Annotated in this window: 55 protein-coding genes and 1 tRNA gene (2 of these 56 only partly in view); 28 read left to right on the forward strand and 28 right to left on the reverse strand. The window is 70.1% G+C overall.

What is annotated here, in order from left to right:
* The 3 genes from IFT77_RS13845 to glgX all read left to right on the forward strand — a co-directional run.
* A protein-coding gene (locus tag IFT77_RS13845) for an APC family permease (protein WP_192170373.1) crosses the window boundary here: on the forward strand, positions 1–984 show its 3' portion. Its footprint begins 966 nt before the window's first position; the window shows 984 of its 1,950 coding nt (coding positions 967–1,950); the start codon falls outside the window, past its left edge; the stop codon is at positions 982–984.
* Between the two features lie 238 nt (positions 985–1,222).
* Positions 1,223–1,921: a hypothetical protein gene (locus IFT77_RS13850; RefSeq protein ID WP_192170316.1), complete on the forward strand. Its 699-nt coding sequence runs from the start codon at positions 1,223–1,225 to the stop codon at positions 1,919–1,921.
* A gap of 528 nt (positions 1,922–2,449) precedes the next feature.
* Positions 2,450–4,531 carry a glycogen debranching protein GlgX gene (gene glgX / locus IFT77_RS13855; protein ID WP_192170317.1) on the forward strand — a complete coding sequence of 694 codons (2,082 nt, stop codon included), beginning with the start codon at positions 2,450–2,452 and terminating at the stop codon, positions 4,529–4,531.
* A gap of 150 nt (positions 4,532–4,681) precedes the next feature.
* Here the strand turns inward: glgX and IFT77_RS13860 are convergent, their stop codons facing one another.
* A complete protein-coding gene (locus IFT77_RS13860; RefSeq protein ID WP_192170318.1) occupies positions 4,682–4,957 on the reverse strand; it encodes a hypothetical protein in 276 nt (91 codons plus the stop codon).
* Between the two features lie 243 nt (positions 4,958–5,200).
* Complete coding sequence (locus IFT77_RS13865) at positions 5,201–6,103, reverse strand: aminodeoxychorismate lyase (protein ID WP_192042452.1); 903 nt, start codon at positions 6,101–6,103, stop codon at positions 5,201–5,203.
* A 626-nt stretch (positions 6,104–6,729) separates the two neighbouring features.
* Here IFT77_RS13865 and IFT77_RS13870 point away from each other — a divergent pair.
* Positions 6,730–7,398: an HAD-IA family hydrolase gene (locus IFT77_RS13870; protein WP_192042453.1), complete on the forward strand. Its 669-nt coding sequence runs from the start codon at positions 6,730–6,732 to the stop codon at positions 7,396–7,398.
* A 27-nt stretch (positions 7,399–7,425) separates the two neighbouring features.
* On the opposite strand, the gene IFT77_RS13875 is transcribed toward IFT77_RS13870, so the two are convergent.
* The 3 genes from IFT77_RS13875 to IFT77_RS13885 all read right to left on the reverse strand — a co-directional run bounded on the left by IFT77_RS13875 (position 7,426) and on the right by IFT77_RS13885 (position 10,114).
* Positions 7,426–8,442, reverse strand: coding sequence for an NAD-dependent epimerase/dehydratase family protein (locus IFT77_RS13875; protein ID WP_192042454.1), 1,017 nt, complete (start codon positions 8,440–8,442; stop codon positions 7,426–7,428).
* Positions 8,443–8,661: 219 nt separating this feature from the next.
* Entirely contained in the window at positions 8,662–9,627 is a 966-nt protein-coding gene (locus IFT77_RS13880; protein ID WP_192170319.1) for a metallophosphoesterase, read from the reverse strand.
* Between the two features lie 70 nt (positions 9,628–9,697).
* Positions 9,698–10,114, reverse strand: coding sequence for a hypothetical protein (locus IFT77_RS13885; RefSeq protein ID WP_123547070.1), 417 nt, complete (start codon positions 10,112–10,114; stop codon positions 9,698–9,700).
* Between the two features lie 166 nt (positions 10,115–10,280).
* On the opposite strand from IFT77_RS13885, the gene IFT77_RS13890 reads away from it, so the two are divergent.
* Both IFT77_RS13890 and IFT77_RS13895 read left to right on the forward strand, forming a co-directional pair.
* Positions 10,281–10,700: a VOC family protein gene (locus tag IFT77_RS13890; protein ID WP_192042456.1), complete on the forward strand. Its 420-nt coding sequence runs from the start codon at positions 10,281–10,283 to the stop codon at positions 10,698–10,700.
* Positions 10,701–10,822: 122 nt separating this feature from the next.
* On the forward strand, positions 10,823–11,212 hold the full coding sequence (locus IFT77_RS13895; RefSeq protein WP_192042457.1) for a YchJ family protein: 390 nt from the start codon (positions 10,823–10,825) through the stop codon (positions 11,210–11,212).
* Between the two features lie 113 nt (positions 11,213–11,325).
* Here IFT77_RS13895 and IFT77_RS13900 read toward each other — a convergent pair whose 3' ends face one another.
* The 7 genes from IFT77_RS13900 to IFT77_RS13930 form a co-directional block, all read right to left on the reverse strand.
* Positions 11,326–11,724 (reverse strand): hypothetical protein, encoded by a 399-nt coding sequence (locus IFT77_RS13900; protein ID WP_123547067.1) that lies wholly within the window; start codon positions 11,722–11,724, stop codon positions 11,326–11,328.
* Between the two features lie 201 nt (positions 11,725–11,925).
* Positions 11,926–13,980, reverse strand: a complete 2,055-nt coding sequence (locus tag IFT77_RS13905) for a chaplin family protein (protein WP_192170320.1) — start codon at positions 13,978–13,980, stop codon at positions 11,926–11,928.
* Positions 13,981–14,110: 130 nt separating this feature from the next.
* Entirely contained in the window at positions 14,111–15,187 is a 1,077-nt protein-coding gene (locus tag IFT77_RS13910; protein WP_192170321.1) for a hypothetical protein, read from the reverse strand.
* A gap of 218 nt (positions 15,188–15,405) precedes the next feature.
* Positions 15,406–15,927 carry a GNAT family N-acetyltransferase gene (locus IFT77_RS13915; protein WP_192042460.1) on the reverse strand — a complete coding sequence of 174 codons (522 nt, stop codon included), beginning with the start codon at positions 15,925–15,927 and terminating at the stop codon, positions 15,406–15,408.
* A gap of 41 nt (positions 15,928–15,968) precedes the next feature.
* The gene (locus tag IFT77_RS13920; protein WP_244638822.1) at positions 15,969–16,859 is read right to left on the reverse strand and encodes a DUF429 domain-containing protein; all 891 of its coding nucleotides are present in this window, start codon (positions 16,857–16,859) and stop codon (positions 15,969–15,971) included.
* A complete protein-coding gene (locus IFT77_RS13925) occupies positions 16,856–17,737 on the reverse strand; it encodes a phosphatase PAP2 family protein (protein WP_192042461.1) in 882 nt (293 codons plus the stop codon). Before IFT77_RS13925 ends, IFT77_RS13920 begins: the two co-directional genes overlap by 4 nt.
* Positions 17,738–17,811: 74 nt before the next feature.
* A complete protein-coding gene (locus tag IFT77_RS13930) occupies positions 17,812–18,411 on the reverse strand; it encodes a hypothetical protein (RefSeq protein ID WP_192042462.1) in 600 nt (199 codons plus the stop codon).
* 194 nt (positions 18,412–18,605) lie between these two features.
* Between IFT77_RS13930 and IFT77_RS13935 the strand changes: the two genes are divergently transcribed.
* Both IFT77_RS13935 and IFT77_RS13940 read left to right on the forward strand, forming a co-directional pair.
* Positions 18,606–18,893: a hypothetical protein gene (locus IFT77_RS13935; protein ID WP_192042463.1), complete on the forward strand. Its 288-nt coding sequence runs from the start codon at positions 18,606–18,608 to the stop codon at positions 18,891–18,893.
* 162 nt (positions 18,894–19,055) lie between these two features.
* A tRNA-Arg gene (locus IFT77_RS13940) sits at positions 19,056–19,128 on the forward strand.
* A 1,281-nt stretch (positions 19,129–20,409) separates the two neighbouring features.
* Here IFT77_RS13940 and IFT77_RS13945 read toward each other — a convergent pair.
* On the reverse strand, positions 20,410–21,450 hold the full coding sequence (locus IFT77_RS13945) for a bile acid:sodium symporter (protein ID WP_192042464.1): 1,041 nt from the start codon (positions 21,448–21,450) through the stop codon (positions 20,410–20,412).
* Between the two features lie 95 nt (positions 21,451–21,545).
* On the opposite strand from IFT77_RS13945, the gene IFT77_RS17265 reads away from it, so the two are divergent.
* Positions 21,546–21,947, forward strand: a complete 402-nt coding sequence (locus tag IFT77_RS17265) for a MerR family transcriptional regulator (protein WP_192042465.1) — start codon at positions 21,546–21,548, stop codon at positions 21,945–21,947.
* Between the two features lie 134 nt (positions 21,948–22,081).
* On the opposite strand, the gene IFT77_RS13955 is transcribed toward IFT77_RS17265, so the two are convergent.
* The 3 genes from IFT77_RS13955 to IFT77_RS13965 form a co-directional block, all read right to left on the reverse strand.
* Positions 22,082–22,270 carry a hypothetical protein gene (locus tag IFT77_RS13955; protein WP_192042466.1) on the reverse strand — a complete coding sequence of 63 codons (189 nt, stop codon included), beginning with the start codon at positions 22,268–22,270 and terminating at the stop codon, positions 22,082–22,084.
* A 73-nt stretch (positions 22,271–22,343) separates the two neighbouring features.
* On the reverse strand, positions 22,344–22,802 hold the full coding sequence (locus IFT77_RS13960; protein WP_192042467.1) for a hypothetical protein: 459 nt from the start codon (positions 22,800–22,802) through the stop codon (positions 22,344–22,346).
* A gap of 225 nt (positions 22,803–23,027) precedes the next feature.
* Positions 23,028–23,663: an isochorismatase family protein gene (locus IFT77_RS13965; RefSeq protein WP_192042468.1), complete on the reverse strand. Its 636-nt coding sequence runs from the start codon at positions 23,661–23,663 to the stop codon at positions 23,028–23,030.
* Positions 23,664–23,782: 119 nt separating this feature from the next.
* Here IFT77_RS13965 and IFT77_RS13970 point away from each other — a divergent pair, with 119 nt between their 5' ends.
* Positions 23,783–24,730: a helix-turn-helix domain-containing protein gene (locus tag IFT77_RS13970; protein ID WP_192042469.1), complete on the forward strand. Its 948-nt coding sequence runs from the start codon at positions 23,783–23,785 to the stop codon at positions 24,728–24,730.
* 69 nt (positions 24,731–24,799) lie between these two features.
* Entirely contained in the window at positions 24,800–25,468 is a 669-nt protein-coding gene (locus tag IFT77_RS13975) for an HAD hydrolase-like protein (protein WP_192042470.1), read from the forward strand.
* A gap of 78 nt (positions 25,469–25,546) precedes the next feature.
* On the opposite strand, the gene IFT77_RS13980 is transcribed toward IFT77_RS13975, so the two are convergent.
* Together IFT77_RS13980 and IFT77_RS13985 are read right to left on the reverse strand one after the other, a co-directional pair.
* The gene (locus IFT77_RS13980) at positions 25,547–26,059 is read right to left on the reverse strand and encodes a GNAT family N-acetyltransferase (RefSeq protein WP_244638823.1); all 513 of its coding nucleotides are present in this window, start codon (positions 26,057–26,059) and stop codon (positions 25,547–25,549) included.
* Positions 26,060–26,105: 46 nt separating this feature from the next.
* Complete coding sequence (locus IFT77_RS13985) at positions 26,106–26,954, reverse strand: SDR family oxidoreductase (RefSeq protein WP_192042471.1); 849 nt, start codon at positions 26,952–26,954, stop codon at positions 26,106–26,108.
* Positions 26,955–27,019: 65 nt separating this feature from the next.
* Between IFT77_RS13985 and IFT77_RS13990 the strand changes: the two genes are divergently transcribed.
* From IFT77_RS13990 to IFT77_RS17560, 5 genes are all read left to right on the forward strand, one after another.
* Entirely contained in the window at positions 27,020–27,403 is a 384-nt protein-coding gene (locus IFT77_RS13990; RefSeq protein WP_192042472.1) for a helix-turn-helix domain-containing protein, read from the forward strand.
* A 138-nt stretch (positions 27,404–27,541) separates the two neighbouring features.
* Entirely contained in the window at positions 27,542–28,054 is a 513-nt protein-coding gene (locus tag IFT77_RS13995) for a hypothetical protein (protein ID WP_192170322.1), read from the forward strand.
* A 189-nt stretch (positions 28,055–28,243) separates the two neighbouring features.
* Positions 28,244–29,125 carry a thioredoxin domain-containing protein gene (locus IFT77_RS14000; protein ID WP_192042474.1) on the forward strand — a complete coding sequence of 294 codons (882 nt, stop codon included), beginning with the start codon at positions 28,244–28,246 and terminating at the stop codon, positions 29,123–29,125.
* Between the two features lie 63 nt (positions 29,126–29,188).
* Positions 29,189–29,569, forward strand: a complete 381-nt coding sequence (locus IFT77_RS14005) for a BlaI/MecI/CopY family transcriptional regulator (protein ID WP_192042475.1) — start codon at positions 29,189–29,191, stop codon at positions 29,567–29,569.
* 50 nt (positions 29,570–29,619) lie between these two features.
* Positions 29,620–30,462 (forward strand): M56 family metallopeptidase, encoded by an 843-nt coding sequence (locus IFT77_RS17560; RefSeq protein WP_192042476.1) that lies wholly within the window; start codon positions 29,620–29,622, stop codon positions 30,460–30,462.
* 20 nt (positions 30,463–30,482) lie between these two features.
* Here the strand turns inward: IFT77_RS17560 and IFT77_RS14015 are convergent, their stop codons facing one another.
* The 5 genes from IFT77_RS14015 to IFT77_RS14035 all read right to left on the reverse strand — a co-directional run bounded on the left by IFT77_RS14015 (position 30,483) and on the right by IFT77_RS14035 (position 36,912).
* On the reverse strand, positions 30,483–32,783 hold the full coding sequence (locus IFT77_RS14015) for a heavy metal translocating P-type ATPase (RefSeq protein ID WP_371741067.1): 2,301 nt from the start codon (positions 32,781–32,783) through the stop codon (positions 30,483–30,485).
* Positions 32,780–34,843: a cytochrome c oxidase assembly protein gene (locus IFT77_RS14020; protein ID WP_192042477.1), complete on the reverse strand. Its 2,064-nt coding sequence runs from the start codon at positions 34,841–34,843 to the stop codon at positions 32,780–32,782. The genes IFT77_RS14015 and IFT77_RS14020 overlap by 4 nt, the downstream gene beginning before the upstream one ends.
* Positions 34,836–35,084, reverse strand: coding sequence for a heavy-metal-associated domain-containing protein (locus IFT77_RS14025; RefSeq protein WP_371741068.1), 249 nt, complete (start codon positions 35,082–35,084; stop codon positions 34,836–34,838). Before IFT77_RS14025 ends, IFT77_RS14020 begins: the two co-directional genes overlap by 8 nt.
* 66 nt (positions 35,085–35,150) lie before the next feature.
* A complete protein-coding gene (locus IFT77_RS14030) occupies positions 35,151–35,369 on the reverse strand; it encodes a heavy-metal-associated domain-containing protein (RefSeq protein ID WP_244637981.1) in 219 nt (72 codons plus the stop codon).
* A gap of 91 nt (positions 35,370–35,460) precedes the next feature.
* On the reverse strand, positions 35,461–36,912 hold the full coding sequence (locus tag IFT77_RS14035) for a PepSY domain-containing protein (protein WP_192170323.1): 1,452 nt from the start codon (positions 36,910–36,912) through the stop codon (positions 35,461–35,463).
* Positions 36,913–36,989: 77 nt separating this feature from the next.
* Between IFT77_RS14035 and IFT77_RS14040 the strand changes: the two genes are divergently transcribed.
* On the forward strand, positions 36,990–37,601 hold the full coding sequence (locus tag IFT77_RS14040) for a DUF5134 domain-containing protein (protein WP_192042480.1): 612 nt from the start codon (positions 36,990–36,992) through the stop codon (positions 37,599–37,601).
* Positions 37,602–37,658: 57 nt separating this feature from the next.
* Here the strand turns inward: IFT77_RS14040 and IFT77_RS14045 are convergent, their stop codons facing one another.
* Together IFT77_RS14045 and IFT77_RS14050 are read right to left on the reverse strand one after the other, a co-directional pair.
* The gene (locus tag IFT77_RS14045; protein WP_192042481.1) at positions 37,659–38,603 is read right to left on the reverse strand and encodes a PDR/VanB family oxidoreductase; all 945 of its coding nucleotides are present in this window, start codon (positions 38,601–38,603) and stop codon (positions 37,659–37,661) included.
* An 89-nt stretch (positions 38,604–38,692) separates the two neighbouring features.
* The gene (locus tag IFT77_RS14050) at positions 38,693–39,295 is read right to left on the reverse strand and encodes a hypothetical protein (RefSeq protein WP_192042482.1); all 603 of its coding nucleotides are present in this window, start codon (positions 39,293–39,295) and stop codon (positions 38,693–38,695) included.
* Between IFT77_RS14050 and IFT77_RS14055 the strand changes: the two genes are divergently transcribed.
* From IFT77_RS14055 to IFT77_RS14085, 7 genes are all read left to right on the forward strand, one after another.
* Entirely contained in the window at positions 39,273–40,106 is an 834-nt protein-coding gene (locus tag IFT77_RS14055) for an ABC transporter substrate-binding protein (protein ID WP_192170324.1), read from the forward strand. The genes IFT77_RS14050 and IFT77_RS14055 overlap by 23 nt on opposite strands.
* A 14-nt stretch (positions 40,107–40,120) precedes the next feature.
* Entirely contained in the window at positions 40,121–41,164 is a 1,044-nt protein-coding gene (locus IFT77_RS14060; RefSeq protein WP_267658547.1) for an iron ABC transporter permease, read from the forward strand.
* Positions 41,161–41,940, forward strand: coding sequence for an ABC transporter ATP-binding protein (locus IFT77_RS14065; protein ID WP_192170325.1), 780 nt, complete (start codon positions 41,161–41,163; stop codon positions 41,938–41,940). Before IFT77_RS14060 ends, IFT77_RS14065 begins: the two co-directional genes overlap by 4 nt.
* Before the next feature lie 47 nt (positions 41,941–41,987).
* Entirely contained in the window at positions 41,988–42,833 is an 846-nt protein-coding gene (locus IFT77_RS14070) for a DJ-1/PfpI family protein (RefSeq protein WP_192042485.1), read from the forward strand.
* Positions 42,834–42,951: 118 nt separating this feature from the next.
* On the forward strand, positions 42,952–44,046 hold the full coding sequence (locus IFT77_RS14075) for an ABC transporter substrate-binding protein (RefSeq protein ID WP_192120290.1): 1,095 nt from the start codon (positions 42,952–42,954) through the stop codon (positions 44,044–44,046).
* 13 nt (positions 44,047–44,059) lie between these two features.
* Entirely contained in the window at positions 44,060–45,100 is a 1,041-nt protein-coding gene (locus tag IFT77_RS14080; protein WP_267658545.1) for an iron ABC transporter permease, read from the forward strand.
* Complete coding sequence (locus IFT77_RS14085) at positions 45,097–45,867, forward strand: ABC transporter ATP-binding protein (protein ID WP_192042487.1); 771 nt, start codon at positions 45,097–45,099, stop codon at positions 45,865–45,867. Before IFT77_RS14080 ends, IFT77_RS14085 begins: the two co-directional genes overlap by 4 nt.
* 43 nt (positions 45,868–45,910) lie before the next feature.
* Here the strand turns inward: IFT77_RS14085 and IFT77_RS14090 are convergent, their stop codons facing one another.
* The 3 genes from IFT77_RS14090 to IFT77_RS14100 are packed head-to-tail and all read right to left on the reverse strand — an operon-like array spanning position 45,911 to position 50,432.
* Positions 45,911–47,257 carry an aspartate aminotransferase family protein gene (locus IFT77_RS14090; protein ID WP_192170326.1) on the reverse strand — a complete coding sequence of 449 codons (1,347 nt, stop codon included), beginning with the start codon at positions 47,255–47,257 and terminating at the stop codon, positions 45,911–45,913.
* 32 nt (positions 47,258–47,289) lie between these two features.
* The gene (locus IFT77_RS14095; protein WP_192170327.1) at positions 47,290–49,137 is read right to left on the reverse strand and encodes a glycoside hydrolase family 3 protein; all 1,848 of its coding nucleotides are present in this window, start codon (positions 49,135–49,137) and stop codon (positions 47,290–47,292) included.
* On the reverse strand, positions 49,134–50,432 hold the full coding sequence (locus IFT77_RS14100) for an MFS transporter (protein WP_192170328.1): 1,299 nt from the start codon (positions 50,430–50,432) through the stop codon (positions 49,134–49,136). The genes IFT77_RS14095 and IFT77_RS14100 overlap by 4 nt, the downstream gene beginning before the upstream one ends.
* A 111-nt stretch (positions 50,433–50,543) precedes the next feature.
* On the opposite strand from IFT77_RS14100, the gene IFT77_RS17565 reads away from it, so the two are divergent.
* From IFT77_RS17565 to IFT77_RS14120, 4 genes are all read left to right on the forward strand, one after another.
* Positions 50,544–51,734, forward strand: a complete 1,191-nt coding sequence (locus IFT77_RS17565) for a TetR/AcrR family transcriptional regulator (RefSeq protein WP_192170329.1) — start codon at positions 50,544–50,546, stop codon at positions 51,732–51,734.
* A 115-nt stretch (positions 51,735–51,849) separates the two neighbouring features.
* Positions 51,850–53,529, forward strand: coding sequence for a DNA recombination protein RmuC (gene rmuC, locus IFT77_RS14110; RefSeq protein WP_244638825.1), 1,680 nt, complete (start codon positions 51,850–51,852; stop codon positions 53,527–53,529).
* A 550-nt stretch (positions 53,530–54,079) separates the two neighbouring features.
* Complete coding sequence (locus IFT77_RS17280; protein ID WP_192170330.1) at positions 54,080–55,642, forward strand: FGGY family carbohydrate kinase; 1,563 nt, start codon at positions 54,080–54,082, stop codon at positions 55,640–55,642.
* Positions 55,643–55,650: 8 nt separating this feature from the next.
* Positions 55,651–56,549: the 5' portion of an NAD(P)-dependent oxidoreductase gene (locus tag IFT77_RS14120; RefSeq protein WP_192042500.1), read on the forward strand. Its footprint extends 118 nt past the window's final position; only the first 899 of its 1,017 coding nucleotides appear in the window; its start codon is at positions 55,651–55,653; its stop codon lies beyond the right edge, outside the window.

Below are 56,549 nucleotides of genomic sequence, written 5' to 3' on the forward strand. Positions count from 1 at the left end.
TACCTCGCGCACGCCTACCTCGGCAACGGCTTCGGCACCCTCTACGACGTCGCCACCATCTGCATCCTCTGGTTCGCCGGTGCCTCGGCGATGGCGGGGCTGCTCAACATCGTGCCCCGCTACCTGCCGCGCTACGGCATGGCGCCGCAGTGGGCGCGGGCCGTGCGGCCGCTCGTGCTCGTCTTCACGGCGATCGCCTTCGTCATCACGATCGTGTTCGACGCCGACGTGGACGCCCAGGGCGGGGCGTACGCGACGGGGGTGCTCGTGCTGATCACCAGCGCCTCCGTGGCGGTGACCCTGTCCGCGCGCCGGGCGCGTCAACGGAAGCGGACCGTCGCCTTCGGCGTCATCGCGGTCGTCTTCGTCTACACGACCGTCGTCAACGTGGTCGAGCGTCCCGACGGCGTCCGGATCGCCGCGATCTTCATCGTGGGCATCATGGCGGTGTCGCTGATCTCGCGGGTGCGGCGGTCGTTCCAGCTGCGCGCGACGTCGATCTCGTTCGACGACACGTCGCTCGGCTACGTCCGCGAGGACGCCGACGAGTACGGCTCGATCCGCATCATCGCGCACGAGCCGGGTCGCGAGGTCGCCGAGATCTACAAGAAGAAGCTGAGCGCGGAGCGCAAGTACAGCGGCATCCCGCAGCGCTCGCCCGTGATCTTCCTCGAGGTGCACCCGGGCGACTCGTCCGACTTCGAGGAGGACCTCGAGGTCACCGGCTGCGTCGTGCACGGCTACCGCGTGCTGCGCGTCACGAGCGGCGCCGTGCCCAACACGATCGCGTCGGTGCTGCTCGCGGTGCGCGACGAGACCGGGGTCGTGCCCGACGTCTACTTCGAGTGGACCGAGGGCAGCCCGCTGTCGAACATGGGACGGTTCCTGGTGACCGGGGCCGGCGAGGTGGCGCCCGTGACGCGCGAGGTGCTGAGGCAGGCGGAGCCGCACCGCTCGCGCCGCCCCGACGTGCACGTCAGCTAACCGCCGCCCCGCCGGCCAGCTCGGTTTCTCGCCTGCTCGTGCCCGGGCACCCCTTGCCCCCTCATCCGACGCGTTCCGGACAGGATGACGCGCAAGAGCGCGTCATCCTGTCCGGAACGCGTCCGTCTGCCGAGTCAGGAAGCGCGAACCGGACGGCCGCGAGGCGCGTTGCCGTGCGCACGCGGCGGGGATCGACGGCGACATGTGCTGCACGGAGCAGTTCTGCCAGCCGCGCGGGGTGGACGACGTCCAGGAGATCGAAGTGCACGACCGTGCGCACCTCTCCCGACCGCAGCAGCTCCCGGTCGCGTGCCTTCATCTGTCGGAGGGCCTCAGCGGTCGAACGTCCGGCGAGCATCCTCCCGTCGACGAGCTTCTCCATGCCGTCGAACTCGAGCAGGGCGCCGTCGTCGGGCAGGTGCATGTCGCCTCGCCCCGCGAACCGGCCGTGCACCGTGACGACCTTCTGGAGGACGGGTGCCTCGACGCCGAGTTCGTGCAGCGCGATCCGGGCCAGGGACTCGCCGCCGTTCTCGGACCACGGAGACGCGAACTCGATCACGCGTGCTGCCGCGCTCCCCCCTCGACGGTCACCGGGGCCGACCGAGGCGAGCAGGTCGGCTCGGACCCGGGCGAGCCGTTCGTCGACGTGGGGCCCGGCATCGTGCCGACTGCGAAGGACGATGCGCCGGAGGACCGCGTCGGCACAGAGGACGGCGTCTCCGAACGCCGAGCACTTGGCCACGTCGATGACGGTGCGCAAGAGCGACGTCGACGGAACGCCCGCGACGTCGACCACGTCGCGGGCGGCGAGCTCGCCCGGACGCACGTGGACGAGACGAGCGCGGCGGGCCTCGGCGCGGAGAGGATCGATGAGCTGCACGACCTCGCCGAACACGCGGTGGACGCGCGGCAGGTCGTGGACGGCGACGGCTGAGTCGTGAGATGCGACGAGCCGAGAAGGATGTCCTGCCAACGCGGCACGAACGGCGACGACGTGACGGCCACGATCGTCGAGAGCCGTCCAGGCGGCTGCGGCGACGTACACGCCTCGGCGCACACGATGCACGTCTCCCCGTTCGTGGCCTCGTCTCAGCGCCCGCGCCTCCTTCGCGTCGCCGTGGGTCGCCGCGAAGCTCAGCGGGACGCGGAACGGGTCAGGTGCAGTCATGCGCCGAGTGTCGGTCTCCGGGAGGACGCCCGCGTCGCAGGAGGCTGCTGCTGGGGAGAGGCGACCTGTGAAGGCTGCTGGGGAGGAATCGCCTTCGGGATGTGTTCCGGACAGGATGACGCGCTGTAGCGCGGCACTTTGTCCGAACGGAGTCAAGAAGGGCGGGGCGGGGCGGGGAGCAGGGGCAGGCGGGTCGCGAGGCGCGGCGGCGCGGAGCGCGCGCAGGGCGGCGGGGTACAGCGGGCCGGGCGCTCAGCTTGGCCCCCGCAGCCGCGCAGCCTGTATGTCTGGTGCATGACCGCTTCTCGCTCCCTGCCCTACCCCCTCGGCGTCACGCCCCTCGAGGGCGGCGGCGCCCACGTCGCCGTGTACTCCGAGACCGCCGACAAGATCTGGTTCTGCCTGTTCGACGACGCGGACGACGGCACCGACGGCACCGGCAGCACCGGCGGCACCGAGACCCGCTTCGAGCTCACCGAGCGCACCGGCCACGTGTTCCACACCGTCGTCGAGGAGGCGCGCGTCGGCTCCCGCTACGGCCTGCGTGTCGCAGGCCCCTGGGACCCGGCCGCCGGCCTCCGCCACAACGAGAACAAGCTGCTGCTCGACCCCTACGCCACGGCCCTCGACGGCCGCTTCGACTGGGGCCAGGCCGTCTTCGGCCACGACATGGACGAGCCCGGGACGATGGACACGACCGACTCCGCGTCGGCCATGCCGCGCAACGTGATCGCCGACCGCGACTTCGACTGGGGCTCCGACGAGCGCCCGCTGACCGCCCTCGAGGACACGGTCGTGTACGAGGTGCACGTCAAGGGCTTCACGCAGCAGCACCCGGACGTGCCCGAGGAGATCCGCGGCACCTACGCGGGCCTCGCGCACCCGGCCGCGATCAAGTACTTCACCGACCTCGGCGTCACCGCCGTCGAGCTGCTGCCGACGCACCAGTTCGTGCAGGACAGCCACCTCGAGGAGAAGGGCCTCCGCAACTACTGGGGCTACAACTCCATCGGCTTCTTCGCGCCGCACGACGAGTACGCCTCGGAGGCGGCAGGCACGCGAGGCGGCCAGGTCGCGGAGTTCAAGGCCATGGTCAAGGCCTTCCACGAGGCCGGCCTCGAGGTGTGGATGGACGTCGTCTACAACCACACGGCCGAGGGCAACCACATGGGCCCGACGATCTCGTTCAAGGGCATCGACAACGCGTCGTACTACCGCCTGGTCGAGGGCGAGGAGTCGGCGTACTTCGACACCACCGGCACCGGCAACAGCCTGAACGTCAGCCACCCGGCGGCGCTCGGCCTGATCATGGACAGCCTGCGCTACTGGGTCACCGAGATGCACGTCGACGGCTTCCGCTTCGACCTGGCGACGACGCTGACGCGTCAGGGCGGCGAGGCCAGCGAGCACAGCGCGTTCCTCACGCTGATCCACCAGGACCCGGTGCTGCAGAGCGTCAAGATGATCGCCGAGCCGTGGGACACCGCCGGCTACCAGGTCGGCGGCTTCCCGGCCGACTGGTCGGAGTGGAACGGCAAGTTCCGCGACGACGTCCGCGAGTTCTGGAACGGCGAGCCCGGCGTCCTGTCGACCTTCTCCGACCGCGTGCTCGGCAGCCCCGACGTCTACGAGGACTCGCGCCGCTCGCCCCTCTCGAGCGTCAACTTCGTCACCGCGCACGACGGCTTCACGTTGGCCGACCTGACGATGTACGCCGAGAAGCACAACGACGCCAACGGCGAGGACAACCAGGACGGCGAGAGCGACAACAAGTCGTTCAACGGCGGCGTCGAGGGCCCGACCGACGACGGCGCCGTCAACGAGTACCGCGACCGCCAGCGCCGCAACTTCCTCGGGACGCTGCTGATCAGCGCGGGCGTGCCGATGATCCTCGGCGGCGACGAGATCGCGCGCAGCCAGGGCGGCAACAACAACGCCTACTGCCAGGACAGCGAGATCTCGTGGTTCGACTGGGAGCGCGCCGACCGCGACCTGCTCGCCTTCACGACCGAGCTGATCACGCTGCGTCGCGAGAACCCGGCGCTGCGCCCCGACTGGTTCCGCTACGCGCCCGAGGTCGAGAGCGACGACCACGTGCAGGTGCGCCGCGCCGACGACCACTCGTTCTCGACGGGCGACTGGCAGCAGGGCGAGAACAAGGCGATCACCTTCGTGCTCACGCACAAGGACGCCGACGCCTTCGCCTACCTCACCAACGGCTCGACGAGCGTCGTCGAGTTCCAGGTGCCCGAGGCGCCGCACGGGGAGTGGGAGCTCGCCAGCTCGAGCGATCCCGACCAGCAGGTCGAGGGTCCGGTGACGACGCTGCTCGTGCGCGACGCGAGCTTCACGCTGCTCCGGAGCCGCGCCTCCTAGGGGGCACCAGGCGAGAGCCGACCCGAGGAGGCGGGCGTCGCCTCCTCGGGTCGGGTCACGCCGGTCCCGGGAACAGGACCGCGGACGAGAACGCCGGAGGGCGGGCACCCAGGGGTGCCCGCCCTCCGGCGTGTGGTCGGGTCGGAGGCGTCAGGCCGTCGCGAGGTGCCGCGCGGGCTCGACGAAGAAGTCGGCGTAGGAAGGGCGTGCGGCGACGACGGGCACACGCGGCGCCCGCGAGGTGCGGCGGCGCTTCGGGTACGCGCCGATGCGGGCCGGCGCGACGCTGGACTCGCGGCGGTAGGAGCTGTCGCTGGTGACGTCGACCCGGGAGCGGACGTGCTGGACGAGCTGCTCCGGGACGAGGCCGGCGAGGTCGCGGGCCGACACGGAGCGGAGAGGGGAGCGGGGGGTCGATGCGGACATGTTCGGCTCATTCCTGGCGCCCTGCGAACGCCTGATCGAACTGCGGATGATGGCTGCGCCGCCGTGAATCGGCACGTCCCCACCATCGCAGTCGACCCCGGAAGTGTCTAGCTCACCTAAGCATTGTTCGCGTCGCGGATACCCGCACTACCACGTGAGCCGCCCTCATGGCCGGTCGGCCGCTTCGCGTCGCGCGCCCGGTCGGCCTCGCGGCGTCGCATCCGCCGCGTCGGACGAGCCCGGTCAGACGCGCCGGTCGACGAGCGCGTCGGCCAGCTGCCGGGTGACCTCGGCGTCGATCGCCACCGGCTCGCCGTCCAGCGACGAGAGCGGCGCGACCAGCCGGCCGCTCGAGACGAGCCAGAGCGCGTCGGCCCGGCGCACCTCGTCCATCGGCAGCAACACCTCGGCGACCTCGTGCCCCAGCGAGCGCAGCACCTCGAAGGCCGCGGCCTGGGTCGTGCCCTCCAGGATCCCCTGGTCGGTGCGCGGCGTGACGTAGACGCCGTCGAGGCGCGCGATGAGCGACGCCGACGGCCCCTCGAGCGCGTAGCCGTCGCTGCTCACGAAGAGCACGTCGTCGGCTCCCCGGCGGGCGGCCTCGCGCAGCACGCTCTTGTTGACGGCGTACGACAGCGTCTTGGCGCCCTGCAGCAGCCACGGCGAGGTCTGTGCGACGTCGTGCCGGTAGCCGCGGTCGAGCGACACGACGCGGATGCCGTGCACGCGCTCGGCGTCGTGGTCGGGCATCAGCTCGGTGCGCACCCACGCCGTGGGCGACCCGTCGCCTCCCTCGATCCCTCGCGTCACGACGAGCTTCTGCAGGAGGAGCGGCGCCGGCTCGTGCAGCCTGGCCGACTCGAGGCAGGCGGCCCGGATCACGTCGAGGTCGAGCTCGGGCAGGTCGAGCAGGGCCGCCGAGCGGGCGAGCCGGGCGAGGTGCGGCTCGAGTGCCTGGATCGAGCCGTGCGAGACGCCGAGGCCCTCGAAGATCCCGTCGCCGCGGGTGACGCCGAGGTCGGTGACGTGGATCGTGTGCTCGGACGGCTCGACGACTCGCCAGCCCGTCTCGCCCGGACCGAGCGGGGGTCCGCCCGCGGCCGCTCGGTCGATCATCACGAGCACGGGAGGCGGGGCGTCGGTCATGGGGGCGACGCTAGCAGCGCCCCAGGTCCACGGGGTGGTCGCTAGACGGACTAGTCAGAGCGTCTAACGAAAGTGGATGGTGACCAGGCTTTTTCGTCAGAGTCAACCCCTGTCGGGGAGTCGCCTGCGGCCGTAGGCTGGCGGAGCCCGCCTCGAGCAGGCACGTGGCTCTCCGCACCGTCGGAGCTTCACGCAGGGACGATCGCTGCGGAGGGTCACGAGGGGCAGGCACGCGACACGTCGCCGCCGGGCCCGTCGCCTCCCGGCCTCACGCCGCCGTCTGGCCGATCCTCCGAGGAGGGGCCGCGCCCCTCGAGCGAGGAGCGCGACCCGGATGCCGCTCCGCGAGCGTGAGCTTCACGGGCAGGGAACGCTCGCGGGGAGCGACATCCTGTGGGACCGGTGAGGTCCCGACACGACAAGGCTACGCGTTCCGTCGAGTCCCCCGGAAGGGGGCCAGTCGACGTGCACGGCATGCACAGGCTGCACGGAGCAGCCCGGCCGGGCCCGTTCCCCGGCGAGGTCCCCCGTCCTGCCCACGACCGTGCCGTCCATCACCGTGCCGTCCACGGCCGTCCAGGGCCGTCCACGACCGTCCCGCCTGGGTCGTGCGCCAGACTGACGCCATGAGTCCCGAGCAGCCCCGCACGACCCTGACCGCCCGGGCGGTCGTCTTCGACATGGACGGGACGCTCGTCGACTCGACCGCCCTCGTCGAGCGCATCTGGACCGAGTGGTGCGGCCCGCTCGGCCTGCACCCCGGCGAGGTGCTGGCCTTCGCGCACGGTCGGCAGACCGCGGACACGGTCCGGCGGTTCCTGCCCGAGCTGGACGAGGAGGCGGTGCTCCGGCACGTCGACGCGCTGCTGTCGGTCGAGGGCGAGGCCCCTGACGGCGTGGTGGAGATCCCCGGCGCGGCCGCGTTCGTCACCGCCCTGCCCGTGCAGCTCGTCGCGCTGGTGACGAGCGCCCCGGGGACCATCGCGCGGAGCCGCACCGCCGTCGCGGGGGTCGGGCTGCCCGCGGTCGTGCTCGCCTCCGAGGACGTGCCCGTCGGCAAGCCCGCTCCCGACGGGTACCTGCGGGCGGCCGAGCTGCTGGGCGTCGAGCCGGGCGACGTCGTCGTCTTCGAGGACGCGGAGGCGGGGCTGCAGGCTGCGCGCGCCTCCGGGGCCCAGGTCGTGGTCGTGGGCGACCACGACGGGCCGGCCGCCGAGGGGCTGACGCGCATCGCCGACTACCGCGGTGCCGCGGTCGAGCTCGGCGACGACGGGCTGATCACGATCACGCTCTGAGCCCAGGCGGCAGCGCCCGCGCGGCTGTCAGCCGCTGAGCGGGTGCGAGCCGGCGTGCGAGTCGCGCCGGCCGATCGCGCGGGCGAAGGCGCGCAGCGTGTCGCCGGAGGAGTGCCGGGGCGTCCAGCCGAGCTGCTCGCGCGCGGCGTCCGTCGACATGACGGGGACCTTCGCGGCGATGTCGAGCCAGCCGGGCTCCGTCGGCTGCAGGCGCAGCAGCCACGTCACGAGCGCCGCGGCGCGCATCACGCGGTAGGGCACGGGCAGCAGCCGCGTGCCGAACGCCTCCGCCACCATCTGGGGATCGACGATCGGCTCTGCCGCGAGGTTGAAGGCCCCGCCCACCCGGCGGTCGATCGCGCGCCAGAAGGCGTCGGCGACGTCCTCGGCGTGCACGACCTGCGACACGAAGCGCGGCGCGAGGGGGAGGAAGGGGAGGCGGTGGTGCTGCATCCACCGGGTCGGGACCCAGCGGCCGAGGAACAGGCCGATGATCTCGCTCGCGGCGGCAGGCTGGAACACGAGCCCGGGACGCATCCGGGTCAGGACGACGTCGGGGTGCTTCGCTGCCCACGCGTCCATCAGGCGTTCGTTGACCGCCTTGTGCTTCGAGTAGCTCGACCGGCGCACGCCCTTGGTCTTGTAGGACTCCGAGACGCGACGCGACTTGGGGCCGCGGCTGTAGGCGCCGACGGACGACGCGACGAGCACGTGCGGCACCCCGGCCAGGGCGACGGCGTCGAGCACGTGGCGGGTCCCGACGACGTTGGTGCGCCACATCGCGTCGCGGTCGTGGCTCGGCTGCAGCGCCCAGCCGAGGTGCACGACGGCGTCGGCGCCGACGAAGGCGCGGGCCAGCCGGTCGGGCGAGGCGTCGTCGCCGACGTCGAGGGTGAACCACTGGACGTCGCCGTACGGCGGCGAGGCCGTGCGGGGCGCACGACGGGCGATGCCGACCAGCTCGGTGACGTCGGCTTCGGACTGGAGCCGCGTCAACAGGGCCGTGCCCAGGTTGCCGGTGGCTCCGACGACGACCACGCGCATGCTGCGGTCTCCCTCGCATAGCTCTCGGACAGGTGTGGACGCCTCGGCCCGCCCACGCGGACCCGACGTCGCCTCGACCCTACGCGGCGCGCCTGGGCCGACGCCCGGCACCGCCCGCCGCCCGGGGTCGCCCGCCCCCGTCGCGGGCACGTCGAGTTGCTCCGAACGGCTGCCTGGCCGTCGAGGAGGCGACCGTTCGGGGCAACTCGATCACGCTCGTCAGGAGGAGGAGGAGGAGGAGGAGGAGGAGGAGGAGGAGGAGGGGGCCGGGGCACCGGCGGCCGCGGCGATCGCGCGCACCGCCTCCTCGTCGAGGACGAACACCTCGTCGCCGTCGTGCTCGTCGTGCACCCGCACCGGCGTCGAGCGCACCGAGCCGTCGGGGAGCAGGTCGACGAGGAGGAACCCCGACCCGCGCACGGCCCGCTCCGTGCCGTGCGGCGCGCAGACGTCGGTCTCGTTGGCGACGGCGGGCGCGACGAGCACGGGCAGGCCCGCCAGCGAGCCGACCACGTGGCGGTGGTAGTGGCCGGCGAGGACGACGCGGACGTCCGTTCCCTCGACCGCCTCGGTCAGCGCCTCCGGGGCCTGCAGGGCCAGCGACTGGTGCAGGGTGGTGGGCGCGGGGAGCGGCGGGTGGTGCAGCACGACCACGGTGCCGCGCGGCGCGGGCTCGGCGAGCAGGTCGCGGAGGCGGTCGAGCTGCTCCGGCCGCAGCAGGCCGTAGCCGGCCCGCGGCACCGAGGTGTCGAGGGTGACGACGCGCCAGCCGTCGACGAGCGAGACGCCGTCGACGGGGCGCGCGGCGTCAGGTCGCTCGCGGGCTGGCTGGCCGGCGTCGGGCCGGGCGCCGTGCGCGAGGTGGCCGTCGCCGAGCACCTCCGTGAAGCCGGCGCGCAGGTCGTGGTTGCCGGGCACGAGGACGACGTCGACCTGACCGTCCCGGCTCGTGGCCCAGGCCTCGACCCGGTCGCGCAGCAGGGCGTAGGAGGCGGTGCTCCCGTCGTCCGACAGGTCGCCCGAGCCGACGAGCAGCCGGACGCCGTCGACCCGGGCCGCCTCGGCGAGGACGCGGTCGAGGGCGGCGAGCGTGTCGACGGAGCCCTGGTGCAGGCTCCCGTCGCCGCTCAGGTGGGAGTCGCTCAGGTGGACGACGCGCAGGGCTCCGGGCGGAAGGGCGAACATGCGCCGACCCTACTGGCCGCCACCGCCTCCTCCTCGACCGACCGCACGACCGGACGAGGGGTCGGCGCGGCTAGGCCAGGAACTGCTCGACGGGCCCGAGGCGCGCGTCGAGCTTGGCGCCGAGCTCGGCGAACATCGCGGTGACCGCGTCCCACTGCTCGTGCGAGGGGTTCTGCGGCTCGACGTAGAGGCCGTAGAAACGGCGGCCGAGCGCGAGGGTCTCGAGCAGCACGGTCTCGGTGTCGTCGAGGAACTGCGTGCCGTCCTTGTTCAGGTCGGACGGCGACACGTTCAGGCCGGTCAGGGTGCGGAACCCGCCCGCCGTCAGCGCCTTCGCGGTCGCCGACCGGGAGAGCCGCGGCAGTCGTTCCCGGCCGCCGCGCGGGTCGCCGTGGATCGTGCTCGCCTCGAGGCGGGCCCGGACGTGCGCGAAGACGAGCTCCGGCTCGAGCACGGGGTGGGTGCCCGGGGGCGGAGGGGTGGCCATCCGTCAACTGTGGCAGGGCGCGCGACGCCCGGTCACGCCCAGTTCGGGGCCGACCCGGCCGGGGGTGGTGGCGCCTCCTCGACGCTGCCATCATGCCGGGAGGCAGCGCGGCCGCCGGCCCACGCCGCCCTCCCGACGTGCCGGCGACACGACCGAGGGAGCACCGATGTCCGTCCAGCTCACGCCGTATCTCGCTTTCCGCGCCCAGGCCCGCGAGGCGCTCGACTTCTACGCCTCCGTGTTCGGCGGCGTCCCCACCTACAGCAGCTACTCCGAGTTCGGCATGGGCGGCGAGGGCGAGGGCGACAAGGTCATGCACGGGCAGCTCGCGACCCCGCACGGGCTCCTCCTCATGGCGGCCGACCGGCCCGACTCGGTCCCGCTCGAGAGCGAGAACGCGATCTCGCTGTCGCTCTTCGGCGCCGCCGAGGACGAGGACCGGCTGACCGGCTGGTTCGCTGCGCTCGCCGAGGGCGGCACGGTCCACGAGCAGCTCGCGAAGGCGCCGTGGGGCGACAGCTTCGGCCAGCTCGACGACCGGTTCGGCATCCACTGGATGGTGAACATCGGCGGCGAGGCGGCCTGAGGCGCCGAGGTCGACCCAGGGCGAGGGAGCCGAGGAGGTGCGGGGCGGCCGGGCAGCCGCGCAGCACCTCCTGCGCTCGGTCGGCTGCACGTCGGCCCGCCGGGGTCGGCGATGATGGACGGATGGACGACTCCGCACGCTGCCCCTGCCTGAGCGGCGAGACCTACGGGGCGTGCTGCGGGCCCCTGCACGCGCACGTCGTGCCGGCTCCCACCGCCGAGCGGCTGATGCGCTCGCGGTACTCCGCGTTCGCCGTCGGCGACGCCGCATGGCTGCTCGAGACGTGGCACCCGTCGACCCGCCCGGACGAGCTGGAGCTCGACCCGACGGCGCGGTGGTTCCGGCTCGACGTGCTGCGGACCGAGCGCGGCGGGCCCCTCGACGACCAGGGCGTCGTCGAGTTCGCGGCGCACCGCCGGGTCGACGGGGACGCCGAGGTGCAGCGCGAGGTCAGCCGGTTCGTCCGCGACCGTTCGCGCCGATGGCTGTACGTCGACGGCGTGCCCGGCTAGCTGGCGCTCGGCGGCGCGGGCTAGCCGGCGCTCGGCTGGCCGAGCCGACGAGAAGTGCTCTCCGAGGTGTCGCCGAGGGCAGTTCTCGCCGGTTAAACGGGCTGAGGCCTGGACTAGGGCTGCGGGGTGCCCTGCGGGTGCGCGCCGGGGTCGAGCTGCCCGCCCGTCGACGCACGGCCGAGGGCGTGGGCGAGCTCGGCGAACGCCTCCTGCGACCGGGCCGCCCCGAGCGCCCCGCCCTTGACGAGGCCGGTGCCGAGGTCGCGGCTGAGGCGCACCACGAGGCGGTCGGAGTCGTCGACGAAGTACTGCAGCCACAGCACGACGTGGAACGCCTTGCCGGCGAAGACCCCCAGGAACAGCGTCTTGGTGAGGTCGCCGCGCACGGCCTTGGTGCTGCCGTTCGGCATCTGCTCGAGCCGGAACCCCTGCGCCTGGGCCACGTGGTCGACGAGCCTCCGCGAGTCGTCGTGCGGTCCCGTGAAGAAGTAGTCGTAGCTGCTGTCGGCCATGCGTCCCCCGTGTGGTTCCCCTGTCGCCCGAGCGGGCTCCGAGCGACAACCTAGCGCCACGCGCCGTGCTCGGACGCGTCCGCGCACGGCGACGCACCGCAGGCCCTGAACCGGTCTGCGGTGCGCCGCCGTGCGGAGCTGTCGCTGTTGCTGCCGCCGTTGCTGTTGCCGTCGCGGTCGCAGGTGCGATCGCGTCGTCGCTCAGGCGCGTGCCCGGCGGCGAGCCGCGAGCAGCAGTCCGAGCCCGGCGAGCAGGGCCAGCAGGCCGGCCGCGAGGCCGCCCGTCGACTCGCTGCCGGTGAACGCGAGGGCCGAGGTGTCGGCCGCCGCGGCGACGGGCTGACCAGCCGAGGAGGCGGTCGAGACGAACACGGTGCGTCCCGCCGTCGAGGCGGTCACCACGCCGGTGCCGGAGTCGGTCGTCACGACGACCTCGCCGCCGCCGGTCGTCGGGACGTCGCCGTCACCCTCGGTCGTCGGGGTGGTGGGGTCCGACGGGTCGAAGGGGAAGGCGGGCGTCACGGGGACCACCGGGGTGCCGGGGTCCGTCGGGTCGACGGGGGTGCCGGGGTCGACGGGCGTGGTGCCGGTGGTGCCCGTCGTGTCGGTGCTGCTGTCGCCGACGACGGTCACGGCGTTGCCGCCGAGGTCGATCGGGATCGTGATGACGGGGATGATCTGGGTGCCGCCGCCGATGCCGTCGTCGCCCGAGGTGGTGCCGCCGGTGCCGGTTCCCGTCGCGGGCGTGGTGGTGGTGCCCGTGCCCGTGCCGGTGGTGCCGGTGCTGCTGCTGTCGCCGATGATGCTGACGGCGTTGCCGCCTCCGGTGATCGGCGCGGTGATGACGGGGATGATCTGGGTGCCGCCGGCGATGCCGTCGTCGCCCGTGGTGGTGCTTCCGGTGGCGGGCGTGGTGCTGGTGCCCGTGCCGGTGATGCCGCCGGTGCTGCTGCTGTCGCCGATGACGCTGACGGCGTTGCCGCCGGCGGTGACGGGAGCGGTCACGACGGGGACGATCTGGGTGCCGCCGGCGATGCCGTCGGTGCCCGAGGTCGTGGTGCCGGTGCCGGTGCCGGGCGTGGTGCTGGTGCCCGTGCCGGTGGTGGTGCCGGTGCTGCTGCTGTCGCCGATGATGCTGACGGCGTTGCCGCCTCCGGTGATCGGTGCCGTGATCACGGGCAGGACCTGGGTGCCGCCGAGGATGCCGTCCGTGCCGGTGGTGGTGCTGCCCGTGCCGGTCGCAGGCGTGGTGCCCGTGCCGGTGGTGGTGCCGGTCGAACTGCTGTCGCCGATGACGCTGACGGCGTTGCCGCCTCCGGTGACGGGAGCAGTCACGACGGGCACGATCTGGGTGCCGCCGGCGATGCCGTCGTCACCCGAGGTGGTGCCCGCCGAGCCTGCTCCGGACGAGCCCGAGCCCGTCGTGGGCGTCGTGCCCACGGCCGGCGTGGTGCCGGTCGAGCTGCTGTCGCCGAGGACGCTGATCGCGTTGCCGCCGATCGTGACCGGCACCGAGACGCCGGGGACGATCTGCGTGCCGCCGAGGACGGAGTCCTCACCGCTCGTCGTCGCCCCGGAAGTCGCCGGGGTCGACGTGGTCGGGGTCGTCGTCGCCGGCGCACCGACGCCCGTGCTGGAGCTGTCGCCGAGGAGCGACAGCCCGTTGCCGGAGATCGTCACCGGCAGGGCGACGTCGACGAGTGCCTGGGTACCGCCGCCGATCGAGTCGCTGCCGGAGGTGGTCGCCGCGGGGGCCTCGACCGGTGCGGCCGGAGCCGGTGCCGGAGCAGCAGGAGCGGGCGCGGCCGGAGCCGTGCTGGCCGTGTCGCCGACGATCGAGATCGCGTTGTCGGTGACCGTGATCGGCACGTCGACCGAGACGATGCCCTGCGTGCCCGAGAGCAGACCCGAGTCGCCGCTGGTCGTCGTGACCGGGGCGGGTGCGGGTGCGGGAGCAGGTGCCGGTGCCGGTGCGGGAGCAGGAGCAGGAGCAGGGGCAGGAGCAGGGGCAGGAGCAGGAGCAGGTGCAGCAGCAGCAGGCGCGGCGGGTGCCGTCGCGGCGCTGTCGCCGACGACCGAGATCGCGTTGCCGAGTGCCGACACCGGGGCGTCGACGACGGCCTGGACCTGGGTGCCCGAGAGCAGCCCGTCGTCTCCGGTGGTGGCAGGTGCCGCGTTCGCGGCGGTGGTTCCGAGGGCCCAGATGCCCCCGACGAAGAGCGCTCCGGTGAGCCCTCTCGAGACGTACTTGTTCATGACGAACTCCAAGAGTGAGATGAGGTGTGGTGCCGCGGTCTCGCGGCGTGGTCGCGTGTGTCGTCGGCAGGCAGGTGCCTGCTGTCGGGCCGGCTGCGGGTGCAGCAGGGCCCTGACGACGCGACCGACCTCAGTCGGGGGAGCTGTCGGTGTCGTACGTGGGCGTCGACGGGAGATCGTCGTCGCCGTCCGCGGAGCCCGCCGAGACGGCGAGACCGGGAAGTGAGGAGGGGCGGGCCGCGTCGCCGACGACGGCTCCCGCCGAGCCGGCACCCGCGCCGGCCGAGCCGGAGCCGGTCGACCCGGTGCCGCCCGAGGGCAGGCCCGGGAGGCCGTCGTCGCCGAGGGGCGAGCGGTCGTCGCCGGGCAGGGGAGAGACCGGAGCCGGGGTGCCCGCGCCTGCGGGAAGAACAGCACCGGCAGCGGCCCCATGCGCCGCGATGCGGTCGCGCAGGATGCTGGCGGAGTCGGCCGCGACCACGTCAGCAGAGCCGGCCGTCGCCTCGTCGGCCAGGGCCGCGGCGGCCGCGTCGTCGCCGGCCGCGATGCCGCTGGCAGGAGTCGAGGGGAGCGAGCCGCCGACGTGCGCACCGGGCGTGCCGGGCCGGTCGGGCAGGGGAGTCGTCACGGGCGGGACCGGCACGCCGGGCAGGCCCGGAGCAGGTGCTGCCGCGGCGTCGCCCGTGCTGCCGAGCGCGGTGTCCACGACGCCGGCGACGGGGGCCGTGACGGTCGAGACCGGTGCCTGGCCGACGACGGCGGGGACGACGGGGGTGGCGGCGACGACCGTGTCGACGACCTGCGCGACCGGGGCCACGACGCTCGAGACGGGAGCCGCCGCGGCGACCTGCTGCACGGCCTGCGGCACCACCGGCGCCACGGCCTGGACGACCTGCTGCACCGGGGGAGCGACCGCGGTGGCCTGGGTGGCGACCTGCGTGACCGTCGACACCGCACCTCCTGCGGTCGTCCCGACGGCGGCGACGGGAGCGTCGAGCGACTGCGCGACGCCCCCGACCGCGGACGTGACGCCGCCGAGCAGCGACGAGTCGGCCGACGGAGCGGCCGGTGCCGCCGACGCGGACGTCGACGAGAAGAACAGGCTCAGCACGACTGCCGCCAGAGCGACGAGGCCGGAGACCACGAGGAGGCGCACGAAGGAGAGCGCGGCCGGTCGCCGCATCGTCCCCTCGGCCGTCTGATCCACGGCACACCTTCTTCGGTCGCTGAGCTGCTGCCGGGGTGGTTGGGCCCGGCCGACGGGGGTGGTGGCCCCCGCTGTGCCCCTTTTCTACGCCGGTGTGCCGCAGATGTCCACGAAGATCCCTCATTTGTACCCCTGGATCCGCCTGGGCATCTCCTGTGGAGGAGGCACGACGTCGGACGGCGTCCGCGCGAGGCCGAGAGGGACCGCCCGGCCCGGGATCAGGCGAGCGGCAGCCTGAGCTCCAGCTCGCGGCTCGCGGGGTCGAGCACGTACGGCACGGTGACGCCGGTCGGCTCGAAGCCCCGACGGCGGTAGTACGCGATCGCCCGCGCGTTGTCCTCGTGGACGTGCAGCGTCAGCGCCGAGCCCTCGGTGCGCGCCCACTCGACCACCGTGTCGAGCAGGGCGTCGGCGACCCCCGCCTCCGTGCCTCGCCGGCTCGGTCGCACGTAGACGCCGACGAGCATCGGGCTGCCGGGCGCGTCGAGGTAGCCGCCCATCGTGCCGAGCCACTCGCCGGTCTCGTCGTCGATCGCGGCGACCATCACGCTGTGCGGCGCCTGCCCACGGGCGCCGCGCGAGCGCCACTCGGCCTCGCCGTGCGTCAGCCCGGTGGCGAGGGTCTCGCCGTAGGCCATCGGGGTGTCCTCGAGCATCTCGAGCCGCAGGTCGCGCACCTGCTGCCAGTCGTCGGCGGTCGTGCGGCGGATCGTGACGGTGCTCGGGACGCGCGGGCTCATGCGCCCAGCGTGCCACGCGCTGTGCGAGTGCCGCGCGCGGCTCAGCGCGGGGCGCGCCCGACGGGCACGGTGCCCTCGGGCGCGGCGAGCCGTTGCACCTCGCGCGCGGGTGAGATCAGCGTCGCGCGCCGGCCGAGCGCATCGGGCTCGGCGGCCGCGCCGAGCACCTGCATCCGCTCCGGGCGGCGGGCGCGCATCGACGCCGTCCACGCGCAGACGAGCGCGTCGAGCAGGTCCTCGCGGTGCTTGTACGGCCGGTCGACGAGCGGCGACGGCTCGTCGACGAGGAGGCGCGACACCGGGTGCGAGAGCAGCCGCAGCGGCGGGTCGGCCGATTCGAGGGCGGCCAGGCGCGAGATCAGGTCGTCGCAGGCGACCGCGCGTGCGCCGCGCCGCTCCTCCGCGGCGACGGTCGTGTCGGGACGCTTGTAGCGCGGCCGGCGCTCGTCGTAGCCGAGCTCCGGGGCGCCGACGAGCGTCGTGTACGGGTAGCACTCGAAGTAGGAGACGGCGTCGGCCGGCACCGTCGCGACACCGTCGTCGTACACGGCACCGGCACCGGCAGCGGCGAGACGCTCGCCGAGGGTGCGTCCGCCGAGCCACGGCAAGGAGGCGCTGGAGGCGTTCGCCGACACGTGCCACCGTCCGTACGCCCGGCCCACGAGCCGTTCGCTCGGCCGCATGCCGGTCGCGTTCGGCACCAGCACGGGGGCGTCGATCGCCACGTGCGACCCCGGGGTGGCCCAGTGCAGCACCCACTCGGTCACCTCGTCGACGCCGCGGGCCCAGCCGGCGTCGAGCACGGTCCCGTCGGCGGCGATCACCGCCAGGCCCGTCTCGTTCGCGGGCTTCGTCGGGGTGGAGTCGCGCCAGGCGAGGTCGACGCCGAGGTAGCGCGGGGCGTCGGCCGTCACGACCGTCCCGTCGGTCACGAGCGGCGGTCGAGCTTCCAGCCGACCCAGGCGGTGACGAGCACGACCCCGGCCGCGGCGAGCCGGGCGCCCGTCAGCACGCCGCTGCCGGTGGAGGTCGTCACGCTCATGTCGCTGCCGATCCCGATGCCCCAGACGAGACCCGAGATCGTGAGGCAGGCGACGAGTGCGAGCCCCAGCAGGCCGGAGGTGAGCGCGAAGGCCTTGGGCCCGACCGCGTCGACGGCGGCGGGGCTGCGGAGGCGGCCGCGGGCCCTCCCTGCGAGGCGCGAGGCGGTGAAGCGGACGGCGGCGAGCCAGAAGAGGGCGACGGCGCAGGCGCCGACGATGTCGCTCGAGCGGTGCCAGCCGTAGGCGACGGTCTGCTCGGCGACGATCGCGGCGAAGGCCGTGCCGATGAGGAACACGAGGGGGCGCACGTGGCGTCCGAACGCCGTCATCACGGCGAAGAGGGCGGCGACGGCGATCGTCGTGTGGCCGCTCGGGAAGCTGTTGCCGTACAGCTCGCCGGTGAGGTCGGGGCGCGGCACGAGCTGCTTGAGCACCTGGGTCGTCACCGTCGCGCCGATGATGAGCACGCCCGACTGCAGGGCCGCGCCCGGCCGTCGTCGGAGGAACGCGACCAGCATCGTCAGGCCGACGAGCAGCATGAGCGCCGCGGGCGAGATCGCGTCGAGCGCGGAGCCGGAGCCGAGGAGGCGGTCGTCGTCGACCGAGCTGAGGATGCTGTCCTCGACGGACTGGCCCGTCTCGGTCAGCACGGCCATGACGTACACGCCGCCGAACGCGACGACGGAGGCGCTCGCCGCGACGATCCACCGGGCCGACCCGTGTCGCCGGACGGCGCTCGAGGTCGGGAGAACGGGGGCTGCAGTCACTTCCCCATAGAACAGCACCCCTCCTGGACGCCGCCTCACACCCGCCTGGTGATGCGTCGAGAAGGGCTGTGGACTCACAGGGAGCGGTCGGCCCGGCGCAGCTCGGCCCGGAGCACGCGGACGCGACGGAGGCGGTGCAGGCTCGCGAACGGGGAGACGACGGTCAGCAGCCCGAAGAAGACGAGGCCGGCCCAGGGGATCCAGGTCGGGAGGGGCGCGTCGTCCGGTGCCCGCGGGAGAAGGAGCAGGACCACGTTGAGGCCGACGAACAGGGCGAACTCGAGGGTGAAGAGCCAGATGCCGCGCCGCGCCCAGGTCTCCTGCCGGGCGAGGATCGGATCCCAGGTCGCTACGTCAGCGCGGTGGGGGACGCGGCCGGTCTTCACGGCGCGGGCGATCCGGACGGCCTGGTCCGCGCCTCCCTGCTGTGACCAGGTCCAGGCGATGAGCAACGTCATGGTGACGCTGAACGACAGCCCCGAGGCCAGGCCCGTCGCGACCGCGGCGGCGACGCCCACCCCGGACGGGACGTCCGCGAGGGGAGCCAGGACGGCCACGACGGCGGCCATCGCCCCGCCGAAGACCACGGTCATCGCGAGGAAGAGCAAGAGCAACGTGCGGCGTCGTGGCGCCTCGAGCACGTGCTCCCTGATCCAGCCGCGCCGCTCGTCCACCCGTCGACCCTGGCACGGTCGGACACCCGCGCCGACTGCGGACGCGCACGCTCACCCGTCGACCCACCTGGTCGGTCGCCCGTGCTCTCGCTCGGGTCGGCGTCCTGGCCGTCCTCCTGGGAGGCGCGGAGGTCGCCGGAGCATGATCGACGCACATCAGCCGACACGGTCGGCTCGACACGAGGAGGCGCTCGATGAGCACCACGAACAGCAACGAGCCGCAGCAGGGCGGGGTCACCGACGAGACTGCCGAGTTCGGCGACCGCTCGCAGGTCCCCGTCGCGGGCAGCACCGAGAACCACGGCGACGTGGAGCAGCCCGTCGCGCCCGGCACCGACGACGAGCCCGACCACCTCACGGGTCGCGAGGCCACCGGCGACGTGCTCGACCGCACGGGATCGGTCGACGCCTCCGACGTCGACGACCTGCTCGGCCGCCGCGAGGACCGCGACGACGACCACGAGGGCCCGCGCGCCCCGTAGCTCGCGATCGATGTGACGCGTGTGAGGGGTCTGCTCGCCGCAGATGCCCTCGTCGCGTCACATGGTTCGCTACAGAGCAGGACCGAGACGAGGAAGCGCCCTCGATTCGCGAGGACGCCCTCGGTCGTGTAGTGTTTCCCCCGGCCATTCGGCCGAGGAAATGCGCCTGTAGCTCAACGGATAGAGCATCTGACTACGGATCAGAAGGTTGGGGGTTCGAGTCCCTCCAGGCGCACAGAACATCAGGAATGACCCGATCTGAGATCGGGTCATTCGTCATTTCAGGGCCCGGTCGCACAAAACTCGCCTTAAACGTCAGGTCTTCGCGCCGATGCTTGCTCTCGTCCAGTCTCGCTCTGGCGGGAGAATTTTCGGGAATGGGCACGCTTACCGCTAAACCGGTAGCGCTGAACTACTCTCGCCGGTACTCCGACGCTGTTGCTCACGGGCAGGGCGATCGTGTTGTCAGCGTTAATCAGCTGCCAGACGTGCGCCTTGGCGGTGAGTTCTCATTTACGACGGCAGCGCCAAAGGATGGACGAGCCGCGGGCGTGCCGGTCGACAATGCTCGGTCCAGCATCGTCGTCTGTAGTCAAACAACCGTCGCGGTCCAGGCTAGCCAAGTTGACCGGCAGCTGAGCGGACCCGAGTCCAAGTACCCAGGGGTACAGATGGCTCGAGTAGCGAAAATCATCAGCAGCACGTGAGCACAGCTGTCGGTGCTTGCTGGGAAGCTGAGCCTATGGATGATGTCGTAACCCCCCAGGTTGCCCAACTTGCAACGCAGCTCGCCGCCAGCGCCGCTCGAAACACGGCAACGGCAATCGCGGACAAGATCGGCGTGCTCCGCGCGTCGAAAGATGCAGTCGACCGCACCGACGCCCTTGAGCAGAGCGCGAGCGGGATTCCTCATCGTGGAGCCCGCCGTCAAGACGGGCGACACGTACCGATGGGCTCAGTGCACCGGCGGCAGCCGCACTCCACTACTCGTCGAGGTGGGCTTCGACAGCGGCGTAGGGATCGTCGCCCCGGCTGGCTCACCGTCTGCCGAACCCTGAACCGACCCCGTCGACGAAGTGACGCACGGTTGCCCACGGGGTCATTCCAGAAGACTCTGGGAATCGCCATCGGACCTCGGCTTCGGCTGCCTGCGACAGTTCTATAAGTTCTGGGTCTCGTTGAGAGCAATCGGTAGCGAACTGCATCTCGGTTCATGCGCGGCAATGCGACTCGCGAAAAGCGGGTTCGCGCGTTCTGCACGATGAGTGCAGGCTCGGACTCACGACGTTCAGCCGGAATATCCTCCTGTCATAAGGCTCTGACGTCATGGTTCGGCGACCGCCGAATGCTGAGTCAGAGTGTGGGGGCGGGCACGACTGGCTGTGGCCGTGACCGAGGAGCGGTGGGGGCAGGGCCGTTGGGGATCCCCGGTTACTGCGCTGGCTCGGGACACGAAGCTCGCCTCACGCATTCGCTCGCACGCGGCGCAGTCCTAGGGCAGTCGGGACATGGACGCTTACCGTCGGGAGTTGGTCGTCTTAAACCGTCTATCGAGACGCTTCTCTGGCTCGCTGGCTGGCTCGGGTCTAGTCTCGCGGCCCTGGCTCGGGACTAGGCGAGGGATGAGCCGGACGAAGATCACCATGCCGATGAGTTCGACGAGCGTCTGGGTCACGACAACCACCGGAGCAAGCGACAGCGATGACGGCAAGGCCAGCGCGAGCGGCAAAACCACGAGCGAGTTCCTGGTCGCACCGCTGAACACCAAAGCACGGGTCGCTGGCACGTCGAGCCGGAAGATGCGGCCGGCACCAACGCCGAGCGCTGCCATAACGACGAGGAACCCGGCGTAGATCGGCACCAGCACGAGCAGCTGCCCCAGGGAGTCCCCGACGGCTCCCGCTTGCGAGGCCACGACGGTGAACAGGGTCGCCATCATCAGCGGCACCATCAGGCCCAGCATCGTCCGCTCGATCACGACACCGGATCGGTGTCGCCGGGCGAGTGCCTGCACGAGCGCGGCCGCGGTGAGCGGGACGACGATCAGGAGGAGGAAGGCCCGGGCGAAGGGGCCGACCTCGACTACCGCGACGCCCTCTGGGCCGATGAACAGCAGCAGGTACAGCGGCAGGAGCAGGATCTGCGCCAGCATGAGCAGCGGTGCCGCAGCGAGGAGCCGTTCTGACGCGCCGCCAGCAAGGCCGGCGAAGACGATCACGTAGTCGATGCACGGGGTCAGCAGCACCAGCAGCACCCCGAACAGCAGTGCCGGCTCGGCCGCAACGAACCGGGACAGCCCGTAGGCAACGAGGGGGACGACGCTGAAGTTCAGCACCCCGACCGCGGCGAGGAATGGTCCGTCTCGGAGGGACTTCCCGATCGCGGCGAACGGGACTCCGAGGAACGTCGCGAACAGCAGCAGCGCGAGCACAGGCTCGATCGTTGCCTCTAGGTGGTGTGCTCCCGGCACGGTGAGGCCGACGATGCTGGCAACCGCGATCGCCACCAGGTAGAGGCCGATCTGCCGGTGTTCGAGCCAGGAAACGACCGCGTTCACGGCAGGACCGATGTGGAGGAGGTAGGCACGTCAGTGACCGTAGAGGTTCAAGCCGCTTGAAGGTCAAGCGGCGTCGGCGGCTCTAGGGTCGCGGTGTGCGAATCTCCGAGGTCAGTAAGCGCAGCGGCGTCTCCGCCACGGCGCTCCGGTACTACGAGTCCATCGGGCTTTTGACCCCAGCCAGGGCCCACAACGGGTATCGCGACTACAGCCCGGACGTGCTCAGCCGCCTCGACCTGATCGAAGCCAGCAAGGAACTCGGCCTGCCCCTCGATCAGATAGGCGCGCACCTCAGCACCATGGAGTCGACGTCCTGTACCGATGTCCGAGAGGCGCTACGGCCGCTCTTGGCAGAGCAGATGCGTCAGATCGAGGCGAAGCAGGCGCGCCTCGACCGGCTTCGGTCGCGTCTCGCTCGTGCGGAGCACGATCTGGCCGAGTGCCCAGATCGGTCTGAGCGGTGCTCGACCGAGTGCGTCTTCCGTTGCAGCGCCTAGGTGGCTGCCTGCGCCCGGAGAAAGATCGCTCACCGGATCGCGTGGCTTGGCCACCACCGTCACTTATGAGTGCGATCGGCTCGGGCGTTTCGAATGAAGCGCATGGCGAGTGATCCGGCTGTATAGATGGCGGCCTAGGCGAGGAAGGCGACCCAGACGGGCGGTTGCACGCGGTCGATGAGAAACCAGAAGAGGCCACCGCCGACGAAGATCAAGGCGAGGTTGAGGAGGACGGTTCTTGCCGGCAGCCACGGCGTCGGGCGCTCAGTCACTGCGGTCGCATCGACGGAGCGAGCACGCGATAGTCCTTCATCGTCGCTCATAGGACGAGCATGCCCCACGACATGATCCGGCATCGAATATCGTCCCAGTAGGGGATGGTCCCTAGCGATGCGTTCAGGTGGCGTACTCCCTGTGCCACCAGGCCGACAAGTGGTCAAGGGTCGCCGTGGCTGCGCCGTCCAGACGCTCGCGAGTGTCTCCCCGATGAGCATCCGAGAGGACCGCATCGCCGATGCTCGCGGTGGTTTGCTGCACCACCGAGACGAGGGCGGCCGCGTACGCCCGCTCGGACATCGCGTTCGGTCCCGTGCCTGCGAGTTCAGCTGCCACCGCGGTCGTGACGTCGTCGTAGAACTCCAGGGCCCGACGTCGGAGCAGCGCACTGAGCCGACACTGCGCGGGGAACTCGCCCTTGGCCAATCCCTCGTCGTCCTCGACGTACCTGTCGATGTCCTCGAGGATGAGGGAGCGCAGGGCATCGGCGGGTGACTGCTGGGGGTCTCGCCGGGAGATCGCAGCCCGGATCTTCTCGAGCACTTCGTCTGCTCGGTCGAAGACGAGGTCGGGCACCATGCACCCCGTCGTTCCGGGGTGCATCGTCCACTTCGGGGTGCGGCACCCCGCCGTGCGCGCGGGCACCTCGCCGCGGCACGCACGCATCCCTCCCTGCGCAGTGGCCACCTGAAGCCGTTTCGCGGACGAGTCCGTCGAGCTAGGCAGTCGTTCGGAACACGCATTCGGTCGAACACTTCTTGGACCGGTCGGGGCACGCGGCTCAGTCGAGCAGGGCCTACCGGGTTACCGCGGAAAGCGCTCGGCACCGGACGTCGCGGAGGTGGGCAGGTTGTCCTTCGGGAGCGTTTCTCCCTCGGCCAGTGCGGTGATCCAGGCGTTTGTTGACTCGACGGCGGCGAAGTTCGAGTTCAACAAGGCCATGAGGGTCGTGTGGACGGTCTCCGCGTCGACGTGGCCGGCGTCGTTGCTGATGCTGATGGCTCCGGTCGCGTCAGAGAGGACCTCAGCGGCGATGCCGATGGTCTCTGCCTGGGCAGCGGAGGCGATGATGCAGTTGTTGGTCATGTAGCCGACGAGGGTGACAGTGTCGACGCCGTTCTCCCGAAGCCAGTCGACGAGGTCGGTCCCGGCGAAGACGGAGCCGTACTGCTTCGTGATCGCCTTCCAGGCGGGGGTGCGGCGCTGCTCGATCTCGGGGTGCAGCGCGAACCCGGGAAGGGTGGGGTTGAACACCGGGGCGTCGTCGCCTGATGTGTGCTGGACGACGACGACGGGGATGCCGTTCGCTTCAGCGGCATCGATGGCGGCGATGATCCGCGGGAGCGAATCCGTCGGGGCGGGGTACTGGATCTCCAGCGGGCCGGTGAAGTACTCCTGTTGGATGTCGACGAGGACGAGGGCGCGAGCGGGCGTGGTCATGGTGTGCTCCTAACAGATCAACTTCGGGGGATGACAACGATCCTGCGGTGTTCACAGAACGTCTGCCATTGGCACGCGTGCACACTTACGATGATTCCAGGCCAACAGGAAGGGGCATCGTGAGGATCGCCATCCATGCGTTCGACGGTGTAACGATGTTCCATCTCGCCGTTCCCCAGATGGTTTTCGACGAAGTGAGGAGGCAGGGCCTCGCCGACTGGGAAACGGTGCTCTTCGCCGACCGAGCGGGGTCGGTCCGGACGGCCGAGGGCTACGCCATCAGTGGCGTGCAAGGAGTCGACGCCACGTCGGACGCCGTCGTCGTCGTCGTGCCCTCCTGGATCGCGGACGGCCGGGAACCCAGACCGATCCTCCGGCAAGCTCTGCTCGCAGCCCACGACCGCGGCGCCACCATCGCAGGCCTTTGCCTCGGGGCCATCGCCGTGGCGGACCTCGGCCTCCTCGACGGTCGCCGCGCCGTTACGCACTGGCATGCGATCGACGCCCTCGACCGAAAGCACCCGCGGGTCGATGTTGACCCCGACGTCCTCTACCTCGATCACGGGGACGTCATCACTTCGGCAGGAACAGCCTCGGGCATCGACGCGTGCCTGCACATCGTCCGGACCCGCCTGGGCGCCGAGGCCGCGAACAAGGTCGCCAGGAGCCTGGTCGTCGCCCCTCACCGCGAAGGTGGCCAGGCGCAGTTCATCGAGCGCCCGGTTCCTCAGGACGGGGCGGACGATCCGATCGCGCGAGCGACTGCCTGGGCACTGCAGAACCTCGGCGACGATCTGGGGGTCGACAAGCTCGCTGCCGCCGCTCACCAGAGTCGACGGACCTTCATCCGTGCCTTCCGGGCGGCCACCGGGTCCACACCCGCCGCGTGGGTCAGATCGCGCCGACTCGACGAGGCGCGACGCCTCCTGGAGGCATCGGAGCTTCCCATCGGACAAGTCGCCGCAGTATGTGGCTTCGGCAACGCCGTGACCTTGAGGCAGAATTTCGTCAGCACCTTCGGCAGCACCCCGTCGAGCTATCGCAAGCGCTTCGCGACGGTCCTCTGACGTTCCGCTTCTCTCTTTCTCGAGAAAGGGGATGACAGGTGCTTTCCCGTCGCGAGGTCAGGAGACCACATGCAACACCGGCGGTACGACGTAGCCCTCTTCGACATCGACGGAACGCTCTGCGACCCGGGCTCGGGCATCACGGACGCTGCAGCTCACGCCCTGGCCCAGATGGGCTTCGTCGAGAACGACCCCCTTGCTCTGCGTCGATTCGTCGGCCCGCCCCTGGAGCACTCGTTCCGTGATCTCTACGGGTTCGACGCGGCGGCTGTGACCGAAGCTGTCGGGCACTACCGCGAGCACTACGCAGACGTGGGGATCTCCCAGTACCGTCCGTACCCGGGCGTCGGCGAACTCCTCGAGCGCCTGCTCGCTGCCGGGGTCGAACTCGGCGTGGTGACGGCCAAGATCCAGGAATTCGCCGAGGGTGCCTTGCAGACGGCAGGACTCCGTTCCTCCTTCACGACGGTGCACGGTCGTGCTCCCGACGACGTGGTCGCCAAGGTCGTCACGCTCCGCCGCGCGATGCAATCGAGACGCGCTGCGCCGGAACAGGTAGTGATGATCGGCGATCGCGAGCACGACGTGGAAGCCGCCCTGGAGAACGGCGTCGACGTGATCGGCGTGCTCTACGGCTTCGGGACTGCCGATGAGCTCCACCGCGCGGGCGCACGGATGACGGCGGCCGCGCCTCGACGAGTAGGAGACCTCGTCCTGGGCGGGTCCGTCCCGCAGTGACGACACGTGCCCCGCGGGCTTGCGTGCAAGCCCGCGGGGCACCTGTCGCGACTCGCCCCGGAGCTGGCAACGACCTCGTCAGACGAGCGGAGATCGACGTTCGATGAGGATCGTGTCGCGCCAGCGCCCCGCCTGAGGCCCGGACAGGGGTGCGGCGATCCGCTCTCGCCGACCCACCACCCGGAACCCCAGCTCGGCGTGGAGCGCGAGGCTGGCCGTGTTCTCGGGGAACACCACGCCCTGCAGGGTCCAGATGCCGGACGCTTCGGTCGACTCCACGAGGGCCAGGAGCAGAGCTCGCCCGACTCCCTTGCCTCGCGCGACGGCGTCGACGTACACCGAGTGCTCGACGACGCCGCCGTAGACGGCCCGGCGAGACACGGGAGAGACAGCAGCCCAGCCGACGACGCGGCCGGAGGCTGAGGCCGCGACGATCCGGTGCTCGGCGAGCCGAGAGGCGTCGAACTCGCCGGGAGTCGGGGGTGCTGACTCGAACGTCGCAACGCCTCCGTCGATCCCTTGCTGGTAGATCGAGAGCACGGCGGGGAGGTCCGCCTCGCTCATCGCGCGGAGTGCATACGTGTCGTCCATCGTGATCCCGTCGTTCAGCAGGCCCGGCGCTCAACCGTACTGAGCGTCAGCCCTGCAGGTCGACCAGCCACTTCTCGACGGAGCGAGGGCTGAGACCGAGGCGTTCCTGAGCGCTCGTCGCCGGGGCGATCAGCTCGGACTCCTGGGTGGCGCGCCAGCGGTACGAGTCGACGACCGGGTCGGAGCCGGCCTTGCCGAAGAGCGGCTCGATCAGGCTCCCGAAGTCGTCGGGCTCCTGGGACTCGAAGTGCACTTCGCGCCCGAGCTGCGCTGCGAAGCCGGCCGCGAGGTCCGCTCCCCGCAGTCCCGGAAGCGCGCCGACTCCGACGATGCCGGTGACCGACGTGTCGGCGAGCAGTCGTGCGACCACATCCGCGACGTCGAGGTGCGAGCTCCACGACACGGCGTAGTCCTCTCGGATCGGGTAGCGGAGCACGCCGTCCCTCTCGACGACAGACGTGACGGGAGGAAGCAGGAGGTTCTCGAGGAAGAGGCGAGGCGCGACGATCGCGACCGAGACGCCCGTCGCCGTCAGCCCGGCCGCCAGCGCGGCCACGGGGTTCTCACCCGAGCCGTCGTCCTCGGCCGAGTAGCCGCTGGTGGAGACGACCACCCGTGCGGGCCGTGCCTTGTCGACCGCGGCGACGATGTTGCGGGCGTGAGCGAGCTGCTGCTCACCAGTGCCGATCGGTAGGTGGACGAAGACGCCGTCCACGCCCTCGTAGGCGGCCGCCAGCGATGCGACGGAGGTGAGGTCGACGGCGACGGCGGTGCCGTCTCCCGAGTAGGTGGAGGGGTCGCGGACAGCCGCGGCAACGGAGGCGCCGGACTTGGTGAGCGCGGCAACGACGGGGGAGCCCTGGGCGCCCGTGGCGCCGTGGATGAGATAGGTCATGAAACCATTAGTGCATCTGGTGCATCGGTTACGTCAACTGCACTAATAGCCTAAGCTCGCTTTTCATGGCTTTCTGTGGGGATATCTGGCCCGAGTGCGGCATCGCGAAGTTCCTGACCCTGCTCGATGGCCCTTGGGCGACTCTCATCGTCCGGAACTTGCTCGAGGGGCCGGCGCGGTTCTCCGAGCTGAAGGAGTCGCTGCCGGGCATCAGCGCTCACACCCTGACGAACCGCCTCCGCAAGTTCGAGACGTCGGGCCTCGTCACCAGGACGGTGTACGCCGAGATCCCCCCGAGGGTCGTCTACGAGCTGACCCCGACGGGCCTGGGTCTCCGGCCCGTGCTCGAGTCGATGAACGCCTGGGCCCTGGCCGTCCCTGCCGTCGCGGACACCGAGGACGACGCCTCGACGACGAACGCCCACCAGCGCGCGGTGTCGGCCATCTAGGCTGAGAGCCGGAACGAGCGGGAGGCGGCCACAGTGCAGTCGAGATGGGGACGCCTGGCGCGTGGCTCATCGGCGACCCTGGCGGCGGTGACCCTGGCGGCGTTCTCGCACGTCGCGGGTGGGGGTTCCTCTCCTGGCGTGCTCGGTGTCGTCCTCGCGATCGGACTCTCGCTGCCGCTGAGCGTCGCCCTGGCGGGACGAGGGCCGTCGCTCGTCCGGCTCTCGATCGTCGTCGCCGTCTCCCAGGCGGCTTTCCATCTGCTCTTTTCCCTGGGCGGAGGAGGCGCCGCGCGCGTCGACGTCTCAGGTGGCGGGCACCACGCGCACGAGACGATGGTGCTCGCGGCCGACACATCGATGTCGTCGGGCACGATGCCCGCCATGCACCACGGCGGCGCCATGTGGATCGCGCATGCCGCGGCTGCGCTCGTCACCGTCGTCGGTCTCTGGCGTGGCGAGAGGGCTGTCTGCGCTGCCGTCGGCCTGGCGGACCAGGTACTCCTGACCGTGATCACGGTCTCGGGGATCGCGGCGACCACAGCACCGCAGATAGTGCGGCACCTCGTGCCGCGAGTCGCACGGATCGTCCCCCATGCGCTCCGCGCCGCGGTGCCCGCCCAGCCCCTCCGAGGGCCGCCGCTCCCCGCCTGATCCGAATTGATGCACGATGCGCCGAGAAGGCGCCTCGTGTGCTTCGCCGAAGCGTCCGCGCAGGCGAAGCTCCCCGCGCATCCTCGCCGTGGACGACGTCCCGGCATGCGCCCGTCTGCGTCCCTGCGACCGGACGAGACCTCATGGACACTCCGGCACCCCGTGCCGACGAGAACGAGACGAGTCATCTTGTCGACAACACAGAATTCTGAGACCAAGCGCGAACGACGGGAGTCGGCCCGCGAGAAGGCCCGCATCACCCGGGAGGCAGAAGCCAAGAGACGGCGCCGCAACAAGTGGGCCCTGCAGGGCGGCCTCGTCGTCGGCGTGCTCGCGGTGCTGGCCGTCGTCGCCCTGGTGATCACCCGGTCGATCGCACCCGCGGGCCCCGGCCCCCTCAACATGGCCAGCGACGGGATCGTGCTCTCGGGCGACGGCGCGACCGTCTCCGCCCTGTCGACGGACGCGACGCCCGCCGACGGCTCCCCCACGCCGTCCGCGGCCGGCACGGCCGAGAAGCCGAGCATCGTCGTCTACCTCGACTACATGTGCCCCTATTGCGGCCAGTTCGACACCACGAACGCCGAGCAGCTCGAGACCTGGGTCACGCAGGGCGTGGCCGACCTCGAGATCCACCCCCTCGGGTTCCTCGACAACGCGAGCCTCGGGTCGAAGTACTCGACCCGGTCGGCGAACGCCCTGGCCTGCGTCGCGAACTACCAGCCCGACACGGCGCTCGACGTCAACACCGCCCTGTTCGCGCAGCAGCCGGCCGAGAACACGACCGGCCTGACGAACGACGAGCTGGTCACGCTGGTCCAGGGCGCCGGCGCCGACGACCCAGACATCGCCTCCTGCATCACCGACGGGCAGTTCACCGACTGGGTCGCCTCCGCGACGGAGCGCGCGCTGAACGACCCGGTGCCGAACTCCGACCTCGCCGCGGTGTCCGCGACGCCGACCGTGCTGGTCAACGGCCAGCAGTACCAGGGCTCGCCGACCGACGCCGCCGCGTTCGCGAAGTTCGTGGCGCAGGTGTCGGGTGGGGCAACGGGCACGGAGGCGCCGTGAGTGCCGCGGAACCCCGAGCCGTCGTGACGATCGAGGGGGCCCTTGCCCGGATAAGATCGAGCGATGACCGACAAGTCCGACACTCCCGCCAAGCGTTCTCGCGGCGAGCTCGAGAACGAGGTCATGAGAGCCCTCTGGCGTGCGGGCGCGCCCGCCTCAGCGAAGGAGATCCAGGCGACCTTCGAGCACGACGCGACCCCGGCGATCACGACTGTGCTCACGATCCTGGATCGGCTCCACAAGAAGGGGTCCGTCAACAAGGCACCCGCGGCGGGCGGCGGATTCGTCTTCTCGGCGGCACAGTCGGAGTCGGAGTCTGCGGCGAGCACGATGGTCTCTGCACTCGTCGCGAGCAGCGACCGCAGCGCTGCGCTGCTGCGCTTCGCCGGGCAGCTCGACCCTCGCGACGTCGAGGCGCTACGGGCGGCGCTCGAGGCCGACTGACCCCTGGTGAACTGACCCCCGGCCGACTCACCTCGGGCGGGGTGATCTAGGTGGCGGTCGCCGTCACCGTGCTCGCCTGCATCGGGGCGTCACTTGTGCTGATCGTCGGTGCACCTTTCGTACTGGCCCATGGCCGCTGGCGGTTCCGCTTCCCGCGGCTGGCGCTCGCCTCCTGGTACACCGCGTTCCTTGGCGGCATTGCTGCGGCTGCTCTCGGGCTCGTCAACTCGATGGCAGCGGTCGCGTTCTCTCGGGAGGCCCCGTCGGGCCCGATGGGCGGTTGGTTCGCGTCGACGGTGCTGGTCGTGGTCGGTTGGGGCGGTCTCGTCGCCGTCGGGGGGCTGGTGGCGCTCGTCACGACGCGGTTCGAGCCGCTAGCGGCGACGGACCGGGCCCTGCACCAGCAGATGGCGCTGGTGGCTGCCTGCCACCCGAGTACACGGGTGCGAGGGGTGGACGTGACCGTGGTGCCCTTCGACCGCGCCTTCGCGATGAGCATCCCGGCCCCGAGCAACCGCGTGCTCGTCACGACGGCGCTCGAGCGGGCTCTGACCGCTGTCGAGCTGGCGGCGGTCGTCGAGCACGAGCGGACGCATCTGCGGCAACACCACGGCGTGATCGCGCAGCTCGCGCAGCTCAACAGGGCGTGCACTCCGGGCCTGGCTGGAGCCCGTCACCTCGAGCGCACCACCAGGATGCTCGTCGAGCTCATCGCCGACGACGCGGCCGCGCGGCGCCTGGGAGCCGTGCACACCGCCAACGCGCTGGTCAAGATGGCGCACCTGGCCGAGGACGAGTCGTTGACGCTCCGCGCTCGTCGCCTCGTGGACGCCAGCAACCGGCACGCACCCTCCCACCGGCGGTCTCTGCTGGCGGTACGCGTGCAGGGCTGACCGACGTCAGCGGAGGCGCATCACCCGCGAGGTGCGCCTCCGCTGCGGTTCGGCTCGAACGAGCGCAGTCGCAGGCTGTTCGACACGACGAGCACCGACGACAGGGCCATCGTCGCCGCCGCGATCAGCGGGTTGAGCAAGCCGACCGCAGCCAGCGGGATGGCGAGGACGTTGTACCCGAACGCCCAGACGAGGTTTAGCCTGATCGTCCGGAGCGTCTGGCGTGACAGCTGGACGGCGTCCACGACCACCCGGAGGTCGTCCCTGACCAGGATGATGTCGGCGGCCTTCATCGCGATGTCGGTGCCCTGCACCATCGCGAGCCCCAGGTTGGCGGTCGCGAGGGCAGCGGAGTCGTTCACGCCGTCGCCCACCATCGCGACCCTGTGCCCGTCGGCCTGGAGGGCGGAGATCGCGGCGGCCTTGTCGGTCGGCAGGACGCCCGAAATTACCTCGTCGACTCCGATGGCTGCGCCGACCGTCTGTGCCACGCCGTCCGTGTCCCCGGTCAGGAGCACGGTGCGCAGGCCGAGTGCTCGGAGGCCCGCGACCGCGGCGGGTGCGGACGGCTTGATGTCGTCGTGCACCCCGAACACTGCCGAGGCGATGCCGTCGACCGCCAGCAGGACCGCGGAGGCGCCGGTCGAGCCGAGCCGTTCGACCGCCTCGGTGAGCACGGCGTCGAGCTCGATCCCGTTCTCGCGAAGGAGGCGGGCGTTGCCGATGAGGATCTGGTGGCCGTCGACGACGGCGCGTGCTCCGAGGCCGGTCAGCGCCGTGAAGCCCTCGGGCGTGGACAGGGCACCGACCTCGGCGGATGCTGCCGCCGTGACGGCGCGGGCCACAGCGTGTTCCGAGGCGGTCTCGACGCTGCCGGCGAGGTGCAGCAGGGTCTCCCGATCGAGCGTCCCGGTGACGACGACGTCGACGACGCGCATGCCGCCGGTGGTGACGGTGCCGGTCTTGTCGAGGACGACGGTGTCGATGACGCCGCTCGCCTCGAGGGCGTCCTGTCCCTTGATGAGCACGCCGAGCTGGCCGCCGCGGCCGATGCCGACCATGAGCGCGGTCGGGGTGGCGAGGCCGAGGGCGCAGGGGCACGCGATGATCAGGACAGCGATGCCGTTGCCGACGGCCGTCGAGGGTTCGGCGCCGGTCAGGAGCCAGATGGCGGTCACGATGGCTGCGAGGGCGATCACGCAGGGCACGAAGACGGACGAGACCTTGTCGGCGAAGGTCTGCACCCCGGCCTTGCGCCTTTGGGCGTCCTCGGTGAGGGCCGCCATCTGTGCCAGGCGGGTGCGGGCGCCGACGGTGACTGCGGTGATCTCCAGACGCCCGGTGACGTTGACCGTTCCGCCGATGGCGTCGTCTCCCGGTGCCAGGTCTGCGGGGACGGACTCACCGGTCATGGCGCTGGTGTCGACGGTGGATGTCCCGGACGAGACGGTCCCGTCAACGGCGATGCGCTCGCCAGGGAGGACGACGACCGTGTCTCCGACACGGAGCTCGGTCGACGGCACGACACGCTCGGCACCGTCGGCGTCTCGGATGCGGGCCTGCCGGACGGCGAGGTTCCCGATGGCGTTCAGCACGTCACCGGCGCGGCGGCGCGAGCGGGTCTCGAAGTAGCGCCCGCCGAGCTGGAACGTGACCATGCCGGCGGCGACGTCGAGGTAGATGGCGTCGGCGCCGGCGGGGGTCACGCCGAAGCCGAGCCAGTAGCCCGGCTCTGTGCTCGGGGCGAAGACGAGCGTGTAGACAGCCCACCCGAAGGACACGATGCTGCCGAGCGAGACCAGGCTGTCCATGCCGAACGTGCCTCGACGAAGGCTGCGCCAGGTCGCCTTGTGGAACGGCCACGCCGCCCACGTGACGATGGGCACGGCCAGCAGGACGCAGACGAGCTGCCAGCCCGGGAACCGGAAACCAGGCACGAGCGCGAGCAGGATCGTCAGGTCGCAGAGCGGGATGGTGAGCAGCGCCGCCACGGCGAGTCGGCGACGCAGCGACGTGATCGTGGTCTCGGTGGCCCTGGCGGTCCAGCTGTCGTCGTCGCCCTGTCGCATCGCGGCGGCGTAGCCCGCCTTCTCGACCGCGGCGATGGCCGTGTCGACCTGCGCGGGGGCCAGCCCCGAGACGAGCGCGCGCTCGGTGGCGTAGTTTACCGAGGCGGTCACCCCGGGGAGCTTGTTGAGCTTCCGCTCCACGGCGTTCGCGCACGAAGCGCAGGTCATGCCGCCGACGTCGAGCTCGAAGTACGCCTCCGACGGGCCGGTGGTCGTGTCGACGGCTGCCGTGGGCTGGGAGGTGGTGGTCACGTCTGGTCCTTCATCTCGGGCACCCGCTCGGCGGTCGCCGTCGTCTCGGGCGGTCCCGAGGGGGTGGTGCTCCGGCCGGAGAGCCGGTGGAGCATGTCGTTGTAGGCCTCGAAGCTGTCGTCGATGCCGCTGTCGAGGTGGCGGTCGACCCGCTTCGCGCGTCGGGAGTCCTGTCTCGACCACTGGGTGACGAGGGCGATGACGACTGCGATCAGGGGAAGCTCGCCGGCGGCCCAGGCGATGCCGCCGCCGACGTACTGATCGTGGGCGAGATCGGTCATCCACCACTTGCCGATGTACTCGTAGTAGTTCTGTGCGATCACGGTCTCGCTCGACATGATGACGACGCCGAAGAAGGCGTGGAACGGCATCGCGGCGAGGACGAGGCCGAGCTTGCCGATGTGGGGCAGCGGACGTGGCGGGTGGTCGACGCCGATGACGAGGCTGTAGAAGACGTAGCCGATGACGAGGAAGTCGAGGTTCATCAGCTGGTGTGACCAGTGGTACCTCAGTGCCTCCCCGAAGATCGGCGTCAGGTAGAGCAGGTAGTAGGTGCCGACGAACGAGACGAAGACGTGGACTGGGTGGTAGAACGCGTGGGTCAGGCGCCAGTTCAGCACCGCGGTGATCCACTCGTGCACGCCTGCGGGCTCGTTCCTCCGGTGCGCGGTGCTGGCTCGCAGGGCGAGCGTCACGACGCCGCCCATCACGAGCAGCAGCGGCCCGAGCATGTTGAGGGACATGTGCAGGATCATGTGCAGGCTGAAGGACACGCTGGAGTACTTGCCGAGGCCGGAGGACGTCGTGAGGAACACCGTGGCCCAGCCGAGCACCCATGCGACCGTGCGTCCCACGGGCCAGGCGTCGCCTCGCTGTCGGAGCCGTCGGACACCCCAGAGGTACAGGCCTATCCCGGCGGCGGTCAGGACGGCGAAGAGAATGTTGGGCCGCCATTCCAGGAGGAGCACGAGCGGGCTCGGCTCGCTGTCGACGTCGTAGCCGAGGAACACCTGGTCCACCGAGGTGGGGACGAAGTACTGAGGAGGCGGGATGCGCGTCATGGCGCTGGCGATCCCCAGGTGTGCAGAGAGCAGCAGGGCAGTGAGTGACGTGATCGTCCAGGTCGAGTGCTTCGGAGCGGCATCTGGTCGTGTCGCCCGCCAACCGAGCACGCCGAGGGCGCCGAGGAGGGCGAACCGCACCAGGAACAGCCACCCCGTCGCTGTCTCCCACGGAGCCGAGCCCGCCAACATGAACGCGGCGATGATCACCTGGGTGCCCGCGGCGATCGCGCCGGTCACGACCGCCGTCCACCGCAGGCGGCGGGACTCGACGGCGCCGAGGGCATCCCCCCGCGCAGCAGCCCAGGCCACCAGGAACACGAGCCCCGTGAGGATGGTCATGGCGGGTGTGCCAATGATGGCAGCGTCGCCGCCGAAGTCGTGTTGCGGTCCGACTAGGACCTGCCCGACGACGACAGGGGCGAGGACGGCGATGAGGCTGAGGGCGAGCATGACGAGAAGCGGCTGCCATGTGCCCAGGAAGTTCGCCATCAGGTAGATGGTCCACGCGACTACAGCTGCCACCACCCACGCGCCGGGCAAGTAGGAGGCGGACATCAGGTACGAGAGCGAGCCAGGCTCCAGCAGGCGGTCGAGCGATTGGCCGCTGGCGTCGGCGGCGTCGACGGCTGCGAGGCTCGTCGCGCTGAGGGCCCAGAGGAGCGAGGCCCACCGGATGGTGCCGAGGTCACGACCGTTGTCGACGACCAGCCGGCGTGCGCCCGAACGCGCTCGGACGAAGGCGGCGAAGAACAAGGCGCCCACCGTCACGGAGCTGGCGCACTCGGCCACGACCCGGAGCAGGCCGCTCGTCAGGGACGTGACGAGGTCGGGCACAGGTCGGTGCAGGGACTCGTACCCGGACGGGCCCATCACGACGACGGTCACGACGACGGCGAGCAGCGGGATGCCGACGAAAACGGAGCCGAGGGCCGTGCGCCGATCGCGAGTTCGCTGGGCGGGGTCGGCTGCCGTTTGTGGCGAGACCGTCTCAGCCATCGACGACGGTGTAGCCCGCCTCCTCGACCGCCTCGCGGACAGCCTCGGGATCGGGCGCAGAGGCGCTGGTCACTGAGATCAGGCCCGTCACGTGGTCGGCGGTCACGGACTCGACACCGAAGACATCGCCCACCTCCCCGGCGACTCGCTTCTCGCAGTGCTCGCAGGTCATGCCGGCGACGGTGAACGTGGTCTGCACAGGGGGTCCTCTCAAATGGAGGCCTCCCGGTCGACGCCTCACGCACCTCCTACTCTACGTGCTGTAGAACGCGGTGGGGAGCGTGTTCTCTCGACGTCGACCGGTTCCTCAGCGAGCGATCGAGAATGCTCCGACCGCCGAGAGGCTGGCGCCGACCTCGGCGTCGCTCAGCTCGCGCGTGCCGTGCGCGGTGACCGTCGAGGTCTTCCCGGGGGCGAGGTCGACGTCGACCGAGTCGACGCCGTCGAGGCCGGTGAGAGTCTCGGTGACCGTCGTCACGCAGCCGTTGCAGGTGAGGCCGTTCACGGGCCCTGTCCAAGTGGTCATCATGCATTCCTTTCCATCGTGGGCCGCGCGGGCGTGATGCCCGAGCGGTCGTCGGCAGTCTCGTCCGACATCTCGCGACTCGGCTGTGTGATCAGACCGAGCCGAAGAACTTGCGCAGGCGCGGGACTCTGCGGATGAGCAGCTGGTCCAGTGCCAGCACGAGGATCAGGGAGAGTCCGAAGACCGGTAGGAAGAGCCCTAAGGCCACCATCGCGACGAGCAGGACCCTGCTGCTCCAGACGGGGAGCGCTGCCCGGGGGGCTGAGAGTCCCGAGGCGCGTCCTCGACGGGTCCACCACATGAGTGGCCCCGAGATGCAGAGGAACATCACGGCGAGGCAGAAGAGCACCGTGAGGACCGTGTTGACAGTGCCGAAGCGACGTCCCTCGTGCAGCGCGACGCCCTGTGACACCGTCTTGGCGGTGGCGCTGAAGTCGTCGTAACCATAGGTGCCGGCGACGTCGCCGGTGTACTGGTCGACGTGGACGGTCTTCTCCAGGGCCACGTCGGACTCGGAGGGGTTGCCGTTGTCGTTCCACTGGCTGCCCATCACGCTGAAGACGCCGTCGTCCCCCTCTGGGTAGACGATCGAGTACGGCTCGGGCGCGCCTTCGTTGCGAGCGGCCGCGACGGCTTCGTCGATCGAGATCATCGGGCCGGCGCCCTGGCTCGTCCCCAGGGGGCCGCCTGCGATCGCCCAGCCGGCCGGCGCCGTCGTGCCGTTGGTGTCCTCGATCAGGTCGCCGAGGGTCGACTCGGCGCCGGGGTCTGCGCCCCACAGGGATTCTCCGTCGCCCGCCGCGACCTGCTCGGCAAGGGAACCCCAGACGCCCGTCCACGGTAGGCCAGAGACGACCAACATCAGGATGCCCAGCCCGACCGGCAGGCCGGCGATCGCGTGCATTCCGCGCAGCCTGGAGCCCGGCACCTTCTTCGCCCGAGCGGCGCCTCGGGGGCGGCGACCCAGGAAGAAGATGATGAACCCCGTGATGGTCAGGACGATCGCCCAGCTGGCCCCGAGCTCGACGATCCGGTCGCCGATCTGCTCGTCGCCCAGCAGCAGGTCGCCGTGGATGCGCTCAGCCCGGTTCGACACGAGCTCGTTCTCGGTCAGGTCCCCCGTCACGGTGGTCGAGTACGGGTCGACGTAGACGTTGCTCCCGACACCGTCGGCGCTTTCCGTGACGAAGACGGTCGAACGGTCGCCGGTCGCGTCCACGACGGAGAGAATCTCCCTGTCCGGGAAGGCCTCCCGGACAGCGGCCTCCTGGCTCGACAGGGAGGCGCGCTCTGCGCCCTCGGGGGCGGTGACGGTGAGGACGCCGGGATGGGTGAACGAATCGACCTCGGCTCGGAACATGTAGGTCAGGCCCGAGATCGAGAGGATGAACAGGACCGGGACGACGATGATGGAACCGTAGAAGTGCCACCGCCAGAAAGCAGCGAACCAGTTCGTCGGACGCTTGCCTGGACGGTGAACTCGGCTTGTCGGTCTGTTCGGGACGTCGGCTCCGGTGCGGCGGTCCATCTCGGTCGCGGTCATGCCAGCCTTTCGATCGGGACCGGGGTCGTCCGGTCGTCGAGTTGGCACTCTACAAGATGTAGAACTAGCCTGGCGACGTGATCGACTACCCCTGGAACATCGTCCTGACCATCGCCTTCGCGTTCACCTTCGTGGTCTGCGTGGGGGACGCCCTGGTGGGAAGGCTCCGTGCCACGGACCGGCGAGCAGCCATCACCGACGGCGAGCTCGTCGACGTCAACCACGGCGTCATGAGCATCGCCATGATCGCCATGACCTGGTTCTTCGCGATGGACGTCGTGACCTGGGCGCAGGTCCTCCTGTTCGTGATCCTCGGCCTCTCGCTCGTGCCGCCCCTCCTGCGCGCGTCGTCCCGGCGTGGGCGCACCGAGCTCGTGGGCCACATCGCGCTGGACGCGGCCATGATCTGGATGCTCGCCGCGATGCCGTTGCTGATGGCCGGTGCCATGAGTGCCGCCGGCGGATCGATCCACGCCGAGCACGCCGGAGCGGATGCCGGTGCCGACATGCTGATGGCGACCCCGATCTGGGCCGACGTCGTCAACGTCCTCTTCGTCGTCGTCTCAGCGGTGGCGGCCCTCTGGTGGCTCGTGCAGATGTTCATCAGCCGAGGGCACCGCGTCCACCTGCTCTGCCACGTCGTGATGGCCGCGGGCATGGCGTGGATGCTCGTCCTGATGAACGTGTAGAGAACACCTCCCGCCGCCCAAGGCCCAGGCCCACGGGCCCGCGTGACCGCCCACGGCTCACACGTCTAGTTCGAGGACGGAAGAGAGCGACCGCGAGCAGCAGGTGTTGATGTGGGTCCCTGCGGTGTGGTCCGCCTCCGTCTGGAAATCGTCCCGATGATCGGGGACGCCGGCGAGCACGGCGGTCAGGCACGACCCGCAATGACCCTGGCCACAGGAACGGTAGGTCTCATAGCCTCGCCGCTCCAGGGCCTCCGCAAGGGACTCGTCCGCCCCGACCTCGATCCTCTCGCCCGTCGAGCGGGCCACGACGGTGAAGCTCCGATCGCCGTCTCGTGGCGTCTCGGCGGGTGGGTCGAAGCTCTCGGATCGCACCTGGTCCGCCCGCCAGCCCGCCGCGAGGGCGCGGTCCCGGGCCACGCTGACGAAGCCCGCGGGCCCGCAGGCGTACACCGCGCCTCCGTCGTCGACCGTCTCGAGCGACCGTGGCCAGCTCGTCCGGAAGGAGTCGCCTTCATCGCTGTGGTGCAGGGTGACGCGATCACGCCAGGGGCTGGCGGTGAGGACGGCGAGGAGGGGGAGGGCATCGGCGTCGCGGGACCAGGCGTGGAGCTCGAAAGGCGTGCCCCACCGGTGCAGTTGCTCGGCCATCGTCACGAACGGCGTGATGCCCACACCTCCTGCCAGGAGGACCGCCATCGAGTCCGACCGGCCGAGGGGGAACGTGTTGCGGGGCCTCGACACGTCGACCACGTCGCCCACGGTGAGCCGCTCGTGCACCGCCGCCGAGCCGCCGCGACCGTTCGGGTCGTGGCGCACGCAGACGAGGTACCTCGCCGTGTCGTCGCCGTGGCTGACGAGTGAGTACTGGCGCACGAGGCGCTCGTCGAGGTGGAGGTCGACGTGCGCCCCGGCCTCGAAGGTCTCGAGCTCCTGGTCCGGATGCACGGGCCGGAGCTCGACGAGGAGCGCGTCGCGGGCCGCCCGGGTGATGTCGTGCACGCGTACTGACTGTCTTGCAGGCCGGGTCATTCCCCGAGTCGAGGAGCTGGGCGTCCGGCGGGCGCGCAGGGCCCGGAACAGCGGCGGGGTCACGACGGGTCTCTCGGTGCTCGACGCGTTCGAGCGAATCGGGAGGCGAGCCGGTCGGCGAGGTGCCTCAGGGAGGCGACGTCGTCGCCGAGGGTCACGGCCCGCGGGTCGTCGTCGTCCGGCGTGGGTCGAGCGAGCACCAACACGATCAAGACGGCGATGGCGACCACCTGTGTGAGGCTCGTCGCCGTGTCGAGCCACGGGAGGTGGTCGACCTCGTTGGCGGTGGTCATCGATGCTCCCTCGAATCGTTCGTCGGTGTCGTCGCGACGGTGTTCTACAGAATGTAGTTCATGGTCGAGAAGTGTTGCCCGAGCCCCTTCTACGATACGTAGAATAGACGTCATCACCGACTGAAGGAGTCCCATGCGGCCCACTGTCCGACGCGTCCTCTCCGGAACCGGGGCAGCGGCCGCGCTCCTGCTCCTGACCACCGCGTGCACTGCCACGGGCGACGAGGCGACGCCCGCGAGTCCGCCTGCCGGTGCGACGTCGACTGACGCGACGTCGAGCGCATACCCCCTCACCCTCGAGAACTGCGGTCGACAGATCACCATCGACGCCCCGCCGGAGCGTGTGGTGAGCCTGTGGCAGTCGAACACGGAGGCGCTCCTCGCCCTGGGCCTGGGCGACCGGATCGTCGCGGTCCAGGAGAACTACGCGCCGTATCCCGAGTCGGTCGCGTCGCAGGCGACCGGGCTCAAGAACGTCGGCAGCGAGATGGGCTTCCCCTCGAAGGAGGTCCTCCTCAGCGAGAAGCCCGACTTCGTGACCGGTCAGGTCCTCGACGGCTTCGCGTTCGACGCCTCGCAGGGCTACGCATCCGTCGAGCAGCTCGAACAGGCCGGGGCGGCCGTCTACGGCGCCAACCTCTGCGGCTCGACCGACTCGCAGAGCACCGAGACCTGGAACATCGAGTCCGTCGAGAAGACGCTCCGCGACTACGGGACGATCTTCGACGTCGCCGACAGGGCCGACGAGGTCGTCGCGGAGCTCGAGGCTGACAGGTCGGCCGTCGTCTCGGCCGTCGAGGACGAGCCGATCACCAGGACGGCCTACTTCAACGGCGGGACCGGCCCGGTGATCGTCCTCGCGGGTGGCATCTACGACGACCTGATCACCACCGCGGGAGGTGAGAACGTCTTCTCGTCGGACTCCGTCTACGTCAGCAAGGAGGTGTTCGCCGCCTCCGACGCGGACGTCGTCCTGGTGGGGACCTTCCCCGGACAGGACTTCGCGTCCCAGAAGGCGTTCCTCGAGGAGAACTTCCCCGACTTGCCCGCCGTGCAGGCCGGCAAGATCACCGAGGTGCCCACGCAGGAGACTGACTCCTCCATCTCGGTCATGGTCGGGCTGACGAAGATCGCCAACGCGATCCACCCCGACCTGAAGCTCCCGGTTCCCTCGTCGTGAGCGAAGGGGCCGCCGTGACTCGGCGACCGGCTCCCCGTCGCCCGAAGCTGATGGTCGGCGCGCTCGTCGCCGCCTGCCTCGTCGCCGTCGTCCTGTCCGTGGCTGTCGGCAGCGTCGGCATCGCGCCGAGTCGAGTCCTCGAGGTCGTCGGCGGGCGCCTGGCGCCGTGGGCCCTCGGCCAGGTCGACGGTCTCGACGACCAGATCGTGTGGGTGTTCCGTCTTCCTCGCGCCCTGCTCGGCCTCGTCGTCGGAGCGGCCCTCGCGGTCGCGGGTGCCGTCCTCCAAGCCGTCGTGCGGAACCCCCTGGCAGACCCGTTCGTGTTCGGTGTCTCGTCGGGCGCCTCCGTCGCCGCGGTCGCAGCGCTCACCCTCACGACCGGTGCCCTCGCCTCCGTGTCCACACCGCTGGCCGCTTTCGTCGGAGCTCTCGTCGCGACACTCCTCGTCTTCGTGCTCGCCCAGCAGGGAGGGCGCGTCACACCGAACAGGCTGCTGCTCGCGGGCGTCGCGTTGTCGTACCTGCTGAGCTCCGTCACGAGCTACCTCGTCCTCCGGTCGAGCGGCACGAACCAGGGCGTCGGGCCGGTGCTCTCGTGGCTCGCCGGCAGCCTCGCCGCGGCGACCTGGAGCGACCTGGGTGTGCCGGCCCTCGTGCTGGTCGCGTCGACGGCCGTGCTGGTGCTCCTCGCTCCCGTCCTCAACGCGTTCCTCACTGGTGACGAGACGGCCGCGAGCCTAGGTGTCGACGTCGGCCGGGTGCGACTGGGGTTGTTCGTCATCACCTCGTTGCTCGTCGGCGTCGTCGTGGCGGTCAGCGGCTCCATCGGGTTCGTCGGACTCGTCGTGCCGCACGCCGTCCGCATGGTGATCGGCTCCGACCACCGCTGGGTGCTTCCTGCGTCCGCTCTCGCCGGAGGGCTCCTCCTGGTGCTGGTGGACATCGGTGCCCGGCTGCTTCTCGCGCCGACCGAGGTGCCGGTCGGCCTCCTCACCTCCGTCGTCGGTGCACCGTTCTTCCTCTGGCTGTTGCGCCGCTCCGGGCGGAGCGGACGATGAGCGTCAGGGCAGGCGGAGCGCTCCGCGTCGAAGGCGTCAGCGTCGACCTCGCCGGACGCCGGATCATCGAAGAGGTGGCCTTGAGTGCCCACGGGAACGTCGTCGGCCTCGTGGGCCCGAACGGGAGCGGCAAGTCGACGCTCCTGCGGACGATCTACCGCATGCTGCGGCCGGCCGAGGGGACCGTGCTCGCCGAGGATCGTGACGTGTGGTCGATGTCGGCCAAGGAGGCGGCGCGCATCACCGCAGCGGTCGTCCAGGACAGCCCCGTCGACCTCGAACTCACCGTCGTCGACTGCGTCACGACCGGACGCCTACCGCACGGCAGCTTGCTCGGATCGGGCCGTGCCGAGGACGGGCGAGTCGTCGAGCTGGCGATGAGGAGGGCCGGTGTCGAGGACTTCGCCGACCGTGGCATGAGCACGCTCTCGGGTGGAGAACGGCAACGCGTGCAGCTCGCCCGCGCGCTCGCGCAGGAGCCGCGGCTCCTCGTTCTCGACGAGCCCACCAATCATCTCGACCTCCGACACCAGCTCCAGCTGCTCGCTCTCGTCCGGGCGCTCGACGTCACGACCCTGGTCACGCTGCACGACCTGAACCTCGCGGCGTCCTACTGCGACGAGATCGTCGTGCTCGAACACGGCCGGGTCGTCGCCTCGGGACTGCCGGGCGAGGTCTTCACCCCGCAGCTGCTGCAGCGCGTGTTCGGCGTCCGCGCCGACACGCTCGTCAACCCGCTCACCGGCCGCCTCCAGCTCGTCTACGCGGACAGCTGACGGCCGACCCCGACCGGTCACGACCACTACGAGAAGGAGAACCACACGTGAACGACGAACTCAACGACACCGCCGAGACTGCGGCGCTGCCCGGACACACGGCAGGGAACGACCCGACCGGGAGCACCTTGTTCAGCGTGGTCGGCGACGACCCCGCCAAGCAGGACGCCATCGACCGTTCGATCGCCGCTCACCACACCCTCGCCGCGCGGCCCGGGATGCGCTTCGCCACGGGCAAGACGATCCTGATCGTCCTGCACCCCGGCTTCGAGCTTCTCGACGTCGTCGGTCCTTTCCACTTCCTGGCAGCGACGGGCGCGGACGTGCACTTCGTCACGACGGGCTCCGCGGATGAAGCGGTGCTGAGCAGCAGCGGTGTGGCCCTGGTGCCCGCGCTGGCGCTCCACGACATGCGTGTCGCCCCGGAAGTCCTCCTCGTGCCCGGTGGCGACACGGGCATCCTCCTCCGTGACGCCCGTGCCATGGCCGACCTGCGACGCCTCGGCGACCAGGCGACCTACGTCACCAGCGTCTGCTCCGGCTCGATCGCTCTCGCCGCCGCAGGCCTCCTCGAGGGACGACGTGCGACGTCGCACTGGTCCGTCCGGCACCTCCTGGCCGGCTACGGCGCCGTCGAGGTGAATGAGCGCGTGGTGGAGGACGGCAACCGGCTGACCGCGGCGGGAGTCACCGCGGGGATGGACCTCGCCATCAAGCTGGTCTCGTACCTGTGCGGGGACGAGATGGCACGCTTCGCCGTTCTGGGCGCCGAGTACGCCCCCGAGCCCCCAATCGACACGGGCACTCCCGAGAAGGCCGGCCCGGCACTGACCGACCTCTCTCGCGACTTCCTCGCACCGCTCGTCGAAGAGCTCCGCGCCCCCGCACGCTGACACTGCACGGGCATCCGTTCGCCATGCGGCGCACGGTGTGTCGACGTGGAGGAATCCGCGTGTCGCTGTGTTCTACAACTTGTAGAGTCAATCATTCCCTCTGAAGAAAGGCCTTCCCATGCACTTCGCCAGATCACGTACCGCGCTGGCCCTCGGATCACTCGTCACCCTCACCGCCCTGGTGGGGTGCTCGGCCACTACGTCTCCTGCCGATTCAGCCGGCCCGGTCGGCGACGGGACGACGCTCACCGGCGGGCCGACGTCGTATCCCCTCAGCGTCGAGAACTGCGGCCTCACCCAGACGTTCGACGAGCGGCCCTCTCGAGTCGTCCTGATGAACGGAGCGTCGGTCTCCGAGGTGGAATCACTCGTGATGCTCGATCTCGAGGACACGATCCTCGCGAACACCCAGAACTACGGCATGTCCGACATGCCGGGACTGGTCGAGCAGATCGACGCGCTCCCGACGGGAGACGTCGACATGGCCGGCAGTTTCGAGATCCCCGCCGAGCAGCTCCTCGCGCTCGAGCCGGACCTCGTCATCGCGACGACCTCGGGAGGGTTCGACCCGAGTTCCGGTCAGTCGTCACGGGAGGAGCTCGCCGAGGCGGGCATCGAGACCCTCGTCAACCCTGCCAACTGCGCCATGGGCAAGGAGGACGCGACAGAGGAAGAACTCGGCGCGTTCGACGAGGCCACCGTGGAGTCGTCCTTCGATTTTCTCAACTTGGTCGGCAACGTCTTCGACGTGCAGGACGAGGCGCAGGTCCTCGTGGATGACCTGCGCGGTCAGATCGACGCCGTGTCGGCAGCCGTCGAGGGCAAGGAAGAGCCCACGGGGCTGATCGTGTTCCCCGGCATGTCGATGATGACGCCCAACGGGATGCCCGCCGTGTTCCTCGGGGGGATCTTCGACGACGTCCTCGCCCGCGCAGGGGTCTCGGGCGCACTGAAGGACAGCGGGTTGACCTTCACCTCGGCCATCGACGAAGAGCAGCTATCCTCCGCCGATGTGGACATCCTGGTCGTCGGCGGGTTCACTCGGGGAGAAGACCTCGACGCTGAGGCGGCAGCGCTCTTCGCCGAGTACCCGCAGTGGGACGCAGCCAAGAACAACAGCTACGTGACCGTGTCGGACGGGGTGTACGTCGGGCCGACGAACGCCGCCGCGATCGACAAGATCGCTCGCGCTGCGCACCCCGACGCCTTCTGATCGGCCGGGGCTCGTGGAGGTTCGTACGTCGCCGACGCGACAGGGCTCGCTGCTCGCGTGGATGGTCGTCCTGGCCGCCGCGACGACCGTCGTCGCCGTCGTGGCGGTCTCGATCGGCAGCGTCTCCGTGAGCCCCGAGGCGGTCGTGCGGACCGTCGTCGGCAACCTCAGCGGGGACAGGGGCTCGATCGATCCCCTCGACCAGAGGATCATCTGGGAGCTGCGAGCTCCCCGGGTCGTCCTCGCCGGGATCGTCGGGGCATCCTTCGCCCTCGCGGGGGCAGCTCTCCAGGGGCTGCTCCGCAACCCCCTGGCGGACCCGTACATCATCGGGGTGTCTTCGGGCGCCTCCTTCGGGGCCGTCCTGGTGATGGCCTTCGGGTCGGCCGCCCTGCTGGGCGTCACGACCTCCGTCGCCGCCTTCGTCGGGGCGATCGGGCTGCTCGGACTGGTCTTCGCGTTCGCGCAGCGGTCTGGCTCGTTCACCGACATGAGGCTCGTGCTGTCGGGGGTCGCCCTGGGCTACGTCGCCATGGCCGGCACGAGCTTCGTCCAGCTCCACGCGGATCCCGGTGAGCTGCGAGGCATCCTGTTCTGGATGATGGGAAGTGTCGCCGGGGCACGGTGGTCGGCCTTGGTCCTGCCCGCGGTGGTCCTCGTCGTCGCGGGGGCGTGGTTGCTCGCTCAGTCGCGAGGCCTGAACGCTCTCGCACTCGGCGACGACGACGCCACCGCAGTCGGCGTCGACCTGCGGCGCACCCGACTCGGGCTGCTGCTGGTCTCGGCAGTCCTCACGGCGGTGGCGGTGAGCGTGGCCGGGGGAGTGGGCTTCGTCGGCCTCATCATCCCGCACGCGATGCGGCTGCTCGTCGGGTCAGACCACAGGCGCCTGCTGCCGGTCTCGGCGATCGCGGGGGCGCTGTTCCTCATCCTCGTCGATCTCGTCGCACGCACTGTCGGCAGCCCCAACGAGTACCCGCTCACCGTGTTCACCGCCCTCATCGGCGGCCCCTTCTTCCTCTGGCTGATGAACTCCGAGGGGAAGCGAGCATGAGGGTCTCCCTCGACCACGTCACCATCAGCCTGGGCGGACGCCCGTTCATCCACGACCTGAGCCTCGAGGTGGAGCAGGGCTCGTTCGTCGCGATCGTGGGCCCGAACGGCTCGGGGAAGTCGACCCTCCTCCGCGCGATGTATCGAGCCCTGCAGCCCGATTCGGGAAGCATCCTCATCGGTGACACCGACGTCTCGACGATCACCCCTCGCCACGCCGCACGACTCCGCGCAGTCGTCACCCAGCACCAGACGACGAACGACAGCCTCCTCGTCCGAGACGTGATCGCGACCGGACGCCATGCTCACCAGAGATGGTTCGCCGTGGAGTCCGCGGCGGACCGCGAGATCATGCGGCTGTGCCTCGAGAAATGCGGCGCCGTGCACCTCCTCGACCGTCGCTACCTGACGCTCTCCGGTGGCGAGCGTCAGAGAGTGCTCCTCGCCAGGGCCCTGGCCCAGGACGCGCCTGTGCTCCTGCTCGACGAGCCCACCAACCACCTCGACGTCCGGGCGCAGCACGACCTGCTCGCCCTCCTCGAGGACGTCGACCTGACCAGGGTCGTCGTGCTGCACGACCTGGACCACGCCGTCGCCCACGCCGATCATCTGTTCGTCGTGCACGAAGGGCGCATCCGCGCCTCCGGGCACCCCGTTCAGGTGCTCACCTCAGGGCTCACGGAAGAAGTCTTCGGCTGCCGTTCGGCGATCACCGAGCACCCGTTGACCGGGCGCCCGCACCTCGTCACGGCGCCGGTGGGCCGGTGACGAGAAGGCCTGGTGTGCCCCTGCTCGGCAGCTCCCGACCCGGTCAGGACTCGAGATCCGTGACGATGTCCTTCACGGTCTGGATGAACGCGGAGATGTCGTCGTCGGTCATCGCGAGGGAGAGTGACAGTTCTCCACGGGCGACCGGGAAGAAACCACGGTTTGCCAGCTCCAGAGAGAGCGCTTGCGTCCTCTCCGCATCGACCTTGTGCCAGTAGTCGCGGTGCGTCGTGACCTGCTGGCCAGGCTCGTTGCAGTAGGCGTAGGCGTAGGCGAGGGACGAGAAACCCCGGCCGAAGATGGTGAAGGGGCTGTTCCGTTCTGCCGCCCAGGAGCTCAGGTCGGCGAGGATGCGCCCGGCCATGGAGTTGAGGCGGTCGTAGGCGGCCATGTCGAGCGCACGCATGCACGCGATGCCGGCGACCAGGGCGAGGCGATGACCGTGGTGAGTGCCCGAGATGGCGACCCGTCCGGTCTCGAGCACGCTCATGATGTCGGCTCGCCCTCCGACGGCGCCCAGCGGCAGGCCGCCCCCGATGATCTTGCCCATGACCGTCAGGTCGCCCTCGACGCCGTAGACGCTCTGCAGGCCGTGGTAAGCCGCCCTGAGGTTCGCGGTCTCGTCGATGACGAGGACGATGCCGAGCTCGTTGGTGACACGGCGCAGCATGTGCACGAACTCGTCAGAGAGCATCACGTGGCCGCCGGCTCCTGACTCCAGCTCGACGAAGACGCAAGCGAGGTCGGCTCCGTGCTCACGCAAGATGCGCTCGGTCCCGACGAGGTCGTTCTGCGTGAGGACCACAACGAGATCGACGGTCTGCTGCGGCACGCCGGAATCGTCCGCGACCGGTCGCGGATTCCCGTCCGTCCCGTACTCAGGTGCCTCGTGCGTGTGCACGGACACACTGACGGGGTCGGTGAACCCGTGGTAACCGCCCTCGAACTTCGCGATCTTGGTCCTGCCCGTGTAAGCCCGCGCGATGCGCGCCGCGGTCATCACCGACTCGGAAGCCGAGCACGAGAACTGCACCTTCTCGACCGATGCGATGCGGTCGATCAGGATCGCCGCGAGTTCGGCCTCCTCCGAGACCGGATTCCCGAACGAGGCCCCGCTGGGGATCGCTGCGATCAGGGCATCGGAGATGGCCTCGTGGCCGTGTCCCAGGATGTTCACGGTGAAGTTGTTGTTGAAGTCCATCAGGCGATGGCCGTCAACCGTGTCGATGAAGGCCCCGTTGCCGCCTGTGACGAAGACGGCGTGCGGACCGAAGTTGAAGGACGTACGGCTGTAGCCCCCGGGGATGAGCCCCTTGCCGTGTTCGGTGGCGCGGGCCGACGCGGCAAACCGTTCGGTGAACCTCTGGGTGGCGGACTCGAGGGTGAGCATCGTTGTCCTCTCGTGGTCTGGCGTGGTGGGCATTAGGGAGTCGGAGGTGCGTCGTAGGTCAGTCCGTGGCCGAACCGGAAGAGCGGCGACGCCGTGTCGAACGGGACGTCGGGGCGGCTTGCCTCGACAGCCTCAGTGCTCGACGGGAGATCGAAGGGGAGCTGTCCTCGGGGCGCAGCCTCGCCGAAGACCAGATCGAGGAGGGCTCCTGGCCCGGCTCCCCAGTTGCCGATGATCGCCGCGACGTCCTCGACTATCGGCGTCAGGACGGCGGGCCGATCAAGGAAGACGTCGACGATCGTCGGGACGGCCGATGCGATCTCACGGAGGTGGGCGGAGGTCTCCGCGGCGAACTCGAGCGATCCCGCGTGGAAGTAGTTCTCGAACGCTGTCGGTCGGGTCTCGAACGGCGCGTGCGTCCGGATGACGGCGATGTCGGCTGCCTCCGGAGTGTCGACCACCTGGGCGTAGAGCGCCGCCATCTCGCGTGGGATGCCCTCCACGTAGAGTCGGCTGCCGCGCGGGGCCGGCAGGACGGCTGCTCCCTCGCCTCCGTTGGCAGCTCGGTTCGTGAGGAGCGTCAGGGAGGCTCGCTGCGCCTCCTCGCCCGCCGCGATGAACTCGGGTGATCCGACGATCCGACCTGCCGCCTCGACGTCGACGAGAGGCTGGTCGAAGAGCCCCAGGATAAACTTCTCACGGAGGAGGCGGCGGACGGACTGATCGAGCCTGGCCTCGTCCACCCTGCCGCTCGTGACCAGCCCGATCAGGACGTCGGGGCACTTCTCGCCGCCGAACTGGTCGACGCCGGCGTCGAGCGCCTTGAGCATGCGGTCGCTCTGGTCGAGGTGCTCGACGCCCCAGGCGCGGGCGGGGAACGGTTCGCCCGAGACCTCGGAGTCGGTGAGGAGGCCCCAGTCGGTGCACACGATGCCGTCGAAGCCGTACCGCTCCCGCAACAGACCTGTGATGACTGAGCGGTTGAACCCGAATCCGACTTCTTCGTGCTCGGTGCCCACGGGCATGCCGTAGTACGGCATGACCTGGCTGACGCCTGCTGCGAACGCTGCCTCGAACGGCTTGAGGTGGAGCTCGAACTGCCCGCCCGGGTAGACCTGCTCGCGGCCGTAGCCGAAGTGCGGGTCCTCGCCGTCCTTCTGGGCGCCTCCTCCGGGGAAGTGCTTGATCATGGCGGACACCGATTCGGTGCCGAGACGGTCGCCCTGAAGCCCCTCGACGTAGGCGGTGCCGAGGCGCGAGGTGAGCTCGACGTCCTCACCGAAGGTGTCGAGCTGCCGCGCCCATCGCGGCTCGGTCGCGAGATCGACCTGGGGGTGCAAGGCGACGCGGATGCCCACAGCCCTGTACTCGCGGCGCACGACATCCCCGAAGCGGCGGACGAGGTCCGCGTCGCGCGTGGCGGCGAGGCCGAGCGCTTCCGGCCAGACCGAGAAGCTGCCCGCGAGGAGGCCCGCGAGGGGATTGTCGCTGTAGGAGTTCCGGGGGTCGCTCGAGATGGTGACGGGGATGCCGAGCCGAGTGGAGGCAGCGAGCTCTTGGATGCGGTTGTGCCAAGCCGCCATCTGACGGGGGTCGCCGCCCGTGAGCAGGTTGAAGTGGGACATCTGGTGTTCGAGGACGAACGTCGCGTTCGAGGGCAGGTGGAACTCCTCGTCGCCCTCGGAGAGCTCGCCGCCCTCGCCCATGCTGATCATGTCGTGGAAGAACAGGCCGGCCTTCTCGGCCAGGGTCATCTGTCGCAGCAGGATCTCGACCCGCTCCGCGGTGGGGAGATCGGGGTCGCGGTAGCGACGGTCGATGTCGTGCTCGACCTCGTGGTCGGAGCTGTCCGGGACGGTGGTCGGGGCACGGTGGGTCATCGGACTCCCTTGATGAGGTAGACCACGAAGGCGCCAGCCAGGACGACGAGGGCGCCGAAGAGATAGAAGACGGTGTAGCCGCCGAGGACGGTCGTCGCACCGACGGCGATGATGAACGGTGCGATCGCCGGCGCGATGGACTGGGGCAGGGCGTTGGCGATGTTGAGCACACCGAGGTCCTTGGCCGTGTCGGCGGGGTCGGGCAGGACCTGGGTCGCCAGGGCGAGCGAGACGGCGAGGAACGCGCCCGCGCCGAGGCCGATCAGTCCTTGTCCGACGATGACGACGGGCACTGAGGGGGCGACGGCCATGAGGATCAGCCCTCCTGCCATGATGACGCCGGCTGCCGTGACGAACACACGCCGTCGGCCTGTCCGGTCGGAGGCGATGCCCGCGAGTGCGCCGGAGACAGCGGTGGCGATCGTCGAGGCGAGGTTGCAGAGCAGGACGATCCCGATGGCTTCTTGTTCCTGGAGTGCGAAGCGGTCGCTGAGGTAGAGGGGCAGGAAGGTAGCCACGCCTGCGTAGCCGAACATCACGAGGAACGTGGTCAGCCACGCCAGGGCGAAGTCCCGGTGCCGGACGGGGTCGAACGCGAACGAGCCGAAGAAGTCGCGGATCCCGTAGCGCTCGCGCGGCGCGGTCGTCAGCTTGCGATCGTCGAGGGTGATGACGAACACGGCGGCAGCGACGAGTGCGACGAGCGCGGGCGCGAGGAACCGCCCGACGTCGCCGGCGATGAAGTTGACGAGGAAGCTGCCGCCGAGGATGGCGACGGAGGTCATGACGCCGATGATCCCCGAGGCGAGTCCGCGCCTCGCGGGCGACACCTGGTCAGGGACCGTCGCGTTCGTCGCAGCCAGGGCGCCGTTGATCGCGGCCTGGGTGAGGCACCACCCGACGAGCACGACCCAGACTTCGTCGGCGACTCCGATGAGCAAGCACGACAAGACGCCCACGAGTGCGCCGCCGAGGATCCAGGGCCTGCGACGACCCCAACGAGAGGTCGTGCGGTCCGAGAGGCGGCCGACGAGCGGGTTCGCGACGAGAGCGAACAGGGAGCCGACACCCGTGACGAGACCGAGGGCGCCGACGGCTGCCTCGGGGGACGAGGTGATGTGCTGGAGCTTGAACGCCATCGAGACGAAGACCGGCGTCAGCAGTGCCAAGTACAAGCCGAAGGTCGCGAATCCGAGTGTGGCGAAGTAGGTGGGACTGGCGGTGCCGCCCTTGCTGGCTGTCGTTCCTGACGGCTGCGGGGAGGTCTCGGCGTCGGCCGGTGACGTCTCTGTCATGGGGTTCCTTCTCGGGGTCCAGTGGTGGATGACGCGAGCATAGGGCAATTTGGAACAGTTGGTAACTGAATCCTGATTAACTGGTAACTACTTGAGGTGGGACGATGGGGCGTGGCGAACGTGGTGCAGGGGCGAGCGGCGGGAGCTCGGCAGACGCGGCGGAACATCGTGGAAGCTGCCCGGATCGCGTTCGTCGAACGTGGCCTGGTGCCGGTGTCCCTGCGTGACGTCGCCGCAGGTGCGGGCGTCAGTCACCCAGGGCTCCTGCGTCACTTCAGCTCGAAAGCGTCCCTGATCCTTGCTGTCTTCGAGGGGCTCGACGACGAGCTCGGTCGTGTGCTCGACGGAATGGCCGCCGGTGAGATGTCCCTGGGCGCAGTGGCCAGGGCGACGGCTGCGGTGCCCTCGTTCGACACTCTCGCATCGATGCTGGAGACCGCCGACGGTGCAGTCGAGGCGCGTGCGCGGCTCGGGAAGCGATGGGCCGACATCAGCCGCAGGCTCGACGGATCGCCGTCGGTGGCCGCATTGGGTCTGGAGCAGTCGCTCGTGCTGTGGACCGGGCTGCGCCTCCTGGCTCAGTACCTGCCCGGGGACATCCAGCCGGCTGGGTTCCTCGACGCCGAGGCTGGTCTCGGAGTCCGCCTCGAGTCGGTGGGCGTCCCGGAGGTGGTCGTGACGTTGGCCGACATGGCTGAGCGCAGCGGCATCGGCTACGCCCCGGGGGAGAAGCGGCGAGAAGAGATCCTCTCTGACGCCACCAGCCGCTTCGCTCGCCACGGGTACCACGGGACGAGTGTGAGGGATGTCGCGGACGGGGTGAACGTGAGTCCGTCGACCTTGCTGTACCACTTCGGTTCCAAGGAGCAGCTGCTCACGGCCGTGCTGCGTCGTCGAGACGAGATGCTCGCGAGCCGGGCGCAGGAGGATGTCGAGCCCGCCGAGGAACTCGCGGCGATCGGGGCCGACGCGCGACTCGACGCGAGAGACGAGCCGGGCCTGATCGAGCTGCACACGAGGGTCGCCTCCGAGGCCGTCGCCGTCGGGCACCCTGCCCACGGCTACCTCGCCGAGCGGTATCGACGAGCCATCGCCTACTTCACTCGACTGATCGGGGACGCTCGCGGTGAAGGTGGACGCGACGGCTTCATGCCGCCCGCCGTCGCTGCCGTCCAGCTGGTCGGCTTGTGGGAGGGGCTCCAGATCCAGGCCCTGGGCGACGGGGACTTCCGCGGAATCGGAGACCAGCTGGACGCGTACGTCGACAGCATCTTGCCTCAGGAGGGCCGCGGGCCTGACTGATCGACCCCGGTCCACCTTCCATCGTCGAATGCCCACCGTTGGGGGGCGATGCCCTGGGCCAAGTCGGTCTAAAGTAGGCCCGCCTGGGGGTCAGGCGCGGAACCTGGGGGCGGCTTTGCTCGACATCAGCACGATTGTGCTCATCATCAATCTCGTCCTGACGATCCTTGTCTTGATCATGCTGGCTGTCCGCCGCCCAGGAGGCGGCGTCGGCCCCGCGTCGCCAGCCGACGAGAGAGCCCTCTCGTCCCTGGGGGCTGACATACGTCAAGACCTCAGTGCCCAGAGGCAAGAGCTCGGTGCTGCCATCAACGAGGGGCAGCGAGCCCTGGATGCCCGGGTGTCGACCACTTTGCGCGAGCACAAGGTCGCAGCCGACCAAGCGGTCGAACTTCAGCGCTCAACGCAGTCCGAGCTGCGCGGCAACCTGGACCAAGGGCTCGCCCACCTTCGTGACAAGTTCCACGAGCATGCGCAAGCAGTGCTCGCCGGTGATGCCGCCCTTCGCACGTCCGTCGGCACGAACTTCGACGAGCTGCGCCTTGCAAACGAGGCAAAACTCGAGAAGATTCGAGAGGCCGTTGAGAGGCTGGAGCAATCGAACACCGCGGCTCTGGCCAAGAATGCCGAGCGGGTACAGGTGCTCACGGACCAGAACGCGGTCAAGCAGCAAGAACTTCAAGATCTTCTCCGGGTCGAGTTCGACAGCATGAAGTCGAGTAACGAACGGAAGCTCGAGGCGGTTAAGGCCACCATCGAGCAACTACAGGTGAGCAATGCGGACAAGCAAGGTCAGCTTCAAGAGTCGATGCGTCAGGAGCTCGACAAGCTGCGAACCGGCAACGAAGCCAAGCTCGAGAAGATGCGCGAGACGGTCGACGAGAAGTTGCAAGGCACCTTGGAGAAGAGACTCGGTGAGTCATTCGCGTTGGTGAGCGAACGTCTTGAGCTCGTCCAGCGGGGTCTTGGCGAGATGCAGGCACTCGCGTCGGATGTCGGGGGGCTCAAGCGCGTACTCACGAACGTGAAGAGTCGCGGCAGCTGGGGGGAGGTCCAGTTGTCTCGGCAGCTCGAAGACTTGCTGACGCACGAGCAATACGTCCAGAACCTCGTCGTGAAAGAGGGGACAACCGAGAGCGTCGAGTTCGCTGTCAAGCTTCCTGGGCGCACTCCCGATGAAGCCGTCTACTTGCCTATCGATTCGAAGCTGCCGCAGGAGGACTACGAGCGCTTGCTGAATGCCCAGGAGGCGGGGGACAAAGCTCTCGTGGACGTGGCCGCAAAGACCCTAGAAAGGGCCATTCTCACGCAGGCGAAGCTCATCTCGTCCAAGTACATCTCTCCTCCCAAGACAACCGACTTCGCGATCATGTACTTGCCGACCGAGGGGCTCTTCGCCGAAGTGGTCCGTCAACCTGGACTTGCCAGCAAACTGCAGAACGACCATCGAGTTCTCATCACGGGACCGACGACGCTCATGTCCCTGCTCAACAGCCTTCAGATGGGCTTCCGAACGCTCGCGATCGAGCAACGAAGTTCGGAAGTCTGGAAGGTGCTGAGCGCAGCAAAGGACGAATTCCAGAAGTACGGCGACGTGTGGGACAAGTTGGAGAAGCAGCTTGCGACTGCTCAAAGGACTGTTTCGGAGGCGGGTGTTCGTACCCGTGCTGTCGCTCGGAAGCTACGCGATGTCGAGACGCTCGAGATCGAGCAGCCGGCGGCATTGCCAGGTGGGCTGCAGGAGAGCGAGGAGGTCGCCGAACTCGCAGGCCTCGAGCCTACTTCGAAGTCCTAGTGACCTACTTCGGAGTCCTAGTGACCTACTTCGGAGTCCTAGTGACGCTTCATTGAGGTCGGTCATCCATCAGTCCGAACTGACTCACCTTTTTGGTCGACTTAAACAGCTCCACGCAAATGCATCCCGATGGTTCTCGATGGCAACGGGGCGCGCCCGCTAACCGCTGTCGTTGTCCGTAGGGCCGCACGTCCTGCACTAGGTCGCTCCCTCGGAGCACGTGACCACGGATCAGAAGGTTGGGGGTTCGAGTCCCTCCAGGCGCACAGAACACAAGGGAAAGCCTGGCCATGAGCCAGGCTTTCTTCATTTCTCGGGGTTGCTCGTCCTTCGCTCGACGTGGACGCCCCCCGGCGGAGGTCTCGGCGCCGAGCTGCACGCACCCTGGGCAGTGCCTCGGTTCTGTCGTGGCCTCCCACGACCCTGGGCTGGCCACCTCGATGCGAGAACTCCACAAGCGTCTTGGCGACATGACGACGAGGGCGTAGGCTGAACAACAGATCAGCTTACGAACAATTGTTCCCAGTGCAGCGGAGACATCGGAGTCCATGTGCAACGACGCACCCAGATCATCCTCGGCATCGACGCGGGCACCACGTCGGTCAAGACCGTGGCCTTCACGCTCGACGGGTCGATCGTCGGCGTCGCCCGATCGACCGTGCACATCACACGAGGGCCCCGGGGCGAGGCCGAGGTCGACATGGAGAGGGTGTGGCAGGCCACCGCCTTCACCGTCAGCGCTGTGGTCGACCAGCTCGGCGAGCTGAGCGGGGACGTCATCGCCATCGGCCTCACGGGCCAGGGTGACGGCGCCTGGCTCGTCGGTGACGACGGCCGGCCGCTGCGCCCCGCCGCGCTCTGGCTCGACGGTCGCGCCTCCAGCGTGGTCGAAGCGTGGTCGGCTGACGGTCGCGGCGCCGCGGTGGCCGAGGCCACCGGATCCCCGCTGTTCCCGGGGGCTCTCCCCGTGCTCGTCGACGCCTTGGACGCCGACGGATCGCTCGATCGCGACCGCGGCGTCCACCAGCTGAACTGCAAGGACTGGCTGCGGTTCCGTCTCACCGGCAAAAGGGCGACCGACCCCAGCGAGGCCTCTCGCACCTACTTCGACACGGCGACGCTCGAGTACTCCGGCCAGCTCTTCGGACAGGTGGCGCAGGAGGAGGTGGCCGGCTGGCTCGCACCGGTCCTGTCCCCGTCGTCCGTCGCCGGTCGCCTCACCCGGCACGTCGCCGACGTCGTAGGCCTGTCGGAGGGGATCCCGGTGGCTGTCGGGCTCGTCGACACGGCCGCCGCAGGCGTCGGCATCGGTGCGGTGGCCGACGGCGATGGCTACGCGATCCTCGGGACGACCGGCTTCGTCGGCGTCAACCACCCGTCCCGCGACCACGTCCGGTCCGACCAGAGCATCGTCCTGGCCACCGGCCGAGGCCGTCAGGTGCTCGAGTCGCTCGCGCCGATGACGGGGACGCCCAACCTCGACTGGGTCCGCGAGTGCCTCGGCCGGGGGGCCGAGGACTGGGCCGACATCGAGCGCGCCGCCGCCGGGGTGCCGCCCGGCAGCGGCGGCGTCCTCTACCTGCCGTACGGCTCGCCCAGCGGCGAGCGCGCCCCGTTCTCCGACGGCGCTGCCTCGGCCGCCTGGCTCGGGATGAGCGTCACGACGTCGTCGGCGGAGTTGCTCCGCAGCGTCTACGAGGGACTCGCGTTCGCCTTGACGGAGTGCCTCGACGTCCTGCGGCTGGACGGCGTGCTCGCGATCTGCGGGGGAGGCTCCGACTCCGACCTCTTCTGTCGCGTTCTCGCCGACGTCTCCGGCCGGACCGTCGTGCGTCAGGATGCCCCCGAGGTCGGTGCACGCGGCGCGGCGACGCTCGCAGGGGTCGCCGCCGGGGTCTTCGGCGACCTCACGAGCGGCGTCGCCGCGCTCGCGCCGACGACCACCCGGTTCGCCCCCCGCGCCGAGAGGGCCGAGCTCTATCGCCGCGCCTTCTCGACCTTCATCGCGACCCGCGACGCGCTCCGCCCCTCCTGGCCCGAGCTGCGGGTGCTCCGTGGCCTGGTCCCGGATCTCGTGGCCGAACGGCCCGAGCTAGCCCCGTCACACCACTAGGAGGAACCATGACCACCAGCGACAAGCCCACAGTCCTCGTCACGGCGTCGTTCGACGCCGACGTCGCCGCCTCGCTCGGCGACGTCTTCACCGTCCGCACGGTCGCCCCGCGCACGGACGGCACGAGCTTGGCCGACCGAGGGCTCGGCACCGAGCTGGCGGAGGCCGACGCGATCGTGGCCGAGCTCGACCTCGTCGACGCCGCGACCCTCGCCGCGGCGCCGCAGCTCCGCTTCGTGGTCTCGTGCCGCGCCGCGCCCGTCAACGTCGACCTCGCCGCCTGCTCCGCCAGGGGCATCCCCGTCGCGACGACGCCGGGACGCAACGCCGAGGTCACCGCCGACCTCAGCTTCGCCCTCCTGCTGGACACCGTCCGCCACGTGAGCGCCGCCGAGCGCTGGCTGCGGGACGGCCACTGGAGCGAGGAGGACGTCTTCGAGCCCTACGAGCGCTTCCGCAGCATCGGCCTCGGCGGCCGGACGCTGGGCATCCTCGGCGGCGGAGCCGTCGGTGCGCGCGTGCTGCGGCGCGCCCGCGGCTTCGGCATGACGGTCAAGGTCTACGACCCGTTCCTGCCGGCGGACCACTTCGGCTCGGAGGCGACCGTGGTGTCGCTCGAGGAGGTCATGTCGACCTCAGACGTCGTCACCGTGCACGTGCCGCTGATGCCGGAGACCGAGGGCCTGATCGGGGCGGCGGAGCTCGCGATGATGCAGCCCCACGCGTTCCTCGTCAACGCAGGCCGGGCCGCGATCATCCAGGAGGAGGCGCTGATGGACACCTTGCGCGAGCGGCGCATCGCAGGCGCCGGCTTCGACGTCTACTACCAGGAGCCGCTGCCCGCGGAGTCCGAACTGCGGACCTTCGAGAACGTGACCCTGACGCCCCACATCGCCGGCGCCTCCGA

The organism is Frigoribacterium sp. CFBP 13729 (assembly GCF_014841875.1).
Taxonomy (GTDB): Bacteria; Actinomycetota; Actinomycetes; order Actinomycetales; family Microbacteriaceae; genus Frigoribacterium.

What these genes read in the sequence shown, in the direction of transcription:
- glgX (WP_192170317.1), top strand. Translation starts at nt 2,450, where the DNA reads ATGACCGCTTCTCGCTCCCTGCCCTACCCCCTCGGCGTCACGCCCCTC.
- IFT77_RS13860 (WP_192170318.1), bottom strand. Translation starts at nt 4,957, where the DNA reads ATGTCCGCATCGACCCCCCGCTCCCCTCTCCGCTCCGTGTCGGCCCGC.
- IFT77_RS13865 (WP_192042452.1), bottom strand. Translation starts at nt 6,103, where the DNA reads ATGACCGACGCCCCGCCTCCCGTGCTCGTGATGATCGACCGAGCGGCC.
- IFT77_RS13870 (WP_192042453.1), top strand. Translation starts at nt 6,730, where the DNA reads ATGAGTCCCGAGCAGCCCCGCACGACCCTGACCGCCCGGGCGGTCGTC.
- IFT77_RS13875 (WP_192042454.1), bottom strand. Translation starts at nt 8,442, where the DNA reads ATGCGCGTGGTCGTCGTCGGAGCCACCGGCAACCTGGGCACGGCCCTG.
- IFT77_RS13880 (WP_192170319.1), bottom strand. Translation starts at nt 9,627, where the DNA reads ATGTTCGCCCTTCCGCCCGGAGCCCTGCGCGTCGTCCACCTGAGCGAC.
- IFT77_RS13885 (WP_123547070.1), bottom strand. Translation starts at nt 10,114, where the DNA reads ATGGCCACCCCTCCGCCCCCGGGCACCCACCCCGTGCTCGAGCCGGAG.
- IFT77_RS13890 (WP_192042456.1), top strand. Translation starts at nt 10,281, where the DNA reads ATGTCCGTCCAGCTCACGCCGTATCTCGCTTTCCGCGCCCAGGCCCGC.
- IFT77_RS13895 (WP_192042457.1), top strand. Translation starts at nt 10,823, where the DNA reads ATGGACGACTCCGCACGCTGCCCCTGCCTGAGCGGCGAGACCTACGGG.
- IFT77_RS13900 (WP_123547067.1), bottom strand. Translation starts at nt 11,724, where the DNA reads ATGGCCGACAGCAGCTACGACTACTTCTTCACGGGACCGCACGACGAC.
- IFT77_RS13905 (WP_192170320.1), bottom strand. Translation starts at nt 13,980, where the DNA reads ATGAACAAGTACGTCTCGAGAGGGCTCACCGGAGCGCTCTTCGTCGGG.
- IFT77_RS13915 (WP_192042460.1), bottom strand. Translation starts at nt 15,927, where the DNA reads ATGAGCCCGCGCGTCCCGAGCACCGTCACGATCCGCCGCACGACCGCC.
- IFT77_RS13935 (WP_192042463.1), top strand. Translation starts at nt 18,606, where the DNA reads ATGAGCACCACGAACAGCAACGAGCCGCAGCAGGGCGGGGTCACCGAC.
- IFT77_RS13955 (WP_192042466.1), bottom strand. Translation starts at nt 22,270, where the DNA reads ATGAGCGACGATGAAGGACTATCGCGTGCTCGCTCCGTCGATGCGACC.
- IFT77_RS13960 (WP_192042467.1), bottom strand. Translation starts at nt 22,802, where the DNA reads ATGGTGCCCGACCTCGTCTTCGACCGAGCAGACGAAGTGCTCGAGAAG.
- IFT77_RS13965 (WP_192042468.1), bottom strand. Translation starts at nt 23,663, where the DNA reads ATGACCACGCCCGCTCGCGCCCTCGTCCTCGTCGACATCCAACAGGAG.
- IFT77_RS13975 (WP_192042470.1), top strand. Translation starts at nt 24,800, where the DNA reads ATGCAACACCGGCGGTACGACGTAGCCCTCTTCGACATCGACGGAACG.
- IFT77_RS13980 (WP_244638823.1), bottom strand. Translation starts at nt 26,059, where the DNA reads ATGGACGACACGTATGCACTCCGCGCGATGAGCGAGGCGGACCTCCCC.
- IFT77_RS13985 (WP_192042471.1), bottom strand. Translation starts at nt 26,954, where the DNA reads ATGACCTATCTCATCCACGGCGCCACGGGCGCCCAGGGCTCCCCCGTC.
- IFT77_RS13990 (WP_192042472.1), top strand. Translation starts at nt 27,020, where the DNA reads ATGGCTTTCTGTGGGGATATCTGGCCCGAGTGCGGCATCGCGAAGTTC.
- IFT77_RS14005 (WP_192042475.1), top strand. Translation starts at nt 29,189, where the DNA reads ATGACCGACAAGTCCGACACTCCCGCCAAGCGTTCTCGCGGCGAGCTC.
- IFT77_RS14020 (WP_192042477.1), bottom strand. Translation starts at nt 34,843, where the DNA reads ATGGCTGAGACGGTCTCGCCACAAACGGCAGCCGACCCCGCCCAGCGA.
- IFT77_RS14030 (WP_244637981.1), bottom strand. Translation starts at nt 35,369, where the DNA reads ATGACCACTTGGACAGGGCCCGTGAACGGCCTCACCTGCAACGGCTGC.
- IFT77_RS14035 (WP_192170323.1), bottom strand. Translation starts at nt 36,912, where the DNA reads ATGACCGCGACCGAGATGGACCGCCGCACCGGAGCCGACGTCCCGAAC.
- IFT77_RS14065 (WP_192170325.1), top strand. Translation starts at nt 41,161, where the DNA reads ATGAGCGTCAGGGCAGGCGGAGCGCTCCGCGTCGAAGGCGTCAGCGTC.
- IFT77_RS14075 (WP_192120290.1), top strand. Translation starts at nt 42,952, where the DNA reads ATGCACTTCGCCAGATCACGTACCGCGCTGGCCCTCGGATCACTCGTC.
- IFT77_RS14085 (WP_192042487.1), top strand. Translation starts at nt 45,097, where the DNA reads ATGAGGGTCTCCCTCGACCACGTCACCATCAGCCTGGGCGGACGCCCG.
- IFT77_RS14090 (WP_192170326.1), bottom strand. Translation starts at nt 47,257, where the DNA reads ATGCTCACCCTCGAGTCCGCCACCCAGAGGTTCACCGAACGGTTTGCC.
- IFT77_RS14095 (WP_192170327.1), bottom strand. Translation starts at nt 49,137, where the DNA reads ATGACCCACCGTGCCCCGACCACCGTCCCGGACAGCTCCGACCACGAG.
- IFT77_RS14100 (WP_192170328.1), bottom strand. Translation starts at nt 50,432, where the DNA reads ATGACAGAGACGTCACCGGCCGACGCCGAGACCTCCCCGCAGCCGTCA.